The 57,671-nt window shown below is 74.0% G+C and carries 32 protein-coding genes; 22 read left to right on the forward strand and 10 right to left on the reverse strand.

Annotation, left to right across the window (positions count from 1 at the left end):
* Nucleotides 1–387 precede the first annotated feature (387 nt).
* Nucleotides 388–1,062, forward strand: a complete 675-nt coding sequence (locus CC117_RS26585; RefSeq protein WP_084132847.1) for an IS3 family transposase — start codon at nt 388–390, stop codon at nt 1,060–1,062.
* Nucleotides 1,063–1,455: 393 nt separating this feature from the next.
* On the opposite strand, the gene CC117_RS26590 is transcribed toward CC117_RS26585, so the two are convergent.
* Complete coding sequence (locus tag CC117_RS26590; RefSeq protein ID WP_071088887.1) at nt 1,456–1,677, reverse strand: hypothetical protein; 222 nt, start codon at nt 1,675–1,677, stop codon at nt 1,456–1,458.
* Nucleotides 1,678–1,980: 303 nt separating this feature from the next.
* Between CC117_RS26590 and CC117_RS26595 the strand changes: the two genes are divergently transcribed.
* A complete protein-coding gene (locus tag CC117_RS26595) occupies nt 1,981–2,898 on the forward strand; it encodes an NADP-dependent oxidoreductase (RefSeq protein ID WP_071088889.1) in 918 nt (305 codons plus the stop codon).
* 166 nt (nt 2,899–3,064) lie between these two features.
* Here the strand turns inward: CC117_RS26595 and CC117_RS26600 are convergent, their stop codons facing one another.
* Nucleotides 3,065–4,345: an MFS transporter gene (locus tag CC117_RS26600; protein WP_071088891.1), complete on the reverse strand. Its 1,281-nt coding sequence runs from the start codon at nt 4,343–4,345 to the stop codon at nt 3,065–3,067.
* 62 nt (nt 4,346–4,407) lie between these two features.
* Here CC117_RS26600 and CC117_RS26605 point away from each other — a divergent pair, with 62 nt between their 5' ends.
* The 3 genes from CC117_RS26605 to CC117_RS38260 are packed head-to-tail and all read left to right on the forward strand — an operon-like array spanning nt 4,408 to nt 6,310.
* Complete coding sequence (locus CC117_RS26605; RefSeq protein WP_198541995.1) at nt 4,408–5,025, forward strand: TetR/AcrR family transcriptional regulator; 618 nt, start codon at nt 4,408–4,410, stop codon at nt 5,023–5,025.
* Between the two features lie 35 nt (nt 5,026–5,060).
* Nucleotides 5,061–5,939, forward strand: a complete 879-nt coding sequence (locus CC117_RS26610; protein WP_071088945.1) for a GNAT family N-acetyltransferase — start codon at nt 5,061–5,063, stop codon at nt 5,937–5,939.
* Complete coding sequence (locus CC117_RS38260; RefSeq protein ID WP_071088893.1) at nt 5,936–6,310, forward strand: hypothetical protein; 375 nt, start codon at nt 5,936–5,938, stop codon at nt 6,308–6,310. Before CC117_RS26610 ends, CC117_RS38260 begins: the two co-directional genes overlap by 4 nt.
* Before the next feature lie 301 nt (nt 6,311–6,611).
* Here the strand turns inward: CC117_RS38260 and CC117_RS26620 are convergent, their stop codons facing one another.
* Both CC117_RS26620 and CC117_RS39395 read right to left on the reverse strand, forming a co-directional pair.
* Complete coding sequence (locus CC117_RS26620; protein ID WP_071088726.1) at nt 6,612–7,055, reverse strand: VOC family protein; 444 nt, start codon at nt 7,053–7,055, stop codon at nt 6,612–6,614.
* 646 nt (nt 7,056–7,701) lie between these two features.
* On the reverse strand, nt 7,702–8,586 hold the full coding sequence (locus CC117_RS39395; RefSeq protein WP_241830450.1) for an RICIN domain-containing protein: 885 nt from the start codon (nt 8,584–8,586) through the stop codon (nt 7,702–7,704).
* A 352-nt stretch (nt 8,587–8,938) separates the two neighbouring features.
* Between CC117_RS39395 and CC117_RS26635 the strand changes: the two genes are divergently transcribed.
* Genes CC117_RS26635 through CC117_RS26645 form a run of 3 tightly spaced genes read left to right on the forward strand, consistent with a single transcriptional unit; the run spans nt 8,939 to nt 12,295 of the window.
* Nucleotides 8,939–10,069 carry a hypothetical protein gene (locus tag CC117_RS26635; RefSeq protein WP_131803141.1) on the forward strand — a complete coding sequence of 377 codons (1,131 nt, stop codon included), beginning with the start codon at nt 8,939–8,941 and terminating at the stop codon, nt 10,067–10,069.
* A complete protein-coding gene (locus tag CC117_RS26640; RefSeq protein ID WP_071088899.1) occupies nt 10,069–10,731 on the forward strand; it encodes a response regulator transcription factor in 663 nt (220 codons plus the stop codon). Before CC117_RS26635 ends, CC117_RS26640 begins: the two co-directional genes overlap by 1 nt.
* The gene (locus CC117_RS26645; protein ID WP_071088901.1) at nt 10,721–12,295 is read left to right on the forward strand and encodes a hypothetical protein; all 1,575 of its coding nucleotides are present in this window, start codon (nt 10,721–10,723) and stop codon (nt 12,293–12,295) included. Before CC117_RS26640 ends, CC117_RS26645 begins: the two co-directional genes overlap by 11 nt.
* Here CC117_RS26645 and CC117_RS26650 read toward each other — a convergent pair.
* Together CC117_RS26650 and eccCa are read right to left on the reverse strand one after the other, a co-directional pair.
* Nucleotides 12,196–13,479 carry a sensor histidine kinase gene (locus tag CC117_RS26650; RefSeq protein WP_071088903.1) on the reverse strand — a complete coding sequence of 428 codons (1,284 nt, stop codon included), beginning with the start codon at nt 13,477–13,479 and terminating at the stop codon, nt 12,196–12,198. The two genes, CC117_RS26645 and CC117_RS26650, sit on opposite strands and share 100 nt — an antisense overlap.
* 104 nt (nt 13,480–13,583) lie before the next feature.
* Nucleotides 13,584–17,600, reverse strand: coding sequence for a type VII secretion protein EccCa (gene eccCa, locus CC117_RS26655; RefSeq protein WP_071088905.1), 4,017 nt, complete (start codon nt 17,598–17,600; stop codon nt 13,584–13,586).
* A 44-nt stretch (nt 17,601–17,644) separates the two neighbouring features.
* Here eccCa and eccD point away from each other — a divergent pair, with 44 nt between their 5' ends.
* The 12 genes from eccD to CC117_RS26715 all read left to right on the forward strand — a co-directional run bounded on the left by eccD (nt 17,645) and on the right by CC117_RS26715 (nt 45,726).
* Nucleotides 17,645–19,120, forward strand: coding sequence for a type VII secretion integral membrane protein EccD (gene eccD, locus CC117_RS26660; protein WP_241830451.1), 1,476 nt, complete (start codon nt 17,645–17,647; stop codon nt 19,118–19,120).
* Between the two features lie 16 nt (nt 19,121–19,136).
* Nucleotides 19,137–20,651, forward strand: a complete 1,515-nt coding sequence (gene eccB, locus CC117_RS26665) for a type VII secretion protein EccB (protein WP_071088907.1) — start codon at nt 19,137–19,139, stop codon at nt 20,649–20,651.
* 78 nt (nt 20,652–20,729) lie between these two features.
* Nucleotides 20,730–21,038 carry a WXG100 family type VII secretion target gene (locus CC117_RS26670; protein ID WP_071088909.1) on the forward strand — a complete coding sequence of 103 codons (309 nt, stop codon included), beginning with the start codon at nt 20,730–20,732 and terminating at the stop codon, nt 21,036–21,038.
* 139 nt (nt 21,039–21,177) lie between these two features.
* The gene (locus CC117_RS26675; RefSeq protein ID WP_071088951.1) at nt 21,178–21,471 is read left to right on the forward strand and encodes a WXG100 family type VII secretion target; all 294 of its coding nucleotides are present in this window, start codon (nt 21,178–21,180) and stop codon (nt 21,469–21,471) included.
* Between the two features lie 174 nt (nt 21,472–21,645).
* Complete coding sequence (locus tag CC117_RS26680) at nt 21,646–22,074, forward strand: hypothetical protein (protein WP_071088911.1); 429 nt, start codon at nt 21,646–21,648, stop codon at nt 22,072–22,074.
* A 4-nt stretch (nt 22,075–22,078) separates the two neighbouring features.
* The gene (locus tag CC117_RS26685; protein WP_071088913.1) at nt 22,079–24,847 is read left to right on the forward strand and encodes a hypothetical protein; all 2,769 of its coding nucleotides are present in this window, start codon (nt 22,079–22,081) and stop codon (nt 24,845–24,847) included.
* A 122-nt stretch (nt 24,848–24,969) separates the two neighbouring features.
* The gene (locus tag CC117_RS26690; protein WP_071088915.1) at nt 24,970–25,431 is read left to right on the forward strand and encodes a YbaB/EbfC family nucleoid-associated protein; all 462 of its coding nucleotides are present in this window, start codon (nt 24,970–24,972) and stop codon (nt 25,429–25,431) included.
* On the forward strand, nt 25,428–25,772 hold the full coding sequence (locus tag CC117_RS26695; protein WP_071088918.1) for a hypothetical protein: 345 nt from the start codon (nt 25,428–25,430) through the stop codon (nt 25,770–25,772). The genes CC117_RS26690 and CC117_RS26695 overlap by 4 nt, the downstream gene beginning before the upstream one ends.
* Before the next feature lie 150 nt (nt 25,773–25,922).
* Complete coding sequence (locus tag CC117_RS26700) at nt 25,923–38,075, forward strand: hypothetical protein (protein ID WP_071088920.1); 12,153 nt, start codon at nt 25,923–25,925, stop codon at nt 38,073–38,075.
* 179 nt (nt 38,076–38,254) lie between these two features.
* Complete coding sequence (locus CC117_RS26705) at nt 38,255–39,544, forward strand: hypothetical protein (RefSeq protein WP_071088922.1); 1,290 nt, start codon at nt 38,255–38,257, stop codon at nt 39,542–39,544.
* A 13-nt stretch (nt 39,545–39,557) separates the two neighbouring features.
* Nucleotides 39,558–42,035: a hypothetical protein gene (locus tag CC117_RS26710; protein WP_131803142.1), complete on the forward strand. Its 2,478-nt coding sequence runs from the start codon at nt 39,558–39,560 to the stop codon at nt 42,033–42,035.
* A 94-nt stretch (nt 42,036–42,129) separates the two neighbouring features.
* The gene (locus CC117_RS26715) at nt 42,130–45,726 is read left to right on the forward strand and encodes an AAA family ATPase (RefSeq protein WP_071088953.1); all 3,597 of its coding nucleotides are present in this window, start codon (nt 42,130–42,132) and stop codon (nt 45,724–45,726) included.
* A gap of 107 nt (nt 45,727–45,833) precedes the next feature.
* Here CC117_RS26715 and CC117_RS26720 read toward each other — a convergent pair whose 3' ends face one another.
* Both CC117_RS26720 and CC117_RS38270 read right to left on the reverse strand, forming a co-directional pair.
* Nucleotides 45,834–46,382: a sigma-70 family RNA polymerase sigma factor gene (locus tag CC117_RS26720; protein WP_084132849.1), complete on the reverse strand. Its 549-nt coding sequence runs from the start codon at nt 46,380–46,382 to the stop codon at nt 45,834–45,836.
* Nucleotides 46,383–46,607: 225 nt separating this feature from the next.
* Nucleotides 46,608–48,518 (reverse strand): Hsp70 family protein, encoded by a 1,911-nt coding sequence (locus tag CC117_RS38270; RefSeq protein ID WP_071088926.1) that lies wholly within the window; start codon nt 48,516–48,518, stop codon nt 46,608–46,610.
* A 467-nt stretch (nt 48,519–48,985) separates the two neighbouring features.
* Here CC117_RS38270 and CC117_RS26730 point away from each other — a divergent pair, with 467 nt between their 5' ends.
* Nucleotides 48,986–49,492: a DUF6624 domain-containing protein gene (locus CC117_RS26730; protein ID WP_241830452.1), complete on the forward strand. Its 507-nt coding sequence runs from the start codon at nt 48,986–48,988 to the stop codon at nt 49,490–49,492.
* 96 nt (nt 49,493–49,588) lie between these two features.
* Here the strand turns inward: CC117_RS26730 and CC117_RS26735 are convergent, their stop codons facing one another.
* A complete protein-coding gene (locus tag CC117_RS26735) occupies nt 49,589–49,888 on the reverse strand; it encodes a helix-turn-helix transcriptional regulator (protein WP_241830453.1) in 300 nt (99 codons plus the stop codon).
* Nucleotides 49,889–50,470: 582 nt separating this feature from the next.
* Here CC117_RS26735 and CC117_RS39855 point away from each other — a divergent pair.
* Complete coding sequence (locus tag CC117_RS39855) at nt 50,471–53,860, forward strand: nSTAND1 domain-containing NTPase (protein ID WP_071088929.1); 3,390 nt, start codon at nt 50,471–50,473, stop codon at nt 53,858–53,860.
* A gap of 54 nt (nt 53,861–53,914) precedes the next feature.
* Here CC117_RS39855 and CC117_RS26745 read toward each other — a convergent pair whose 3' ends face one another.
* Nucleotides 53,915–57,604, reverse strand: a complete 3,690-nt coding sequence (locus CC117_RS26745; RefSeq protein WP_198541997.1) for an AfsR/SARP family transcriptional regulator — start codon at nt 57,602–57,604, stop codon at nt 53,915–53,917.
* Nucleotides 57,605–57,671: the final 67 nt, after the last annotated feature.

The following is a 57,671-nucleotide window of genomic DNA, read 5'->3' on the forward strand; positions in this document are numbered from 1 at the left end:
CACGGGAACTCCTCGCGGCAGCTTGCAGCGGTTGATCGCTACGTCCACATGAGGTTGGCTATTCTGTCCAGCCGGAAACACCAACAGACCGGGCGAGGATGGGGCCGACGCCACGACCCCTCCTGGCTTTCCCGGCTCGGGGTATACCGGCTCAGCGGGACGACTCGACGGGTGACGACGTATGCCTGAACGGTGAACGATGTCGGTGAGCCGTGTGAGGGAGAACCTCATGCACGGATCGACGGGGGGCGGCTGGAAACGGGGCATCGCCATGGCGGGCCGGGATGAGAAACGTGCGGGGAAACCTCACGGACAAAAGTACCGGACYACAGCGCCTACAGCCACAATGCAACCGCGCCAGCCGCCTACCCTACAGACCGATCAGAAATGAAGTACGCTCTGATCGACGCGGAGAAAACACACCACTCTGTCTCCGTCCTGGCCCGCATGCTCGGTGTGTCACGCGAGGGCTACTACGCCTGGCGCCGCCGCGGCGCACAGTCCGCCCGGTCCGCTGACGACCAGACCCTGACCACGAAGATCGCCGCCGTGCATGCGGCCYCCCGGGCAACCTACGGCGCGCCACGGATCCACGCCGACCTGGCCGCTGCCGGCGTGCGGACCAGCCGCAAGCGCGTCGCACGACTGATGAGACAGGCCGGCCTGCAAGGGATCCGCCGACGCCGCCGCGTCAGCCTCACCCGCCGGGACCGGGCCGCGCACCTGCCGCCAGACCTGGTCAACCACGACTTCACCGCCCCAGCCCCGGACCAGGTGTGGACCGCCGACGTGACCTACGTGCCGACCGCGCAGGGCTGGCTCTACCTCGCGGTCGTCCTCGACCTGTACTCCCGCCGGATCGTGGGCTGGTCCATGTCCGACGAACAGAAGACCCCGCTCGTGGCCGACGCGCTCACCATGGCACTCCAACACCGCCGCCCCGCCCCCGGCGTCATTCATCACTCCGATCAGGGAAGCCAAGGTGAATTCAACTGGTCGTCGCAACACCTCGATTCGGAGGTGTGGGCGTGGGACGAGAGCCGGGCTGGGTGGAGGCGGTGACGGGGCGGCCGGGGATGCGGTCTCCGGGGCGGCCGCCGGTGGCGCATTGGGAAGATCGCCGGGGATTTTGGGCGACGATCTACTAGCCGTGGTGGCGGCGGTCGCGTCTGTCGGGGCCGTCGTGGTCCGCCGTCGCCGCCGTGCGGCCTGCCGGACCGTTCCCGGCCCGATCGATCTGGGCCTGCCCACCCCTCGTGCCCATCGAGACTCCGCACGGACGACCCTGCGGTGAGACGCACCGCTCCGTGACCGGCATCGGCGGTGTGGTGCCGGTGAGCTGCGAGGACGGCGCGGACATACCGGGCGGGCGGATGTGTGGAGGAGCCGGACGGTGTCCCAGGACGCGGACGCCCCGGCTGCCCGGGGCGGTCTGGTCGCGTGGATGGATCGCCGTCAGGTCGCGGTGTACCTCGTCGCCCTCGCCGTCGTACCGCTCGTGGTCGCCGCGATGTTCCAGAACCCCGCGATCTCGCCGACGACCACGCCGCGCCGATCGTGCGTCTCATCCAGTGAATCGAGCAACAGTGCGGTTTCACCCGAAGCCAGTCCCTGCTCCAGCACCTCGCGTACCAGCAGCCGGTCCGCGCCGAGCAGGTCCTTGACAGCCGGCCTCACGCCTGACCGCACTCCGCCAGCCACCCGGACCGCCCCACAGCCCCGGAACCGCCCGAAAGGGACGTCGACCCGAGGCGACAAACCATCTCAGACGAACGCCCTCACGAAACAGCTCACCAGGCTTTGAACGGACCACTTACGGTGCGAGGTAAGACAAAGCTTTGCGATCAAGGAATCCGTGAAAGTCGAGAACGAAACTATGAGGGAGGATATCGATGAACTCCCCGCCTCGCTGACGACGCTCGTGAAGGCCGGGCAGAACTCATGGTGCAGCGGCGGGGACTGGATACAGGGAGGTGCCTGATGAAGGCGATTGTGGTGACGGACCAGGCTGCGGGAACGGCCGGGGTGACGCTGGTGGAGCGGCCCGAGCCGCCAGTAGCGATAAACGACGTCCTCGTTGAGGTTTATGCGTCGGGATTCGTCCCGACTGAGCTGACGTGGCCCTCGACCTGGACCGATCGCCTCGGCCGTGACCGAACGCCGTCGATCCCCGGGCATGAGCTGGCCGGAGTGGTCACCGCTCTCGGCTATGGCACGACGGGGCTGTCGGTGGGACAGCGGGTGTTCGGCCTCACGGACTGRCATCGCGACGGCACGCTCGCGGAGTACGTGGCGATCGAGGCACGCAACCTCGCGCCGCTGCCGGGCGACGTCGACTTCACGGTGGGCGCGAGCCTGCCGATTTCGGGCCTGACCGCGTGGCAGGGACTGTTCGAGCACGGCCGCCTTCGGGCAGGGYAGAGCGTCCTCGTGCACGGCGCGGCCGGCGCAGTCGGGACGATGGTGACGCAACTTGCGCGTGAGTTCGGCGCCTACGTCATCGGCACCGGACGCGCCGCCGACCGCCAGAAGACGCTCGACTTCGGCGCGCAGGAGTTCGTCGACCTTGAGAACGACGCGCTGGACGACGCCGGCGGAGTCGACCTGGTGTTCGACGTCATCGGCGGAGACATCCAGAGGCGTTCCGCGGGTCTGGTTCGGGCCGGGGGAACGCTGGTGTCCGTCGTCGGACCGACCGAGGCGCGGCCCGCCGACGGCCTGGTGGTCGACTTCGTTGTCGAGTCCGATCGTGCCCAACTGGGTGAGGTCGTGCGGCGGGTGCGGGACGGACGCCTGCGGACGAACATCAGCGACGTCGCGTCCCTCGACGATGCCGTCGCTGCCCTCAACCCGACCGAGCGACGCAAGGGGAAGACGATCATCCGCGTTCGTCCATAAGAGGCGGTGGATCCGGGGCCATAACCCGGCCCGGGTCCAGACCCATTTCTCGATTCTTCGATCGCCGGGCGTCACGGCGGCGCCCACGATCGACACCTGGCGTCGGTCGTGGCGTCCGTCGCGCGCGGACAGCTCGCTGCTGTCTGGCGTTTGCCTTTGCCTTGGCTCAGCCGGTGGTGGGCATCGGCTCGCCGGTGGGTTCGGCGGCCTGGTGGCCGGCAGGAGTGGTTGGTGACGGTCGGCGGGCCGTATGTGTCAGCAGTGCGACTACTGGGAGGGCGAGCAGCGCGATCAGCAGACCAGCGGTCTGCAGGCCGTGGCCGCGGCTGAGCTGCCCGAACAGGACGGAGACCGGCAGGAAGATCAGCCAGGACAGCGTGCCGGCGCCGGACGAGACGCCGGCTCGCAGGTGCGCGCCGACCGCGTCGTGCAGCAGCCGGCCAGCTCGAACGCCGATCATCGCGGCTGCCAGGGCGACGAGGACCTGGCCGGCGATGACGATGGGGAGGGTGTGGCTGAGCGCGGGCAGGGCGGCCGCGAGCACCAGTGTGGCGCTGATCCCGATGGCCAGGGTCAGGCGGTCGAGCCGGGTCCGGGAGGCAAGCCAGCCGCCCAGGCCTCCGGTCGAAACGAGTGCTGCCCAGTAGGGCCCATACAGCGCGGCTGGCGCGTGCAGCGAGACGAGCCACAGGGGCCCGAACTCGAAGACCATCATGGTGACGACGGCCGTGAGGGCGGTGAGTAGCGCGACCGGGCGGACCGCACGGTCGGTGGTCAGCGCGCGGACGGTGGCCAGGGCCTGCCGCTGGAAGGTGGCGCGCTCGGTGTGTCGGTGCAGCCGCGGCTCGCGGCAGCGCTGGAACGCGATTACCGCGGCTGTGACGAGCGGGACGGTGGCGAAGTAGGTGACCCGGGCCGAGGTGAGCGCGGCGAGCAGCCCGCCCAGGACTGCGCTGAGGACCAGCGCGGTTGCCTCGACGACGTGCACCCGGCCGATCCAGCGTTCGTACCCGTCGCCGGAGCCGGTCTCCTCGACGACCGTGTCGTAGATGATGCTCTCCACCGTGCCGGAGTCGAGGGCGAAGAAGACGCCGAGCAGGCCCGCTGCGCCGGCGTAGGCCGCCGGTGTGGTGCTGAGGCCGCCGACCGCGGAGCTGGCCGCCAGTGCCAGGGTCGCGAGGATCATCATGCCGGTCCGGCTCCACCGGTCGGCGAGGATGCCGAAGGGCACCTCCAGCGCCGTCGCGACCGTGGCGTAGACCGCCGCGACCAGCGCGATCGCCGCGGCGTCGAAACCGATCTGCGCCATGAACATCTTCTCGACCGGGACCCACAGCAGCATGTTCTGCAGCGCCACCCCGACCTGGAGCGGCCGAAGTCGCCGGGCCAGCGCGTGGCCGGACTGCGGCTCGGTGGCGTTGGCGTTGGCGTTGGCGTTGGCGAACATCGTTCGGATCCTTTGGCTGGCGGGGGTTGCGATGTTAGGGAACGTTCCCTAACATCGCAACCGTGATTCGGCCCCCAGCTCCTGCGCGCACCCGCCGCCCGGCGGTCGAGACCCGGCAACGGATCCTGGACGCGGCCGAGAACCTGTTCTACCGGCAGGGGATCACCGCGACCGGGGTCGACCGGATCGCGGCCGAGGCCGGTGTCGCCCCGACGACGCTGTACCGCCTGTTCCGGTCCAAGGACGAGCTGGTCGCGGCCTACGTGGACCGCTACGCCGCCGGCTACCGGGACTGGATCGAGTCGCTGACGTCCGACCCGCGGTGCCCGGCGCGCGACCGCATCCTGGCGATGTTCGACGCGCTGGTCACCGTCACCGGGGCCGAGGCGTTCCGCGGCTGCCCGTTCCTCATGGTGCTCGCCGAGTACCCCGATCCGACGTCAGCGGCGCACGCGAGTGCCCAGGCGGTGAAGGCCTGGGTCCGAGGCAGGCTGCACGAGCTCGCCCGCGAGCTACCTGATCGCGACACCGCGGCCGCCGAGGCGATCTCTGATCGCCTCGCGTTGGTCATCGAAGGGCTCTACGCGTCGACCGCCGCGCTTGGCACTCAGGGGCCCGCACGGCGCGCCCGGGAACTCGCCGTCCTCGTCATGGACGCCACCACCGACAGTCCGAGCTGAGCACCCGACCGGCACCGCGGAAGGCAGACACGATGATGAGAACTGCGCAGTCTCGACCACCGGTCACCGCCCGTCACGTGCCACTGTTCTGTGACACCACGCTGGCCACGCGCATCGAGCGGGCCGAGGCTCAGCTGATCGCCGCCGCGAGCACCGCCACCCGCCACCGGCGCGGCGACGCCGCGGGATTCGTCCTGCCTGTCGCTGGCGGGGTGGCGAGCTTCGCCGAGGCGGACTCGCCGTTCAACAAGGTCGCGGGGCTCGGCTTCGGCGACGCGCCGAGCGCGGCCGAGCTGGACGAGATCGAACGGGCGTTCACCACGTATGGCGTGCCCACGCAGGTCGAGCTCGCGCACCTCGCCGACCCGACGATCGGCACAGTTCTGACGGAGCGTGGCTATCGGCTCGTCTCGTTCGAGAACGTGCTTGGCCTCGCGCTCGACGCGAGCAGCGGCGGCGACACTCCGGAAGGCATCGACATCCGAACCAGCGAGGAAGGCGAGCTCGAACGATGGCTCGACGTCGTCGTCGACGGGGTCGCCCATCCCGACACGCAGGGAGTCCCGTCCCATGAGGAGTTCCCGCGCGAGGCCGTGAGGGGAGCCGTGCGCGACCTCGCGGGGGCCACCCAGGCCGCGCGCTACGCCGCGCTACGTGACGGTGTGCTCGCCGGCGGGGCCAGCATGCGGATGCGCGACGGGATCGCGCAGCTCACCGGCGCCGCTACGGCGCCGGCACATCGCCGCCGGGGCATCCAGACCGCGCTGCTCGCGGCCCGGCTCGCCGACGCCGAGGCGGCCGGCTGCGACCTGGCCGTCGTCACGACCCAGCCGGGCTCGAAGTCCCAGCAGAACGCGCAGCGGGCCGGCTTCGACCTGCTCTACACCCGGGCCATCCTGGTCAGGCAGCTGTGACGGCCACGCAGCCGACCGCCACGACCGGCACCCCGCGCATCGGGCTCTACGACGGGCACCGCAGTGATCTTCGCGTGTTGTTCGAGCTGGCCGAGGACTCCRCCACCCAGCTCGACGCCTATCTTGACCTCGGCCGAGTTCTGGTCGCGCGGCTCGGCCCGCGGATCGTGGGCCATCTTCAGGTTGTGGCGACCGGCTATCCGTCGGGTCTCGTCATCGACGGCATCGCGTTGCGTGACCGGGTCTGGCTGGACCTGGACCTGGACCTGGACCTCGACCTGGCCCTGCTCGCCGGCCGCCCTCCCTCGCCGGCGCCAGCGCCGGGAGGGCCGGGTGATGGCGCCAGCGATCATGATCGATTCGGTAGATGATATTTCGGTTGGCGCGGTCGCTGGGCGTCGCCCCTGGTCGCCGACCGTGTGGAGACTGGACGGATGGTGATTTCCAGCCCCCGAACCAAGATCAATTGGTCCTGGTGATGACGTGCCGGTGACGTTGCAACCACAACTATCCTTAGAGGTCCCAGGCATGACTGCGGAAAGTAATCGTCGGCGGTGGAGTCTCGTCGGCCAGGTGGGCACGCTGGCGCCGTCCGGCATCGAAGGCCTTCAGCGTCGTCAGCGTCACTTCGTGAGAGGGGCGGGCGGCGCCGGCCCCGCGCCTGGTGTCAGGTCAGGCAGGGGCGTCGGCACCCTGCGTCGAGGTCGCGAACTCCTCGGGGCCGTTCTGCGCCGCCGCCGGATCCATCCACATGACCTGCCAGCCGTGGCCGTCGAGGTCGAAGAAGCTGCGTGAGCACATGAAGCCGTAGTCCTCCAGGCCGTCCGCCTCGACGCCGCCCGCGGCCAGCGCGGCCTCGGTGACCGTGTTGACCTCCTCGCGGGACGACACGCTGAAGCAGTAGAGCGCCAGCGCGTGCGTGGCGGGATCGGCCATCGGCAGCTTCGAGAACTCCGCGAACTTCTGGTGGCTGAGCAGCATGACGCTGGCCTGCTCGCCGACCAGCATGCAGGCGGCGGTCTCGTCGGTGAAGCTCGGGTTGAAACTGAACCCGAGCTTCGCGAAGAACGCCTTGCTGCGCTCGAGGTCCGCTACGGGGATGTTCACGAACAGCATGCGGCCAGGGTGTGCGGGGGTGGTCACGGCGGGTCTCCAGGTGGGTAGTGCGACGGGGTACGTCCTGGTAGACCAGGCGGGCCGGCGGAACTCATCGGTGGTGCTCGGAGCGTCCGCGCGCCAGACCGCCGGGTGGTCTCGTGCGGGGCGTCCAGGGGATCGCTGTGCGCGGCGCTGCCAGCGTGCCTTCCCCGCTCGGCGGGGCCCGGCATGATCCACGCCTCGTACCGGCGCGTGCCCGGCCGGACCCCCGCAGTGCCAGGTTCGCCCCACGCATGGAGCTGCGGCTCGGTGACCCGGTGCCCGGACGGCCCGACGGCTGGCGGATGACCGGGTGCGCGGATGACCGGGTGCGCGGATGTGGCGGCAGCTCGGTGACGGCGAAGGGCGGCGGTGATACCCGGCTCTCGGCCGGCCGGGTCCGGCCTCTTCGTTGGGTCGGTGCGCATGGCTCGCAGACTGCCGAGAACGCAGAAGAATCGCGATTCTATCGTCGTGCGTTCGGCTGATGTGCGGATATTCGAGCGCCGCATGGCGACATTTTGATGAACATTGGGCGGCGGCACGACAAAAGGGGTGACGGCATTCCCGGTGGAGGCGGAGCGTGTCGCCTCCGTGCTGCGGCGGGCCGATTCTGTGGTGGGAATCACCCTGCGCCGGTGGGCTTCCAGCGTTGGTTTTCGCTGCTGCCGCACCCGACGGTGTAGAGGGCGCCGGTCCCGCTGGGACCGGCCGCGTCCCCGTTTAGGCACCGGCCCGTCGCGACATCGACGAGGAGCGTCGGGTTGGTCCCGTAGACGGTCCACCGCTGGTAGTCGCCGCCGTTGCAGGCGAGCGTGTAGACGTCGCCGGCTGTGTTGCTGTCCAGGCAGAGGCCGGTGGCGACGTCCACGATGACCTTCGGACCGGCACCGTAGTGGGTCCACCGCTGGAAGGAGCCACCGTTGCAGGGATGCCCGTAGGCCTGGCCCATCTCATTGCTGTCCAGGCACAGCCCACTGGCGGAGTTGGTGAGGATCACGGTGTACGGCCCCGGGTTCGGGGGTGGGATCTGTGCTGGTGGCGCGGCCGGAGGCGGCGGTGCCGGCGCGGCTGGGGGTGGGGCGGCGGGGAGTGGGGCGGCAGCCGGCCGGGTGGTCGCGACGCGGGCCGGGGCCGTCTGGCGGGCCTCCGTGCGCCCAGGTGCCGGCGCGGGGAGCGCCGAGGTGGCGGCCCGCGCCGGTGCGCGCGTGCCCGCACCGGGCGCCACGGCGGCCGAGCTCGCCGGTGCGCCCGTCACCGGGACGTGCGCCGACGGGTTCGGTCGGCTCGCCGTCGGCCACGCCTGGCGTGGCCGGGCCGGGCTGGGGCCCGCGACCGAGTGGCGTGCGTTCGCCGCGGCGAGCGACGAGGGCCCGTCCCAGGAGTAGTACGACCGCGCGCCGCGCGCCGCCGCGATGCCGATCATCGTGGAGGTCGTGCCGAGCAGGGCGACGAAGGCACAGATCAGCTGCCATCGCCTGAGGTGGGTGCGCCCGGTGCGAACGGACATCAGGTCCCTCTTCCCAGTGCGCCGGGGCAGTGGCGCGCTCGCCGTGCCAGCCGCCGTGCGTTCGCCGTCACGGTGTGCCGCCGGCGGGCGTGCCCGAGCCAACAGGGCACCGCCGTCACGCGATCTTCGTGGAGAACCGCCGGATCGAGATAATAGTGTCTTAATGATGCGAGTTGTCCGGAATGATAGGCGGGGAGGTTGTTGGCGGGTGAACGACCGAACGTCCGGCCGTCGACCGGCTGTGTGCGTCCCGATGAAATTTAGGTAAACCAGTGGACCCGAACAGCGGGAAGCTCCGGGAGGACCAAGGAATGCGAACGGGTGCACCGTGATCGGAACAGATGCGCGAAACATGCCACCGGAATCCGGCGCCGGGCTCGCGCTGGATGCGGTCGCCGTGCCGGCGGGCTGGTGGGTCCGCTCGCCCGGAGACGACGGCCCGAGCCTGGACGACCCGGCGTTCGTCGCCGTGCCCGACCCGGACGGGCGGACCACGCTGATCATCGGCAGGCCCGGCTCCCCGCCGCCGACCGCGGCGGCGCTCGCCGCGCTGATGGGCGGGCTGCCCGAGGCACGGCGCGACGAAATCGTGCTGTCCGTCTACGGCTCCGTGGCGGCCGACGGCGAGCCGGGCGGCCTGCCCCAGCGGCTCGCCGAGCTGACCGGGCGGCCGCTCCTCGTGCGCCACGGCCTGCTGCTCGCCGACGCGCACGGCGCCCCGTGCGTCGTCGCGGTCGCCGACGACGGCGGCCCGCCCTGGCGCCCGTTCGGCTCGACCTACCGCTACGCGCCCGCGACCGCCCCGGTGCTGCTGCCCGGGCACCTCCCCCTGCCTGGCCTTGACGAGCAGGGGCCCGGAACCTACCGCCTGGTCGATGACTGGGTCGTCCGGCTGGTCCCGGCCGGCCTGCTGACAGGTCGGGAGGCCAGCCCACCGTCGGCGGATCCGCAGGCGGGCCCGCCGGCACGAGCTGGTGGGCAGGCACCAGGGGTGGCGGGCGCGATGCCGGGAACGGGAGCGGAGCCGGGAGTGGGAGTGGGAGCGGGAGCGGAGCTGGCCGCGTTCGACCCAGCGCACCTCGACCTGGCCGTCGAGGGACCGGCCGCCGAGCTGACCGACGCCGTGCTTGCGGCCCTCGGCCGCCTCACCGACGAGCTGCCCGCACCGGCGCGGCGCCGGCTGCGGGTCGTGCTCCCCGCCGGCGCCACGGAGGACGAGGCGCGACGGGTGCGGTGGGCCATACCGGCCCCGCAGCGCGTGCTCCCGGTGCCCGCGCCGCAGCCGCCGGTGGCCGGGCCGCAGCCGCCGGTGGCCGGGCCGCGGAGCCCAGCGGCAGCGGAGCCGCCGAGGGCACCAGCCGCCGAGCAGCCCGCCGAGCCCGCCGAGCCCGCCGAGCCGCGGGCCATGCGGGAAGCGGCGACGGTACTGGCCGTGACCGCCGACGGCCGGATGAGCCTGGTCAGCCCGCCGGGGCGGTCGTGATGCGGGTGGCGCTCGCCGAGGACGGCGTGCTGTTCCGGGAGGGGCTCGTCCTGCTGCTCACCGCGGCGGGCCACGAGGTGGTCGGTTGCGTGCCGGACGGTGACGCGCTGCTCGCCCTGCTCGACGGCAACGAGGCCGACGTCGCGATCCTTGACATCCGGATGCCGCCGGGCGCCGAGGGTGGCCTGCTCACCGCCCGCCGGGTCCGCGAGCGGCATCCGCACGTCGGCCTGCTGCTGCTGTCGCACTACGCGGAGAGCTACTACCTCACCCGGTTCCTCGAGATCGGCACCGATCACATCGGCTACCGGCTCAAGGACCGGATCGCCGGCGTGCAGGTGCTCACCGACACGCTGGCCCGGATCCGGGCCGGGGAGCTCGTCATCGAGCCGGTGCTGGCCCGCCAGCTCGTCGACCGCCCGACGCCCCGCGCCTCCTCGCTCGCCGCGCTGAGCGAGCGGGAGCTGGAGGTGTTGCGGCTCATGGCCGAGGGCCGCTCCAACAACGGCATCGCCACCGAGCTGTTCCTGTCCGGGAAAGCGGTGGAGAAGCACATCGCTGGCATCTTCGCGAAGCTCGGCCTGACCGGCGACGCCACCGTCCATCACCGCCGGGTGCTGGCCGTGCTGCGGTACCTGGGCATCGGCGCCGGTGTCGGCTGACCCGGTGTCGGCTGGCCTGGTGTCCGTCGTCGGTGGGCGCGTCGGTGGACTCCGTGGGGGCGTCTCGGCAGGTGCGGCCTGGCGTGAGCCGGCGGACATCCTGGCGAACGACATCTCTCCGCTGCCGGCACAGACCCCGCTCGTGCACCGGCTCGCACCCTTCCTGGTGAACCTGGCCCGGGCGGCGGCACCGGCCCGGGCCGTGCTGTGGACCTCGGCCGCCTCCTGGCCGGTACGACCGTCGGCCGGCTGGACGCCGCTTGTCGTCCGCGCGTTCGGGCCGGACGGGCGACTCCACACTGCCGCCACTGCCGCCTCCGCGGTATCCGCCGGTTCGGCCGGCTCTGCGGGTTCCGCCGCTTCGGCCTGGTCCGCTGGTCTCGCGGGCCTGGCGAGACGCGCGGGTCGTCCCGCCGGCGCGACCGTCCAGGTCCGCGACGGCGCGCGGCTGGTCGGTATGATCACCGTCGCCTGCTGGGCCGACGACCTGGTGGCACCGGGCCTGCCAGCGGGCCTGCTCGAGCGGACGCAGGACTGCGTGGCGCTGGTGCTGCGCGAGGACCGGCTGGCTGCGGCGCTGGGTCAGCAGCAACGCCGGGAGAAGCATCTCGACGACCGGCGGGACCGGCTCGCTCACCAGCTCGCGTGGGTGTGCGACGCCGAGCGGCGCCGGCTGGCCGGCTGGGTGCTCGCCGGCGCGGACGGCGCACTGACCGACGTGGAGGGGCACTGGCTCGCGTGCGTCGCGGCGTTCGACGAACAGCGGGCGGACGACCCAGGGGAGGGCGGCCCAGAGGAGGGCGACCCGTGTGCGGCGTTGCGCCGAATGCGCGCCGCCCTCGACGTACTCGTCGACGACTTTCGGGTCGTGGTCCGTGCGGTGGCCCCGGTGACGCTGCGCGCCCGGGGCACGGGCGCGGCGCTGGTCGAGCTGACGGCGCACCTCCCGCGCCCGGTGCGGTTCGTCGGCGACCTCGGCCGGCGGGTCGGCTGGGAGGTCGAGTCAGCGCTGTACCACGGCGCCGCGGCCGCGCTCACCATGATGTCCACCGCCGGCGTGGTCATCGCGGACGCGGTCACCGCCGGGCCCGTCGCTGACGAGCCGGTCGCTGACGAGCCGGTCGCTGACGAGCCGGTCACCGACGATCCGGGCGGTGGCCAGCGGGCCGGCCCGGGTGCCTCGACGGCCGACGAGAGTGTGCTCACCGTGTATCTGCGGCGGGTGGACGGGCGGCTCGTCGTGCGAGTGTGCGATCCACGGCCGCGTGATCTCGGTCTGGTCTGGGCCGGCCTGGCCGACGATGCCCGCCGGATGGTCGCGCTGGGCGGCGGGGTGCGCTTCGAGGTCACGGCGGACGGCGCGGCGATGGTCGAGCTGTGGCTGGCGGAACGGTTCCTCGGGGCCGGTTTCGCCGTCGGCGCCGGGCCGGGCGCGCCCGGCCCGGCGCCGACGCCGGCCGGAGCTCAGATCGGCACCGTCCCGATGATCTCGGTGCCGACGCCGCCGACGCCACGCCCGACCCGCATGGTCCCCCCGACGGAACCGAGCCGGCTCCGCAGGTAGCCCAGTTCGCTCGTCGACACCCGCCCGAGCCCGGGCCCGGTGTCGGTGATCGAGAACCACAGGCCGTGATAGGTGTCGCGCACCGTGACCACCACCGGGGAGCCCGCGGCGTGCTTGCGGGTGTTGCTCACCGCCTCCAGACAGGTGAAGTAGACGGCCTCCTCGACGGCGGGCGGGTAACGGCGTGCCTGGACGTCCGGCGAGATCTCCAGGGTGACGCCGGCCGTCTCGCGCAGCACCAGATCGAGGGCGTGCCCCAGACCCGACGTCCGCAGCGGCGCCGGCATCACCCCCGCCGCGGTGTCCGCGAGCAGCCGCCGGGTGCGGCGTAGCCGGGCGCCGAGATCGGCGACGGAACGGCGGACGGCGCCCCGGTCCACGCCCCCCGCCCCGGGCCGGGCGGCGTCGCCGGGGGAGGACCCGGTGTCGAGCTGGTGGTCGAGGAGAGCCGCGGCGAGCTGGAGAGAGACCAGATGCAACTGGGCGCCGTCGTGCAGGTCCCGTTCCAGCTCGTGCCGTTCGCTCTCCAGCAGCGACGCCGCCCGGAAGCGCAGGTCGGCCTCCTGGCCCAGGGCCTGGCGCACCCGGGTGCGGGTCGCGCGCAGGTCTCGGCCGGCGATCGCCACGGCGATGACGACACCGAGCACGCCGGCCACCCGGCCCACCGCCGCCGCGTGCTCGGGGTCGTCATCGGCAGGGACGACCGTGAGCACGCCGAGCCGGTGCCCCTGGTGGTGGATCGGCCGGCTGATCTCGTCCGGTCGCCGCGCCGGGCACGCCCCGGGAACAGCGTCAGCGGCTGCGGTGCCAGCAGCATCGTCGGGGTCGGCGTCATCGTCGGCGTCATCGTCGGCGTGGGCGTCGGCAGGGGCGGTGGCGGCTGGTATCCAGCGGTGCGTCAGTGGCGGCTGGTCGCCCTCGGCCGCGATGTCGATCGTGACGGACAGCGCACCGAGCGCCCGTCCGACGAGCTCCGCGATGGGCGTCAGGTCCCCGGCGTCCGGGCCCTTGGACGGCAGCGCCGCCGCGAGCCGCAGCACCCGGCCGACCAGGTCGGCCGGGTCGGCCGGGTCGGCCGGGTCCAGGTGTGCTTCGGCGAACCCGGCGCCGGAGCGCATGTCGCCGGATCCTGCATCGCCGGATCCTGCGTCGCCGAAGTGCGGGCCGACCGCGGCTGGTGCCATCGGGCCCTCCGTCCTCGCCGCCCGGCCGATCGTGCGGCGACCGGATGGTAGCCGGCAGCAGGCGGCCGAGGCTCGAGAACGGCCGTCATGACCGCGCCGCCGGGTCACCGGCGAGGGTCACCGCCGGCGTCGGCGTCCGCCCCGGCGCCCGCGTCCACGGGGACGTGGCCCGTCTGGATCAGGCGGCTGCCGCGTCGGGTGCACAACAGCGCCCGGCCCGGCGGCAGTGTCCGCGGCTTCGTCCCGCCCAGCAGCGGCCCCTCGCCGCGGGGGCAGGAGAACGCGAGGTCAGGGGTGTTCAGCTCCTGCAGCCGGCGCAGCACCGGGTCCATGGACATCCGCATCACCCCGGCGGCCGCCCGGGTGAGGACGACGTGCAGCCCGATGTCGCCGCCCTGCGGCAGCAGCGGGACCAGCCGCGCGAGCGGGTTGTCCGCGCCGGTCAGCAGGTCGTAGTCGTCGACGAGCACGAACAGCCGCGGCCCCCGCCACCAGTCTCGGCTGCGGAGCTGCTCCGGGGTGATGTCGGCGCCCGGCAGTCGGGGCGTGAGACCGGCGACGGCTTCCTTCACCGTCGCCGTGGTGCTGTCCGACGAGACCGAGTAGCCGAGCCGGTAAGCCTCCGGGATGTCGTCGAAGAGCCGGCGGCGGTAGTCCACCGCCATGATCCGTGCCTGCGCCGGGGTCATCCGGGTGGTGATCGCGCGGACCAGCAGGCGCAGCAGGTTGGTCTTGCCGCTCTCGTCGTCACCGAGCACGGTGAGGTGGGTCAGCGCCTCGAAGTCGTGCCAGACAGGCTCCAGCCTGCTCTCGTCGACGCCGAGCGCGACCCGCAGCGCGCCCTCGGGCGCGGGCAGGTCGGTCACCGGCAGGACGGCCGGCAGCGTGCGCACCGTGCGGGACCGCGGCCCCGGCCAGCAGTCCTCCACCGCGCTGACCAGGTGCCGGGTGCCGTGCGCGAGGTCGTCGACGGACGAGGAGCCGTCGATGCGCGGCAGCGCGGCGAGGAAGTGCAGCTTGGTGTCGGTGATCCCGTGGCCCGGGATCCGCGGCACCGCGGCCGCCGCGCGCAGGTCGATGCCCGACTCCACCGGGTCGCCGAGCCGCAGCTCCAGCCGGGAGCCGAGCTTGTCCCGCATCGAGTGGTGCAGCTCCGACCAGCGGCCGGCGGTCAGCAGCAGGTGCACGCCGTAGTTCAGGCCGCGGGCGGCGATCTCACGGGCGCCCTCCTCAGCCTGCTCGAACTCCTGGCGCAGGGTGAACCACCCGTCGACGACCAGGAACAGGTCGCCGAACTCCTCCTCGGGTACCCGGCCGGCGGCGACCGCCGCGCGGTAGTCAGCCATGCCGGTCACGCCGAGGTCGGCGAAGCGCCGCTCCCGGTCGGTGAGCACGGCGAGCGCCTCCGCGACCGTCCGGTTCACCCGGTCCGGGTCGTGCCGGCCGGTGACGCCGCCGACGTGTGGCAGGTCGGCGATGCCCGTGAGCGACCCGCCGCCGAAGTCCAGCCCGAAGAACTGCACCTCGCGCGGCGAGTGGGTGAGCGCGAGTGCGCAGACCAGCGTGCGCAGCAGCGTGCTCTTGCCGCTTTGCGGCCCGCCGGCGATCCCGAGGTGCCCGCCGACGCCGCCGAGATCGATCATCAGCAGGTCGCGGATCTGCTCGAACGGCTTGTCGATGACGCCGACGGGCACCCGCAGCCGCCCGCCCACGCCTGTGTCATCGACCGGGCGCAGGCCGTGGTCCGGGTCCGGGAGCAGCGGCGGGAGCACCTGGTCGAGGGTGGGTGCCTGCTCCAGCGGCGGCAGCCAGACCTGGTGGGCGGGCGGTCCCTGCCCGACCAGCCGGTCGACGAGGACCTGCAGCACCGTGTTCGCGCCGGGCCCGCCACCGCCGCCGGGACGGCCGGCCTCGGGCTCCTGCTCCGGGGCCGACTCCCGGACGACGACCGGCGCGAACGCCGTGTCGTAGCGCAGCACCTGGCTCTCGATCACCTCCTGGCGCACCCGGGTGGAGCGCAGCCGGTAGGGGCCGGACACGTAGGCCGCCTTGAACCGGGTGATGGTGGCGACGTCGGAGCGCAGGTAGCCGCTACCGGGGGAGGCGGGCAGCTCGTAGGCGTCCGGCACGCCGATCACGGCCCGTGACTCCATCGCGGAGAACGTCCGTAGCACGATCCGGTAGGACAGGTGGCCCTCGATCTGGTGGACCCGGCCCTCGTCGAGCCGCTGCGAGGCGAGCAGCAGGTGGACGGCGAGGGAACGACCCAGCCGGCCGATCATCACGAACAGGTCGATGAACTCGGTGTGCGCGGCGATCAGCTCGCTGAACTCGTCGATGACCACGAACAGCGTGGGCAGCGGCTCCAGCGCGGCACCGGCCGCGCGGGCCTGCTCGTAGTCGCGCGCCGAGCTGAAGTTCCCCGCCGCGCGCAGCAGCTCCTGGCGGCGGATCAGCTCCCCGTGCAGCGCGTCGCGCATCCGGTCGACCATTGACGCCTGGTCGGCGAGGTTGGTGATGGTGGCCGAGACGTGCGGCAGGCGGTCCAGGCCGGCGAAGGTCGCGCCGCCCTTGAAGTCGACGAGCACGAGGTTCAGCGTCTCGGACGAGTGGGTGACGGCGAGTGCGAGCACCAGCGTGCGCAGCAGCTCGCTCTTGCCGGAGCCGGTCGCGCCGATGAGCATGCCGTGCGGCCCCATGCCGTCCTCGGCGGACTCCTTGATGTCCAGCTCGATCGGCGAGCCGTCGGCGGCCACCCCGATCGGCACCCGCAACCGCCCGCTGCCCTGGCCGCCGGCCGCCCAGCGCGCCTTCGCGTCGAACCGTTCCAGGTCGCCGAGGCCGAGCAGGTCGGCGAGGTCCTGGTCGCGGGTCAGGCCGTCGTCGGCGCGCTCGGCGTTCTCCCCGGCACTGTGCCGGGCGGTCAGCCGGGCCAGCGTCGTCGCCCGGGTCCGCGACAGCAGGTCCGGCGCGGCGAGCCTGGTCCGGACCTCGCGGCCCACCCGGTCGCGCTCGACGGTGTGGATCTCCTCGGCGGTGACGTCGAGGTGCAGCACGCGACGGGCGTCCCCACCGCCGTGCGCGTCGAAGTCGATGAGGACCGCGTTGCGGTAGCCGGAGTCCAGGAACCGGGATCCGGCCGGGATGCGGCCGCCGTCGCTCACGACGACGACGTAGGGCTCGGTCTGCGAGGGCGTCGCGCCGCTCTCGAACCGGGCCCGTTCGCCGAAGTCCCGGCCGAGCAGCCGCTCGACGTCCTCCAGGGACTCCCCGAACACCCGCACCGGGCCGGCGGCGTCGCGGTCGGCCGGGTGCTGCGCGTGCGGCAGCCACTTGACCCAGCCCCACTCCTCGGCCCGGTCCGGCGCGGCGGCGACGGCCAGGCGCAGCTCGTCCGGGGCGTGGAAGGTGACGAGCTGCGCGAGCAGCGCCCGCACGACACCCAGCGCGTGCTCGCGCGGGCCGTCCACCCGCAGCCGGGCGAAGCCGCGGACGAAGAGCGCGACGGGCTGGCGGGGGACGGTCGTGTAGGCGCGGGTGAACCGGCGCAGCGCCTTCGCGCAGACCGGTTCCAGGTCCTCCACCGGGCTGGTCTGCAACGGGGTGATCCGGACGGCGAGGCGCTGGGTGCCGGTGCCGACCCGGACCTCACCGAAGTCCGGGTGCGCCGGGCGGCGCTCCCACAACCGGCTCGTCATCGCCACCGACCACAGCGACTCCGGCTCCGGATGCCGCCAGGCCAGCGCCGCGCGCTGCTTCTCGGCGTAGCCTCGCACCTCGCGGCGGGTCCGGGACAGGTAGCGCAGGTAGTCCCGGCGCTCACCGCCGATCTTCTGCCGGCGGTCGCCGGACTGCGTCACCATGTGCGTGGCGCCCATCGCCCCCATGCCGAGGACCATCACGCACATCATCGCCAGGCCGAAGCCGCCGGACATCGAGCGGCCCATGAAGGCGAACATCATGCCGCCCGACATCAGCATCCCGGGAATGATGTAGACGAGCGCGCGCATGCCGGTGCTCTGCACCTCCGGCACGGCCGGCGGTTCCTGGAGCGTGATGTCGCCGTGCGGCATCTCCGGTCCGACGCGGCGGGCGGGGCGGCGGAAGGCAACCGTGGGCATATCCACTACACGCTCGCGCCGAGCCGAACGGTTGCCCCTGTAGTGTGATCTGGGTCACATTGGCGAACCGGGTGTGCCGCCGGACCCGTGCCGAGGGCGTGGTGCAGAACAGCACGGCGGAGGTGTGCCGCCTCCTCGTCGTCGGGCCGACCAGCCAGGTCGACCTGTCCGTGCCCACCCACATCCCGCTGTCCGACCTCATGCCGGCGCTGCTGCGCGGCCTCGGGCCCGATCTCGCCGACCGCGGCCTGGAGCACAGCGGCTGGGTGCTCCAGCGCCTCGGCGAGACCCCGCTCGACGAGGATGCGACCGTCGCCGACCACGACCTGCTGGACGGGGAGACGCTCTACGTCCGGCCCCGCTCGGACCAGCTCCCCCCGCTCGACTTCGACGACCTCATCGACGGCGTCGCGACCGGGATGCGCTCCCGGTCCGGGCACTGGCGGCCGCGCAACACCCGCCTCGCCGCCCTCGCCGTGCTCGCGGCGCCGCTCGTGACGGTGCTCGTGGTCCCGCTGCTCGGCGGGCGCGGGGGCGTCGGCGCGCTGGGGCAGGGGCGGGCCGTCGCGCTCGCCGTCGTCGCGGTGGTGCTGGCCGCCGTGGCGACCGTCGCCGGGCGCCTGCTGCGCGACGCCGCCCTCGCCGCGCTCGTCGGCACCGCCGGGGTGGCCGCCACGGTGGAGGCGGTGCTGTGCGCGCTCGTCGACGCCGGACCGGGACGCGCCGTACCCGGGCCCGCCGGTCTGCTGCTCGTTGCCGCCGGGGTGGGCACACTGGTGGCGCTGGCCCTGCTGGCCGCGGTGTCCGGGGTCGAGGCGCTGCTGCAGGTGGGTACCGCCGTGCTGACTCTGGCCCTGGCCGCGGCCGTGGTGAGCTGGCTGGTCTCGGGGGCGGGGCTGAGCTGGACCGCGACGGCCGCCGTCGCCCTGATGCTGAGCGTCGCTCTGCGCCCCGCAGTCCCGGTCCTCGCGTTCAAGCTGGCCCGGATGGCGCTGCCGCCGCTGCCGGTCGAACCGGACGAGCTGCAGGAGGACATCGAGCCCGAGCCCGGCGCGGAGGTCCTCGCGCGCACGGCGGCCGCGGACCGGTACATGACGGCGCTGCACGCCGCCTGCGGGGTGATCTCCGGCGGGGCGCTGCTGCGGCTCGCGGCGGCGCCCGGCTGGGTGCCGGCCACCCTCGTCGTCCTCGTCGCGCTCGCCCAGCTGCTCGCGCTGCGCCCGATGACGAGCACCTGGCATCGGCTGGCGCTGGGCCTGCCCGCCTGCGCCGGCCTGCTCGCCGCCCTGCTGTTCCTGGTGCCGCGGCCCGGTTCGTTCGGGGACGAGGTCGCGCTGTGGCTCGCCCTGTCCCTGGTGCCGGCCGGTGTCGCGGTCACGTGGGTGCTGGCCCGCCGGCGGCTGACCCCGATGTGGGGGCGGGCCGGCGACTGGGCGCACACCGCCGCGCTCGTGCTGGCGGTGCCGTTGGTGGTCAGCGTGCTCGGCGGGATCTCGCTGGTCCGCGCCGTGGTGAACTGAGCGGCGGTGAGCTGACATGCAGTCCCGTCGTGATCAGGTCGACGCGCAGCGGTACCTGAACTTCCGGCTCACCGGGGCGCTCGTGCGCGCCGACCCGGACGCGCTGGAGTCGCCCACTCGCCGCGACGTCCGCAGCCTCGTCGCGGGGTCGGTTGTCGCGCTGCTCATGCTCGGCGGGGTCGCGGCCTGGGCCTGGCTGGCCTCCGGCGGGTCGACGGCGTGGCGCCAGCCCGGCGTGCTGATCATCGACAGGTCGACGGGCACCCGATTCCTGTTCCTCGACGGCGTGCTGCGGCCGGTCCGCAATGTCGCCTCGGCGCGGCTGCTGGTCGACGGGAACGTCAAGCCGCTGACAGTGGCCGGCTCGCGGCTGGCCGGGGTGCCGCGGGGCGCCCCGCTCGGAGTCGTCGGCGGCCCCGAGATCCTGCCCGACGCGGGCCGGCTCAACGCCGGGGTGTGGCGGGCATGCGCGCAGGGGTCACCGGACACGGCGGACACGGCGGCCGCGGTGGCGAACTGGCCGCGGCCGGCGGGCGGCGCCGGTGACCGGATCGTCGTGGAGGTCGCCGGCCCGCCCGCGGCGGCCCGCGTCGGGCGCGACGAGGGGCTGCTCGTCTCGTCGGAGGGCACCGACTACCTGCTGTGGCGGGGACGCCGGCTGGAGCTGGCCCGGCCCTGGGCCGCGGACGTGCTCGGCTGGGGCGGGACCGCTTCCGTCCCCGTGCCCGCGGCCTTCCTGGAGCTGGTGCCCGCAGGCCCCGAGCTGGCACCGGTGGCCGTGCCGGAACGGGGCACCCCCGGCCCCGACATCGGCGGCCGGCCGACGTCGCGGGGTGACCTGTTCGCGGTCGCCACGGCCGCCGGACAGACGGCCTACTACCTGCTGCTGCCCACCGGTCTCGCGCCGCTCACCGCGACCCAGTTCGCGCTGACGCAGGCGGAGCCGGGAACCGCGCCCGCGCGCCGCATCACGTCGGCGGAGCTCGCGGCGGCCCCGCGTGCCCGCGTCGCCGAGCCGGCGAGCCTGCTGCCGGCGCGGCCGCCCGTGATCGTCGAACCGCGGGGTGACACGGCCGCGGTCTGCGTCGAGACGGTGGGCGTGCCCGCGGTCTTCGCCCGCAGCACCGAGCCCGCGTGGCGGGCGCGCGTGGCGGGCGCCACGGCGTCGCCGGGCGCGCCGGCCCAGCCGCCGCCTCCGGCAGGGCCCGCTTCCGGCGCGCCGACGGACCCCGCCCTCGCGCTGGTGCTCGCGCCCGGACCACTCCCCGCAGGGACGCCGGAGGCGGACGTCGACGTCGACGTGCGGGTCCAGGCGCGCGGCGGCGCGCTGCTCGTGCCCGACGCGGACGTCCCGGTCGACCAGCAGCAGTGCCTGCTCGTCGACGGCGCCGGCACCGCCTTCCCGCTGACGCCGGACGCCGTCGAGGCGCTCGGCTACCGGCTCGAGCAGGCCATCGAGGTGCCCCGGCAGCTGCCCCTGCTGCTGCCACGGGGACCGTCCCTCGACCTGATCGGTCGGGCGGCCGGATGAGCCGGCCCGGCACCCACCAGCCCGACCAGCCCTCCCACCTCGGCTCGCGACGGGCCGACAACCGAAGGAGTGACACCCATGGCGGCTCCCCAGCTCACCGCGGACGAGGCCACCACCGTGGCCATGATCAGGGCGTTCGACAACTGCCAGGACGAGTGCCAGCTCATCCAGCAGACCGTGAACACCGCGGCCGACCTGCTGTTCGCGCAGTGGGGCGGCATCGCGGCGGGCAGGTACCGCGATGCGATCGTCGGCTGGCAGGAGGGGTTCAACCAGGTGCGTGCGGGCCTGAACCTGCTCAACGAGTCGATGGTCGGCTACGCCAAGATCACGACCAGCACCGAGGATGACGCCCTCATGATCGGTTCGAGCTGGGCGCAGGGCTAGCGCCGCCACAGCCAAGGCCCGCCCCCTCCGCCGAGCCCTCGCGCTCGCTCCCCCCGCGCTCGCTCCCCCCGCGCACCGTGCGATGCCGCGGTCGCGCCGAGCCGGCGCCACCGCAGGAACCGACCGAATCGAGGAGACCATGGTCGACTACACCTTCAACCCGAACGGCGCCCTGGACACCGCGGCGGAGCTCAAGATGGTCACCGACAAGATCGACACCTCGCTGGCGACCCTGATGACCCAGGTGCAGAACTTCATCACCGCCAACGCGGRCTCCGCGCCGGACAACTACGCCGCCGCCCAACAGCTCTGGAACTCCGGCCAGAAGAAGATGCAGGAGTCCCTGGCGCTCGGGCAGGCGAAGCTCCAGGAGATCCACGCCACCTACGTGCTCGGTGACAACCAGGGCGCGGCGGTCTTCGGCACCATCTGACGCATCCTCCCTGACCGGGCCGACCGAGGGTCCCGGGCCTCGCGGGCCTCGCGGGCCTCGCGGGCCCCGCCGGTCCCGACCGCTGGGCCGGGCGGTGTGCCGCACCCCCTCCGACGCGGCCGCCGCCCGGCCCGTCACACCACGTCCGTCCATGTCCGGTGACAGGAGAGCCTCATGGCCGAGCCCATCAAGATCAGCGGTAAGACCCTGGAGACACTCAGGCAGCAGTACGGCGACCAGAGTGCCGCGATCGAGACCCGGCTGGCGGTCTATCCCTGGGCGCCGGGCAACGTCCGCGCGACGGTTGCGCTCGCGGAGCCGCTCCCGCTGCGGCTCGGCGGCGCCGGCTTCACCGCGGGCGTCGGCCTGGCGAAGGCGATCGAGCTGGTCCGCAAGAACATCGGCGAGCGGCTGGACACCGTGTGGACGAACTCCGACGACCTGAACTGGGGCCTGCAGTTCCTGCTGGAGAACTCCAAGGCGGTCGAGGGCTTCAACACCATGACCGCCGCGGAGTTCGAGTCGTACATCCCGGCGGGCTCCGCATCCCCCGTTCCGGGCGGCTCGGCCACGCCGCCGGTGCCGCCCGGAAAGGGCAGCTGAGCGGATGGCGACCGGCGACCCGCCCGGCCTGATCGAGGACATCCTCCGTGACATCCTCGGGTACACCCTCGGCGGTGGCAGCACGAGCCCGAACACGGCGCCGCCGCCCGCCTCGGGCTCCTCCGGCGGCTCCACCGGGGGTAACCCGAGCACGCCGCCCAGCGGCGGGCTGGAGTCGGGCCTGCGCAGCGACACGGTCCGTTCCAGCGGCCCGCCGTGGCTGATCCCCGGCGAGCGGCACGAGAAGTACGCGGTCCTCGACAACAAGAAGCCGGCCTTCCAGGAGGGCGGCCTCACCTTCTGGCGGTGGATGGACGGCTACGGCTCGTCGAACTACGAGTGGCTGACCGTCTGGGTCGGCAAGGTGGGCGGCTCGGGCGGCGCCACCAGGAACTCGACCACCGTCCCGACCCAGAGCGAGAACGCGGTGCTGAAGGTCGGGACCGCCTGGACGGACCTCGCGGCCGCGCTGCCGCAGCTCGCCGGCCCGGAGCGGCCGTTCGACCCGGAGTACCTGCAGGCCGTCAACCTGGTCCTCGCCGCCGTCGGCCTGTGGACCAAGGACATGCGGACCATGATGAACGCGGACATCGACGGCATCGACACCAAGAAGACCGACTTCCAGGGCTCGGCCGCGCGGGCCTTCCGGGACCGGGTGTGGGAGGCCCGCCGGGGCGTCCAGGACCTGCCGGAAACCGCGGCGAAGTGGGTCACCCCGCTCGACACGGYGGTCACCAGCGCCCGGAACTTCGTCCGTCAACTGCACTGGGACAGCGCCTACTGGCGGGGCGACGCGGCCGCCRCCGATCCCGCCCGCCAGCCCCCCGGCGGGGAGCCGGCCGGCGTCTGGGTGCACCCCTACAACCTCATCGTCGCGATGTTCAACGGTTCCACGGTGTTCGACACCGGGCATCCCGAGAACTGGAACCACTCCGGCGGGCTGTGGGAGACCGGCCGTATCCGCGGCGACAAGGGCCTGATGGCGAACGGCATCTGGGGCGAGATGCTCATCCGCTTCCCTGCCTGGACCGGCATCACCGGTGACTGGCCCGTGCTGCGCGAGCCGAGCTGGATCCAGATCGACAAGCTGCTGAGGGCCGCGTGGGCCGACCGCATCCAGAAGGCGTTCGCGCCGACCGTGAAGGCCGCCGCGACGATGATCACCAATTTCAACACCGCCGCGGGCGCCGTGCGGCTCGGCCACATGCCCCGGTCCAGGCCGCCGTACCAGCCGCCCACGGACACCGGGAAGAGCGGCCCGGGAACCGCGGACCTGAACAAGACCCTCAGCACGCTCAACGACAACCTGAACAACGGGCTCAAGAACCTCGGCGGTGGTATCGGGGATGGTCTGAAGGGCCTGAACACCAATCTGGGTGACGGGCTGAAGGGTCTTGGTGGTGGTATCGGGGATGGTCTGAAGGGCCTGAACACCAATCTGGGTGACGGGCTGAAGGGTCTTGGCGGTGGCATCAGCGGGTTCCCGGGTGGCCCGGACGGCAGCGGCCTCGGGGCCGAGGTCCTCAACGAAGCCGTCCTCTCCCGCCGCAGCCCCCTCGACACGCCGGAATCCGGGATCGGCGCGGCCTCCGGTCTGGCGGGCCTCGGCGGACTGGGCCCGTTGGGCACCTCCGGCTCGCGGACCCTCGGCGATCTCAGCCCGCAGCAGCTCACCGCGCTCGGGCGGACCGGGCAGCTCGACGGCAGGCCGCTGACCCCGGAGCAGGTGGAGGCGCTGCGCGACGCCGGCTTCGACACCTCCGGCCTGGGCAGCCTCGGTGACCTGACCGGCGAGCAGCTCCAGACCCTCCAGCAGCAGGGCCTGCTCGACGACCTGCCCCTGAACGGCACGGACCTGGGGACGCTCAACGACGCCGGGCTGCTCGGGTCGGGCTTCGGCACGCCGCACGACCTCGGTGACYTCAGCCCCGCGCAGCTCACCCAGCTCCTGGACTCCGGGCAGCTCGACGGCACCCCGCTGAGCGGTCCGCAGCTCGACCAGCTCCGCCAGGACGGGCTGGTCAGCGCCGGGATGACCGGCCTCGACTCGCTCGGCGACCTCAACCCGGCCCAGCTGCGCAGCCTGAGCGAGGCGGGCCTGCTCGACTCGCTGCCGGTGAGCCCCGAGCAGCTCGCCACCCTGCGTGACGCGGGCCTGCTCAGCCCCGACGGCGGCGGCCTGGCCGGGGGGCTCGGCGACCTGCGTGCCGGTGGCGGCGTGACGGGCGGGTTCGGCGAGTCCGTGCCCAGCACCATGTTCCCCACCGCCATCGACGGCGTCGACGTGAGCCCCTCCGCGCTCTCCCTGGACCCGGCCGCCGGCGGCACCTCCATCGGCGACATCCGGGCACCGCTGACCCAGCAGGTCACCAGCGGCGTCGGTGGCGGCTTCGGCACGGCCGGCGTCGCCTTCCCCGGTGCCGCGGGGCTGGGCCCGCTCGGCACCGGCGCGGAGCTCGCACCGGCGGGTGCCGCCGGTGCGGGCGGTGCGGGCGGCCTCGCGACGGGTGCCAGCGGCGGGATGCCGTTCATGCCGATGCCGATGGGCGGCGGGATGGGCGGCGCCGGCGCAGGCGCGGGCCAGTCCCGGGAACGGCAGCGCACCACCTGGCTGACCGAGGACGAGGAGGTCTGGGGTACCGACCCGGAGTGCGCGCCCGCGGTCATCGGCCGCGACGACGGCCACGGCGAGGGCGACGCGAACCGCCGCGAGCGCGTCGACGCTCCGGCCTCCTCCCCGGACCGCGGCGATCGCATCCGCCGGCGGCGCTGACCAGCACGGGCCCGGCACGGCCGGTCGCGCGGCCTGCCCGACGCGCGCGGCCGGCCGCATCCAGCACACCGGGCGGCCCGCCCCACCCGGGCGGGCCGCCCCCACCGGACGAGGAGACGACCATGGCGCTGTTCGGGGACGAGCAGATGGAGGCCGCGCTGGCCGAGCTGGTCCGCACGGACGAGCTCGCGGCACGCATCCTGCGGGAGAGCGAGCAGATCACTCAGCAGACCAGCGACAAGAACAAGATCCTCACCGTGATCGTCGGTGGGCGGGGCGAGCTGCGTGAGATCAGGTTCCGCGGCGACGCCTACCGCGAGCTGGCCCCGGCGGAGCTCGCCGACGTGCTGGTGAAGACCATCGAGCAGGCTCGCCGGACGGCGCAGCAGCGCGCCCTCGCGGACGCCCAGCAGCTCATGCACCAGATGCCGGCGGTCGCCGGCGACCTGACGAGCCTGGCGAACGCCGAGGACTTCGCGCAGGAGCTGCTCGACGTCTTCACCCGCAACCAGGCGAGCGCCAACCTGCGCTCGGCCGTCGCGGACGACCGGGCCGACCGTCCCGGCCGGGACGGCCGGTCATGAGCGACGGCACCATCCGGCACGACGGTGACTCGATCGCGACGAAGGTTCCGCTCCTGGTCGCCTTCCAGGGCGACATGGTCGCGCTCGCCCAGTTCCTCGACCAGACGCTCGGCCAGTACAAGTTCGTCGACAACCCGAAGGACGAGCTCTCGAAGCTCGCGCAGATGACGTTCGAGCAGATCATGGCCGCGTTCGGGCAGATCTACGGCGCGCTGGGCGAGGCGGTCGGCCTGCAGGGCGACCGCCTGAACACGGTCCGGGGCATCGGAGAGGGGACGGAGGCGGGCGCCGCTGGCCACGCGAGCGGCTGGGCGCCCCCCGGCGGGGGGCACCGGGGCTGAGAGCCGTCCGGGTGCCGCACGGCACGTAGCCGCAATCCGTACGCCGCGCTTCGTAGGCCGCAGGCCGCAGGCGGAGCGCACGCCGCCAGGGGCCGGGCTGGACCGTCGCGCGAGACCGCCCGACGAGCTGGGGAAAGGGAGGGACGACGGGTGTCCGACTCCTGGGACGAGGCGGTCTACGCCTTCACTGGAATGCGGGTACCCGACGCGAAGCCGCCCCCGATGTGGGCGCTGGCCGACAAGCTCGAGGACGCCTCGAGGACGGTCATCAACCAGCTCTCGCCCGAGCTGGCCCAGATCGTGCGCGGCGTGCAGGCGACCGTGCACGACGGCGGGGGCCGCAAGTTCGTCTCGCAGACCTCGAAGTTCGTCATCGACGAGCCGAAGCTGCTGCCCGTGGCCGGCGGGTTGCTGGAGACGGCGGCGCAGTCGCTGCGGCAGCAGGCGCTGCAGATCGACTACACGACCAAGCTCGGTCGCGTGATGTTCGTCTTCATGCAGATCCAGCTCGCGATCGCCGCGATCGAGGCGGCGTTCGGGATGGGTCCGGAGGCGGTCGAGCGGATCGCGACGACGCGCTCGATCATCCGCAGCGTGCTGTCCGCGGCAACGGCGAAGACGGCCGCGCACATCCTCGGCATGCAGATGCTCTTCATGCCCGGCTCCTCACTGATCGCGCAGCTCTGGCAGATCATCGAGGGCCGGCGCAAGGGCGGCCTCGACGGCGGCGAGATCGGCCACATGTCCCTCTACGCCCTGGCCGGCGCGGGAGCGACCTTCGGCGGGCTGCCGTTCATGAAGGGCCTGTCGAACAAGTTCGACGACCTCCTGAAGAAGGCCGGTGTCGCCGACGGCATCGACAACCCGCTCGCCGGGATAATCAACGCCTCCGGCATCTCGGTAGCGCTGGAGACCGGCGCCGGCATCCTCGCGGCCGGGCTGGTGGACGGCACCTGGAACCTGGCCCATGCAGCCGACGACGCGCTGTCCGGCTTCGTCGAGGGCAGCACCGAGTACGCGGCCGGCAAGGCCGGGAAAGGCGCGCGCGGTCTGGCGAAGGGCGGCAGAGCCGACGTGCCTGACGTCGACCTGCCCGACGTGGACGGCGCCGCCGCGGCCCCGCCCCCGGGCGCCGGCCCGGGCACCGACACGTCCCCGGGGCCGGGCCCGGGTGCCCCCGGCGGCGGGAAGCCCGTGCCCGTGCCGGTGGTGACCCCAGCCCCCACCTCGCAGGGAGGCCCGGTGCCCGGCCTGGGCACCGGCGCCGGGCCCGTGGTGCCGGGCGACCCGTCCAGTGGTCCGGACCTGGTCGGCGACCTCGACCCCGTCGTGGTGGCCGGCGCCGAGGCGTCCACCGGCACTGGCTCGCCCAGCGACATCGAACGGCGCCACGAGAGCGGCCCGTCCCTCGAGACGGGCCGGCTCGGTGGTGGTCCCGGCGCGCTGCCTCGCCCGGGCTCGCTCCCCGGCATCGACCTGCCAGGTGGCGATCTCCCCGGCGCTGATCTGCCCGGCGACACCGGCAGCGTGCTCGGAGCGGACCGGGACGGCGACGACGTGCGCGGCGACGCCTCCACCGACGTGTCCGAGGTGGAACAGTGGAGCGACTGGGACGGCGACGACGCATCCTCCGTGACCACCGCTCCCGAGGTGGGTGGGGACGAGGCGCTGGGCGACGGCGACCCTGACCCGTTCCCGCTCGGCAAGCCCGCCCCGCCGGTCCCGGAAGCACAGGGCTCCGCGGGCGCGGTCCCGCTGCTCGCACCGCCCACCGATACCGGGACGGATGCCGGTCCCGGACGCGCCGCGATGGGCCCCGCCGCGCCCGCGCCGTCGGGACCGGCGCTGTCGGGACCGGCACCGTCGGGCCCCGGCTCACAACCGGGCCTCGCACCGCCGGGCGCCGGCCCGCAACCAGCTCCGGACCTGACCGAGGGCGCGGCCCGGCCGGCCCTGCCGCCCACCGGCCCGCTGGCCACGCCCCCCACCCTCGTGCCCGCGCTGTCCGGGGCCGGCCCCGCGTCGCCCTCGGTGCCGCCCCCGCACGCCACGCCCGCGGCCCCACCGGCCCCACCGGCTCCGGCGGGGCCGGGATCGGCGGCGCCCGCGGCGCCCCCATCGCCCCCGCCCTCGAACGCGACATCGTCCGCGGCACCGGCGCCGTCATCGTTCCTGACACCGCCGCTGGCGGACGACGTGGCGGAGGAGCCGGGCGCCCCGGTGCCCGGTGGGTGGGCCGCGCAGACCCGTCCGGACATCGGGGCGTGGCTGGAATCAGTGGTGGCCGCCACCGACGGACCCGCCGGCATGGAGGGGCCGGACCCGCTCACCCCACCGGAGCAGCAGCCGGTGCCGCCCGCGCCGCCGCCTCCGGCCGCCGCGCCGCCGCCTCCGGCCGCCGCGCCGCAGCCGCTACCGGCCGCGCCGTCGAGCCCGTCGGACCCGTCCGCCGCACAGCCCCTCCCGCCGACGCGCCCGCAGGACGCGGACGCGCCGTCCGGCGTCGTGCCGCCCGAGGCCGGCCCGTCGGAGCCGGCCGATGGCACCCCGCCCCCCGGGCCGCTGACCACCGACGAGGCGTTCGTCGTCGGCACGGTGCGGCTGGAGCTGGGGCGTCGCCCCGGGGGGCCGCGGTTCGGCGACGACGAGATCCTGGCCGCCTACGAAGGGCTGCGGGCGGCGCCGGGCAACCGCCTCCGGACGGTGCGGGACCTGGCGGTCGATATCGCCGCCGTCCTGCGGGGCGAGCCGCTGCCACGGTTGCGTGGCGGGGCGCCCGCGCCGCCGACGGCCCCGGCGGGCGGAGGCGGCGCGGCCTCCAGCGCGGCAGGCGGCCCGTCGAGCGGCGCCGCGCCCGGGCCGTCCGGCACCCGGCCCGGGGCTCCCGATGCCGGCCGGCGCCCCGGGGCGGAGGGCCTTGACGATGCCTTCGGCACCGTGTTGGGCCCGAAGGAGGTGAAGGCGGGGGAGCGGGACGATCAGGGTGAGCTGCGGCTGAATCCGCTGTGGACGCCGTTGGAGGACCTGTCGGGGGCGGTGCTGGACGCCAGCCCCGAGGGCGCGCTGTGGCAGTACTCCGTCGACGAGCAGGGCCGGGTTTTTCTGGGTACCGAGGAACCGTCGTCGGTGATGTCGCAGGCCCAGATCGATGACCTGTTCGCGGGTATGTCGGCGAAGGACCCCGGGCTGACCCGTGAGGCTCTGATGGAGAGCCTGACGATGCTGGGGCATCCGACGATCGTCGCGAGCTTCGATCCGGTGACGGGTGCGACGCGGGTGGTGCCGGCGCGGATCAGTGGTGAGTTGACGCGGGTGAACGGCGTCTGGACGATCAACGACAAGTCCGGGCGGTACATGAGCAAGAAGGTGCGGGGGGAGCCGGCTGGGGAGGATCTGGTCCGGTGGATCGGCAATGTGGCCGACGCGATGTCTGCCCAGTTCGGGATGCCCGTCGCGACGCAGATCCTCAAGCACGCCGCCCCCGCCCCGCCGGTGGCATCGGCAGTGCCCGCGGTCGCGCCGGCGGATGCCGGCCCGCCGCCCGGCATTCCTGCCGAACCCGACCCTGGTCCCGTGCTGGACGCTCCCGCCGGCGGCCCGTCCGTTTCCGACGCGGGGCCCGGCCCGGATCCGGTTCTGGATCCGGATGTGATCACGGAGCTGGGGGCGGATGCCCCCGTGCTCGACGGGGGGGTGCCCGGCGACGACGCGGCGGTGGACGAGGTTCCCCGGCGCGCGGACGAGGCCGAGGTGTTGCGGCTGGTGCGGGCGGACCTGACGGCCCGGCCCGCCGCCGCGGTCTCGGACGCGACGATCCTGAGCGCATACCGGGATCTGCGCGCGTCCTCCGTGCACGGGTCAAGGCTCGTGCACGACCTGGCCGGCCGGATAGCCGCCGATCTGCGCGGCGAGCCAGCCGGCCGGCTGCTGGGCGGCGCGACCGCCCGCTCGCCGGCGCCGTCGCCGCAGCCCCCGTCACAGCGGCCCTCGTCCGGTCTGCCGCTGTCCGAGCTCTCGGTGGACGAGGCGTTCGTCGTCGCGACGGTGCGGCTGGAACTGGCGCGCCGGCCGGGCGGAGCGCGGTTCGGTGACACGGAGATCCTGGCCGCATATCAGGGCCTGCGGGCGGCGCCGGGCAACAGCCGTCGCACGGTACGGGGCCTGGCGGTGGACGTTGCCGCGGTCCTGCGGGGAGAGCCGTTGCCGCGAGTGCGTGGTGGTGGGAACACCTCGTCGTCCCAGCCGGACGGTGCGGACGGGCCGGCGGAGGAGTTCGAGCTGATGCCGCTCGCCGGACCCTCGGGAGGCGGTCCGGCGTTCGGCCCGCCGCCGACCGGGCCACAGGTCACCGACRCACCCACGCTCGCCGCACCCGCGCCGGTCGATCTGGATCAAGAGTTTGGGGAGGTGTTGGGTCCGAAGGAGGTGAAGGCGGGAGAGCGGGATGATCAGGGTGGGTTGCGTCTGAATCCGTTGTGGACGCCGTTGGAGGGTTTTTCGGGGAAGCATTTGGAGGGGGCTCCGGAGGGGGCGTTGTGGCAGTACGCGGTTGCGGAGGACGGCCAGATCTTTCTGGGTAGTGAGGATGTCCTGTCGGTTGTTCCGGAGTCGGAGATCGACGAGTTGTTCGGGTGGTTGTCGAGTAAGGATCCGACGCTGACGCGGGCGGAGTTGGTTGATCGGTTGCAGATGCATGGTCATCCGACGATCGTGGCGGGTTTTGATCCGGTGACGGGTGCGACGGTGACGGTGCCGGCGCGGATCAGTGGTGAGCTGAGTCGGGTGGATGGCGTCTGGACGATTAATGACAAGTCCGGGCGTTATATGAGTAAGAAGGTGCGGGGGGAGCCGGCGGGGGAGGATCTGGTTCGGTGGATCGGTAATGTGGCGGATGCGATGTCGGCGCGGTTCGGGGTGCCGGTCGCGACCCAGATCCTCAAGCACGCCGCCCCACCGGCCCCCCCGCCTGTCGTCCCGGAGCARCCGCCGGCACCTGAGCAGCCGCCGATGGTGGAGCAGACGCGGCCGCGGCCCCCGGCCGATCGGCAGGCGCCGGCGCCGCCACCACCACCGCTGCCGGAGCTGGAGCCCTTCGGTGACCCGCCGCCGTACCCGGGCCCGTTGACCGGGGCGACAGCCGGGCCCAGCGCGACCGCCGGGCCCGTGCCGTGGCCTGCCGGGGCCGTGGGTCCGGACACGGGTAACCAGGCCGACGTGATCACGGAGCTGCCTGCCGACGCGCCCGTGCTCGATGGCGGCCTGGCAGCGGCGGACCCGCCGCGGGACTGGGCCGAGACCGAGGCGCTGCGGATGGTGCGGGCGGACCTGGCGCGGCGCCCGGCCGCCCAGGAGGTTGCGGACGCGGAGATCCTGCGCAGGTACCGGGATCTGCGGGCCTCGCCGCTGCACCGGTCCGGCCTGGTGCGGGATCTCGCCGGGCGGATAGCCGCCGACCTGCGTGGAGATCCGGTCGGCCGGCTTCGCGGCGGCGGGAACCTGCAGTCCCGGCCCGAGGCCGAGCCGGCGGCGACCCCGCCCGGCCTGGAACTGGGCCCCGTGCCGGACCTCCCATCCCGGCCCGCTCCGCTGCGGCCGACGGCGCCGGCGCCAGTAGCGCCGCGCCCGGCCGCGCCCGTCGTCGCCGAGGTGCAGGCCGTGGAGGCACACGGTGAGCTGACGCTCCCGCACGGTGGCGCACCCCTCGGCCTGGTGCCGACCGGGACCCCGTCGACCAGGACGCCGTCGAGCTCCGCGCTTCCCTCGAACACGCTCCCGTCGAACATGGGCCCGCCGAACACGACTCCGACGGGCGCGGCGCCGTTGGATCCGGCGCCGTTGGATCCAGCACCCCTGGATCCGGCCTCGCCTCAGGCGCCTGTGCTGGCGCCAGCGCCGGCCTCGCGGCCCCAGCCGAACCTGGAGGAGCAGTCGGACGCGGAGCCGGACCCAGGGCCAGCGCCGTTGGAGCCACCGCCGTGGGAGCCACCGTCGTTCACCGCGTCTCTGTTCGCCGCACCGCTGCCGGTCGGGCTCCCGTCGCCCGTCGACTCCGCCGCGGTGAACGACGTCGCCACGGCTCCCACCACTCCCACCACCCCTGTGACCCCGACGGTCCCGACCGCGCCCGTCGGGATGGCCGCGCCACCGTCGCCCGGGCGGCCGACCCTCACCGAGCAGACCGTGCCGGAGCCACCGCCCGACGTGCTGCCGACCGTTCTCTCCTCCGTCCCGCCGTCCCCGCCGCTCGCCGAGGCGGCCGCGTCCACCGAGCAGCCGCCCCCGCTCGCCCCGGCCCCACCGGTACCGCCCACGATGCCCCCGAGGGGAACGGTCCCGGACACCAAGCCGGACGCGAAGCCAGAGCCAGAGCCGGAACCGAAGCCAGCCGCTCCCGAGCCCAGCAACGCACCGCCCGAGCGGCTCAGCCGGCACGGGCGGCTGAGCGCGTCGGACCCGGTGATCCATCTGGATCCGGACCGCAGCGCGCTGTTCACCTGGCTTCGCGACAACCTCCAGACACGTTTGGGCGACACCTGGCCGGGGGTCGAGGCCGACCTGCTGGACTTCCTGAACACCGACACGCTCAAGCCCTGGCTCACTGGCATGACCCGCGGCGACCGCAGGAGCCGGACGATCAGGCGCGGCGGCTGGACCATCACCGTCACCCTGGACGCCAAGGTTCGCGACTTCCACCGCACCGGCACGCCGAAGGCGTTCGAGGCCGAGGTCGGCACGGAGTCGTTCGGCACCGGCGGCGGCCAGCACGAGAAGGGGGCGACGTCCACGGCCGGCACGCAGGGGAAGGCGGAGGTCGGCGGGTTCCGGTGGTTCGGGTCACTGGCCGGTACCTGGCGGCGGGCACGGGGCACCGACGCCACCGGCCGGGGCAGGGTCGCCGCCAAGGCGAAGATCGTCGAGCCGACCGCGCTCTACGACGGCATCACCGATCTCGGTGTCTCGCTGACGCTGAAGCAGCATGGCCGGCGTCGCCCGGCGCCCGCGCGGCGGGAGTTCCCGATCGGCACCCAGATCGGCGTCCCCGTGGCCGACAGCCCGGACGCGGACGGCAAACCGGTGCCGCCGACGGCCCACTACGTCCCGCCGCAGCGGATCCAGGACGACCACCGGTTCGGTTCCACCGACGTCGTCCTCGACGTCTTCCCGCTCGTCCCGGACGGCATGGCGGCGATGCGCGACACCCGTGGCATGGAAGGTGTCCTCGACGGGCAGGACGCCGTCGGCAGGGAGGTCTACGGTGACTCCTGGCCGCTGGTGAAGAAGGAGTTGCTCACCGAGGTCGACCTGGACTGGGTGCAGCACCGGATGCGCGGCATGATGTCCGGCTCCCCGATCAGCGTGAAGCTCGTCTCGACGAAGGGGCGGGTCGAGGTCACGGCCGAGGTGACGGGCCTCGACCACCAGCGGGCGACTGCCCGTACGGAGTTCAACAGCGGCACCGAGACCAGTTTCTCCGCCAGCCAGACGGCGACGGCCGGCGACGAGCTGAGCGCCTCGCCAGGCCAGCTCGTCGGCAGGTTCGCCGGGTACGGCGAGGTCTCCGTGCCGACCCTGTTGGGCGCCGCCCGGGAGGGTGGGGTCACCCGCGAGATCGTCACGACCTCCGGGATGGCCAACAAGACCAAGAACGATGACGGGCAGAAGTTCGACGGCACCGTCCGCCTCACGTTCCGTTTCGTCGGCGCCGACATCACGCGGACGGGCACCGCCGACCTCGGCACCAGTGCGCTGATCGAGACGGCTGAGGCCGTGCGGGTCGACGAGCCGACGCCATGGCAGGCATCCGCCCCGGCCACGGTGCCCGTCCCCGCCGGCGAGACCTCGACCGCCGGCGACGCCACGGCGACGCAGCCCGGCGACAGCATTCCCGCGCCGCCCACTGACAGCGTGCCCAAGGACAGCGCGCCCGCGCCCGTCCCGCCACGGGACGTGCTCGTTCCGCCGCAGCGGCTGTTCGGCACCGGGCCGAACAACGGGCTGCGCGACACCGACACCGTCCGCGACCTCTACCGCCTGGAGGAGGCCCACCGGCAGCTCGACATCGCCGGCCGGAGGTTCTTCGGCAAGCGGACCTGGGCCGGCCTGCGTGACGAGGTCCTGGAGTGGTACAGCATGGAGCGGCTCGCCGCGAACCTGGGCCCGATGACCCGCGGTGCGCCGCTCGGCGGTCCCGAGTTCAACCAGCGGTTCCTGCCGCGCGGCAGCTACGTGGAGGCCGGGGCGCAGGTCAGGTCCGCGCGGTTCCGCCGCACTGCGGACACCGAGCTCGCACCCGTCAATCAGGTCAGGACGCAGAACATCCGGCGGCGGCAGAACTTCTGGCTGACCGAGATCACCGGCATGATGGGCGGAGCCGCGCCCTTCCCGGGCGGTGACGTCGCGCCGCAGCTTGGCGGCGGCGCCCAGTACCGGTCGCGCAGGGGCTGGCGCGCGCTGCTGTCCGGGAAGACCGTCGCGAGTGCGAAGTTCCCGTCCCAGGTCGGGATCTACGACTCCGAGGTGGAGCTCACCTTCACCTTCGGCGCCCGTGGCCGCCGGTTCCCGTTCAGCYTCGTCCCGAAGCGGACCGTCACACGGCAGGCCGCCGCCGCCGCGGAGATCTCCATCCCGAGCGGCGAGGGCTACCTGTTCCCGTCCTCGACGACAGCCCTGCCGGAGATCACCTCCGGGGGCCATCAACGGCTGCTGGACACGCTGCAGGCCGAGCAGCTCACTGGGGGTGACAGCCCGAGGACGGTTCAGCCGACAGGACGGCTGGCGCGCCCCGCGCCGGCCCCGGCGGCCCCGGCGGCCCCGGAGACCCCGGCCCCGGAGACCCCGGAGACCCCGGCGGCCCCAGCGACCCCGGCCCCGGAGACCCCGAGCCCGGGCGCGGTCCCGGCGGCACCCGGGGAACAGCGCCAGACCCGGCCGCCGGAGCGGGCCGACCGGGGGCGGATCGGCGTCAACGACATCGTGCTGTCGATGGGATCGGACGAGCAGGCGGTCATGCGGCGGGTCGAGAACGACCTGCGCCGTTGGCTGCCGCGTTCGTGGACGGCGAACGAACGGCGGCTGAGCCCGCGCCTGGGCGGTGCCGGGCTGCGCTCGCGGCTGCCCACGCTGTCCGGTGGGGAGTCGGTGAGCGTCCCGGTCGGCGGCCGGCTGGTGCGGGGCAAGGCCGTCATGCGTGCCGGCGTCGGGCCGCTGGAGTTCCAGGAGGTCCTCAAGGACGTCGAGATGGAGAGCGGCACCGAGTCCGGCCACCTCACCGGGCAGGAGCCGGCCTCCAGGGTCCGGCGCATCGGCCAGTTCATGGCCCGGGTGCGGGCGCCCTGGGCAACCATCAGCGCCGTCGGTACCCACAACCGGGACCGCACCAACGCGCAGACCAACCTGCACGGCGGCGGCATGATCGCCCGCGGCAAGACCGTCGACGACGGCGCGCTGTTCAACGGGACGGTCGACGTCACCGTCGACTACAAGCTGCGGCTGTTCGGCGTCATCCCGCTGCGGCTGGCGCCCGCGCAGGTGTCCCTGCCCGACGTCAAGATCATATTTCCGGCGTGGGAGACCCGGGCGCGCCAGCCCGACGGCCGCGCCGAGCGGCAGAGCCCGCAGCCGGCGTTGCTCCCGCCGCGCCGCATCCAGGAGGAACGCCGCCTCGGCTCCTCGGACCTCGTCCAGGACCTCTACACCCCCGAGCGCACCCGGGGCGGCCGGCCAGAGGGCGTCGACGGCCTGCTGGCCGACCTCGACGCGGCCGGGCGGGCGACGTTCGGACGGCGCCGCTGGAAGGGCGTTCCCGGCATCCGGACGGGGGGCCGCGACGCCGTCCGCACGGAGCTGTCGATGACCCGGCTGCTGCACGAGTTCCCGGGCATGTCCGCGGGCGGGAAGATAGAGATCGCGGTGCCGGGTGGACGGGTCTTCCTCACCGTCGCGTCGGTGGGTGACCAGACCCAGGAGCACGGCGGCCTGCGGCACGTCGGCAACACCTCGGCCACCGAGTTCAACAACGGTACCGACCAGCTCAGCGTGCAGGCGGGCGCGTTCGGCAAGGTGCCGTACGAGACGTCGCAGAGCACCCAGGTCCAGGTGCGCGGGCTCGTCACGATCGACCCGACCGGCGTGGCGCCGGTGCACGGGCGGGTCGGCCCGGCGGTCGTCGCGCAGTGGGGGACCGACCAGTCCACGACCCCGGCGACGGTGCTGCGCTCCGGGGTGACGACGAAGAACAAGGTCCCARGCGCGGTGTTCGACGGGCCCGCGCTGCTGCGCTTCGAGCTGCACCGCGACCACCACCTGCCCCGGATGGTGCGCCGCAGCGGGCGGTTCGGGCTGCGGTGGAACCACGGGTCATGGTGGTCGAGCACGGGCGCGTCGCAGACCGGGGCCCGGGTCCGACTGCTCGTCGAGCGGTCGGAGGCCGAACCCGCCACGGCGCCGACCGTCCCGGACGGGCCGAAGGCGCCGTCGGAACCACCCGGACCGCACCGGCCGCCCGCCCCGCCGAATCCGGTCCGGCAGGACACGACGTCGTCGGTCCTGTCGCTGCCGTCGCTGTCGGGCAGCCCCGCCCCGCCGAGCCGCGTGTGGGCCGAGAACGGCGGGCTGCTGGACACCGACGTGGTCCGCCGCATCCCGGACACCAGCGGCCTGCAGTCGGCTCTCGACATCGCCGGCACGCGGCTCTTCGGCGCCGACGACTGGGGCAAGGTCCGGGCACCCGTGCTGTCGTCGTTCGGCAACGCGGGCCTGGAGTCGGCGCTGCCGAGCATGACCCGCGGTGCGCACGGCCCGGTCACGGACCTGCTGAACCACCTGTTCGCGGGCGCGGCGTCGGTGACGGCCAACGCCGAGGTGCTCTACCTGAGCCATCAGGGCACCGCCAAGAAGGCCGAGCTCAACACCTCCAACGAGGCGGGCAGGCAGAGCACCCGGCGTGAGCACGTCTGGGGCGCCTGGGGCCTGCAGGTGTGGGGCGGCATCGCCGTGGACCACGGCATCAAGGAGACGGGAACGTTTGACGTCTACGCCGGCGGGGGCGCGACCTGGAAGAACACCGACAGCTACGGCTCGGGTGGCCGGGTCGTGGACAGCGCCAAGTTCAGCCGGCCCACCGCGAACTTCGCCGGGTTCGCGAAGATCGACATCACCCTCACCCGCGGCTCCAGGACCGAGACCATCACCGTCACCGTGCCGGTCGAGCTGGGCTTCCCGCGCGACGAGCTCACCGCAAGCTACGACCCGACCCTCGTCCAGGCCACGGTGCAGACCGGCGCCGACGGCTCCGAGGTGCAGTGGTTCGGCCCGACGGGGATGGTCCTGCCCGGAGATCCCGCGCCCGTGCGTACGCCGCCGGTGGCGTGGGGCTCGCCGCCGGGGGAGTCGCCGGTGTCCCAGTCCCCGGTGTCCCAGTCGCCGGTGTCCCAGTCCCCGGTCCTCCCACCGCTCGCCGGGCCGCCGCTGGCCCAGGATCCGGCCTCGTCGCTCTCCTCGCCGTCACTGCCGCCGCCCTTGCTGCCCCTGCAGGCGGAGGCGCAGCCCCCCGGGCCGCCGCTGCCGGTGCCGTCCGGGCCCGCCGTCACGGCGGCGGCGCAACGGCCGCCGATCAACGTGCTGACTGTCGACGGCGGCACCCGGACGGTGCACGAGGTGCGGGGGGACGGCGAGTGCTTCTTCACCTCGGTGCTCGCGGGCGCCGCCACCCAGCACCCGGGGGCGCCGCTCGGCGCACTCACCGTCGGTGACCTTCGTGCGCACACCCTCGCGTGGTTCACCGGGTCCGCGGGGACGTCGATGCGCCGGTCCCTGGACCTGCACCTCGACCAGGACCTGCGGGACCGGACCGTGCAGGCGATCCTGCCCGGGCTGACGACCTCGGACCTGCGTTATGTCCTGACGGGCAGCACCGCGAACGGGAACACGTCGGCGGCGCGGCTGCGCCAGGAGATCACCGGGCTGCTCGGGCGCCCGGCCGAGCACGCCAATCCGGCCTGGGGTCGTCTCCTTGAGGTCCGCCAGGTGATGACGAACGTGCCGGACCTGGCACGGCTGTTGCGGATGCCGCCCAGCGCGGCGGCCACCGAGGCTCTGCGCCGCCGCGACCTGTGGAACACCCCGTTCTTCGACCACGTCCCCGACATCGTGGCCGCCGCCGCGGCGGTGAACGTGGTGGTCGTGACGAGCCGGCCGAACCGGTCGCTGGAGGTGACCAGCCTGCATCCGGGCTCGGCCCAGGAGCCGCGGCCGTCCGTGTACGTGCACTACAACGGCGTGAACCACTACCAGGCGATGAACTGATCATCCCGGCCCGGGCAGGCGCCTGGGCCGGCCGGGCGGTGCCACCGCCGGGTCGTCGTGAACCGCCGGGCCGCCGGCCCCGTGTTGGAGACAGCGGGTTCGGTTCCCCGCGCCGCCCGCGCCGGGAACGGCGCCGACGGGCGGGGCCGGGTCCCGCCGCCACGACGGAAGGAGCGCCCGTGCCCGAGGCCGACGGTACGGGTGGCAGTCCGGCGGGCGCCGTCGGCGGCCGGGACGAGCCCACCGAGAGCTGGCACACGGCGTTGCTCGGGCTGGCCGGCGTGCTGCCGGACGGGCTGGTCGCCCTCGCGCGCGGCTGGCTGGCGGACGGACGTCACACCGACGTGGCACGGGCGGTCGGTTTCGCTCTGGTCGCGGGTCGGTTCGCCGGAACCGGGCACCTCGCCGAGCTCCTGCGCGGATGGCTCGACGGAGGGGGCGGCGACAGTGTCAGCGGCAGTGACGGTGCCGCCGGCGGCGCCGGGGTGGACGAGCCGCTGGACGTCGATGCCGCCGCTGACCTGGCGGCCATGCTCGCCCACGACGGCGGGAAGGCGGCGGCCCGGGGTGGGCAGGCCCCGGTGCCCTGGCGGTTCTACCCGAGCGAGCCGGGAGCCGGCCAGCCGTGGCCGCACCTGCCACTGGACCTGACCGCCGCGGGCACTGGGGGCACTGTGGGCTCCGGGGGCACTGTGGACGCCGGGGACGGCGCGGGCACCGTCGTCGGGACCGACCGGGCGATGATCGAGGCAACCCGCGCGGAGACGGGGGCATGCGGGCTGTGGCGGGCCTGGCGGGTGCCGCCCGCCGAGGTGCCGTGGCCACCTCCGAAACGGATCTACCTGGTCACCGTCGAGCGCCGCGGTGAGCTCGCGGCGGCGGCCGGTCGGCTGCAGGCGGCGCTCGCGGCGGCCGGGGAACCCGATCCGCAGGTCGAGGTCTGCCCCCGTGGCGTCCCCGTGCCCGCCTACCAGCGTGTGGCCCGGGCGTCCGGCTGCCTGCTGTGGGCCCGTGAGCCGGCGGGGGCGATCTCGGTCGCCCGGGTGTTCGACGAGGTCGACGCGCTGGGCGGCCCCCGGTTCGCGCCGGACCGGCCCCGGCTCGCAGGTGCCACGGCCCAGCGGGTCGCCGCGTATCTGGACGCCGGGGTCCCGGTGCTCGGCACGGCCACCACCATGGCCGACGTCGTCGACCCGGCCCGCGGGGACGTCGTGCCGCTGACGTTCCGGACCGACGGCCGCTGGGTGTGGACCGACACGGTCGGCTACTACCTGAGAACCCACGGCCTCGCCCCCGATGCGGACCTGCTCCGCCACATCGACCTCGTCGGCCGGTCCGGACCGGCCGACGAGGTCGCCCTGCACCGGGTGCTCGTCCACCTCCTCGGCCCCGAGGAGCCCGCGCGGGCCGAGCCCGTCTGGGAGGTCCCCGCGATGGGCGGCGCGCTCGCGGCATCGTCGGGGGCGTGACCGAGGTGCGCCCGTGACCACTGCCAGCAGCGTCTCGCCCGTCGCCCGTCCCATGGCCGCCCCGGGCGCCCAGCCCGCCCGGCCCGCTCAACCCGCTCAGCCCGCTCAGCCCGCTCAACCCGCTCAGCCTGCCCCGATCATCCAGGCCGCCCACGACGGGACGGCCGTCGGCGGGCCGGGCCGCCCGACGCCCGGCGCGGCGGGCTGGGGCGCGGACGGGCGGCCCACTCCCGGCCGCGACCGTCGCTGGCACGTCCTCCCGTCGCCTGGACCGGTCTCGCCCGAACCGGCCTCCACGGAACCAGCCGCCGCGCACCCGCCGTCCGTGGTCGGTCTCCGGACGCCGCCGCCGGACCCGATGGTGGACCGCCTGGTCCAGGAGAGCGTCCCGACCGTGGCAGGACGCTTCTTCCGGCTGGCCTGGGCGGGGGCGCGGTGGCTTCCGCCGGCACCGGCTGGTGTCCTCGCCGTCCATCTCGGGGCGGGGGCCACGGCGTTCCGACTGTTCGGCTACTCCGTGCCCGCGCCATTCCTGGCCCGGGTGATCCGGGCCTGCCCCGACTGGTACGGGCGGCCGGTGCTGGTCGTACCCCACCCGCATCCCGGGCCGGAGGCGCTCGCGCCGCTGGTCGCCATGCTCGGCGCCGAGCTGGGTGTGCCGGTGTACGCGGCGGGTGCGGGCATCTGGCAGTTCCCCGGCGTGGCCTTCACGGGTGACGTCTTCGGCCGGTGGGCGGCACCCGGCGGAGGGCCGCGCCGGCCGGTTCCAGCTGGTTCGTGGCTGCCCGTAGCCACCGTCCGGCCGCCGGTGGTCGGGCCCCAGGCACCGCCACCGGTGCCACCATCACCGCCTGCACCGCTGACACCGCTGACACCGCAGCCGGTCCCGGTTCGTTTCGCGCCCCTGGACAGGCCCGCGGCCGTGCCCGCGCTCGCTGTCCGCCTGCCTGGCGCGGTGCGCCGGGCAGCGACCGCCGACTCGACCTGGCAGCCGGCGTTCCCGCCCCTGGCCATGCTGCCGCCTGTCCCCGACCTGCCTGCGTTCTCGGAGCTCCCGGCGGTCGTGGCCGGGCCGCCGTGGCCGGCGCCGCCCCTCCCCGTGCCGCCGCCCCTCCCCGTGCCGCCGGCCGTCCCCGCCGCGTCAGCCGTTCACGCCCCGCCATCGGTTCCCGCGCTGCCGTCGGTCCCTGCTGTGCTGTCCGATCCGGCCCCGCCGGACGTTCCCGCTGCCCTGTCCGTCACCGGCCTGGAGCCCGACCTCGCGCGTCCGGCCGTTCGCGTCCTGCCGACGGTGCCGCCCCCACCCACCGTGCCCCCGCGCGACGTCATGCGGGACCCGCGGGCGCCCGGCGGGCTCGGGCCGGCGGGTGCCCCCCCGGCAGCGCCCGGGCCGGGCATGGCGCTGGCGGGGCCGGTCACGCCCTCGCCGGCCGCCGTCGTCGCGGCCGCGCTGCCCGTGGTGACGACGCCCGCCCCCGATGGGCCCGTGACCGTGCTGCCCGCGGAGCGTGGCGCCGCGTCCGCCGAGGGCGGCGGCACCGCTGGGGGTGGGCCGGCGTGGGCGCGAGTCCGGCCGCGGGCGCTGCCCGAGGACCGCGAGCACCTGCGGGCGCTGCTCGGCTGGCAGTTCGAGACGCACGCCCGGGCGGTCGCCCGCACCCTGGCCCTGCAGCCCGGTCTGCGCTCGGCCGCTGGCTCGCGGGACATGCTCGCCGGCCTGGTCGCCGTCCGCGCTTACCTCTCCCCGTCCGGCGACGCCCCGGCCAGCGCGGACCTGGTTGATCAGGCCCTGCGCCGCGATCCGGCGCTCGGCCCGACCGACGAGGGCACCGGCCTGCTCGCCCGCTGCGTCTGCCTCGGTCTCGCCCGGCTGCCTGCCGTCGTCGGATCGGTGTTCCGGCCCGCGGTGCTCGCCCCCGCCACCGTCGGTCGCTACCGGCCGCGTGACGTGCTGGTCGAGCCGGGCCTGCTCGAGGTGTCCCTGGCGTCGTGGCGGCTGCCGGCGCAGACGGTGGAGTACGTCGTCTGGGCGCTGACGGCCCGCCGCACCGAGTCCCTGGGCGTCGACGCGGCCCCAGGCCAGCCGCCTGCGCCCGAGCGCGCGCTGTTCGCGCCGGGTACCCGGTTCGTCGTCCTCGCCGTCGACCACCCGGGCGAGGGCGGCGCGGCCACCGTCGCCGGCGGTGCCGAGGGCTCCCCGCGCGCGGGCGGTCCGGTGCGGGTGCTGTTACGGGAGGCGCTCGGGGACCGCGCCGACGCCGCGGCCGACGAACGGGCGCTGCGCCGGCTGCGTGAGGCCCTCGCCCGTCTCCCCGGCGGACGGCCGGAGATGCCGGCGGACGTCGACCCGTCGTCCCTGGGTGACGACGCCACGGCCGGACCGGTGCCGGCCGGAGCCCGGCGCGCCGTCGGCCATGCCGACGACGGGCGGCCGTTCGCCCTCGACGGCGGCCATCCGGTCGACGGGCCGCGGCTGGCGGACACCATATGACCACGCCCGCCGGCGGGGCCCGTACGACCGGCATCGAGCTCAGGCCCGGGCGTGCGGCTGGCGCCCGCGCCCACGCACACCCGAGGAGAAGACGATGACCGGGGCCGTCGTGTCCGTCTCGACGACCGACGCGGACTGCGTGAGCGGGATCGCGCGCGCGCTCGCGCTCGCGCCCGCCGGCGACACCGTGGCCGTGCGGCCCGGCGTCTACCGGGAGTCGTTCGTCCTGACCCGCGACGTCGTGCTGGTCGCCGAGGAGGGTTTCGGCAGCGTCGTGATCGAAGCACCGCCCGGTTCTGCGCTGCTCGTCGTGCAGGGCGAGGCCCGCCTGCACGACCTGCTGCTGCGCGGCGGCGACGAGGAGCTGCCGTTGCTGCAGGTCGCCGGTGGGCGGGTCTGGCTGGAGAACTGCGAGGTGCGGGCGTCCGGCGCGGCCGCGCTGCACCTGCGCGGCGGGAGCACCCGGATGCGCGGCGGCCGGGTGTCGAACCCGGGCGGCGTGGGCATCGCGGCCGAGGGCGGCACCGCCGAGATCATCGGCGTGGGCATCTCCGACGTCGCCAGCTACGGGCTGCTGGTCTCCGGCTCCGCCGCGCCAGTGCTGCGGGACTGCACCTTCACCGAGGTGGGGGAAGCCGCCGTCCTGGCCAGCGGCACCGGTGACCCGATGTTGTCCGACTGCCGGATCACTGCGGCGGCCGGCGTCGGGGTGGTGGCGAGCCAGCAGAGCCGGCTGCGGATGGTCTCCACCCAGATCGACGGCGGCCAGGCCGGCCTCTACGCTGTCGAGCGGGCCCGTCCCGAGCTGACCCGCTGCTGGATCCACGACACCCGCGGGCACGCCGTCATCGGCCAGGACGACGCTGCGCCGCGTCTCGCCGACAGCCTGATCGAACGGCCGGCCGGTCACGGCGTGCACCTCACCGGCAGGTCCGCGGCCGAGCTCGACGCGTGCGTGCTGCGCGGGACCGGCGCCGCCGGCCTGGTCACCGCGGACAGCGCGGCCCCGGCCGTCAGCGGCGGCGAGCTCGCCGGCTGCGCCGACGCCGCCGTGCTCGTCACCGGCCAGTCCGCGCCGCGCCTCGACGGAACCCGGATCCACGGCAGCCCGGTGGGCGTGGCGATCGAAGGCGCCGGCGCCCCGGTACTGGCCCGACTCGACATCGTCGACGTGGACTGCGGTCTGCACGCCACCGGCGGGGCGGGGCGCCTCGAGGACAGCCGGATCGACGGCGTCCGGCGCACGGCGGTGGTGCTGGCCGGGACGAGCACCGCCGAGCTGTGCAACAACCGGGTCAGCGGCGGCCGGGTTGGCATCGCGATCCGCCAGCAGGCCCGGCCCACCATTCGCGCCGTCGAGGTCGTCGGTGGCCGGGACGCCGGGATCCTGGTCGAGGGGTCGGCCCACCCGCGCGTCAGCAGCAGCCGGGTGCATGGTGCGACGGGGCCCGGGGTGGCGCTCGCGCCCGGTGCCGGGGCGACGTTGACCGACTGCGAGCTGATCGGCAACGGTGGCCCCGGCCTGCTGGTGGAGACCGACCGGCCGGTGTCCGTCGGCGGCGGGGTGATGCGCGGCAACGGCGGCGACGCGGTGGTGGTGACCGTGGCGGCGTCGGCCTCCCGGCTGGAGCTGACCGGTGTCGACACCGGGCACAACAACGTCACCGTCCCGCCACCGGCGCCGGTGGTGCCCGTCACGCCCACGCCGTCGTCGTCGCTGTCGTCCTCGCCGTCCTCGCCGTCGTCGCCGTCGTCGCTGGGATCGTCGTCGGGCGCGGCGCAGGGGGGCCGCGATCTCGACGAGGCCGGCGCCTCGCCGGCCCCGGCCGCGGCGGAGCTGGGGGCGGGCAGGGACGCGGCGCCCGCTCCCGGCGGTACCGAGGACGGCCCGGCCAGCCAGCCATCCGCCGCGACGACCGCCGGCGGCGGCCCGGGTGGCCCCGGCACGCGCGACGGCTCTGATCCGCGCGGCGGCGCGGGCGTGCCCGGCGCCACCGACCCGATGGGCGCGCTGCTGGCCGAGTTGAACGACCTGGTCGGACTGGACGGGGTCAAACGCGAGGTGGCCACCCTCGTCGGGCTGCACCAGATCGCGAAGCGGCGCGCCGAGGCGCGGCTGCACGCACCGCCGCCGATGTCGCGCCACCTGGTCTTCGCCGGTCCGCCGGGAACCGGCAAGACCACGGTGGCGCGGCTGTTCGGCCGGATCCTCGCCGCGCTCGAGGTGCTGCCAGGTGGGCAGATGGTCGAGGTGGCCCGGGCGGACCTCGTCGCCGAGCACGTCGGYGGGACCGCCGTGAAGACCACCGCGAAGTTCGAGGAGGCGGTCGGGGGCATCCTGTTCGTCGACGAGGCGTACACCCTCGCGCCGGGCGAGGGCGGTGGCGGCGGTGCCCACGACTTCGGCCGGGAGGCCATCGACACGCTGGTGAAGCTGATGGAGGACCGCCGCGACGAGATCGTCGTGATCGTGGCCGGCTACGCCCCGCAGATGCGCACGTTCCTCGCTRCCAACCCGGGGCTGGACTCGCGGTTCTCGAAGACCATCGAGTTCGAGAGCTACTCCGGAGCCGAGCTGGTCACCATCGTCGAACGGCTGTGCCGCGCCCATCACTATGCGCTCGAGTACGAGACCCAGGAGGCGCTGCGTCACCACTTCGACGCGCTGYCGCGGACCGAGACGTTCGGGAACGCCCGTGCGGCCCGGCAGATGTTCGAGGACATGCTGGGCCGGCAGGCCTACCGGCTGGCCCGCACCCCCGACGCTCCCGAACTGGAGCTGGCCCGGCTGCTGCCCGAGGACCTGGGGGACGATGTGGCGGCGGTGCCGGGCGCCGGGCAGCCCGCGGCGCTGGCCGAGCAGCAGCGGGTGGTCGACGGGCTGCTGYGCCGCCTCGACACGATGATCGGCCTGGACGAGGTGAAGCGCGAGGTCGCCGACCTGGTCGATCTCATCGCCTCGGCGCGTGCCCGCGCGCAGGCCGGGCTCGCCGCGCCGACGGTCTCGCGCCATCTCGTGTTCGCCGGCCCGCCCGGGACCGGGAAGACCACGGTCGCGCGGCTGTACGGGCAGCTGCTGGCAGCCATGGGCGTGCTGCGCACCGGACAGCTCGTCGAGGTGGCCCGGGCGGACCTGGTCGGGCAGTACGTCGGGCACACGGCGGTGAAGACGACCGAGGTGTTCAACAGGGCCCGCGGCGGTGTCCTGTTCATCGACGAGGCGTACGCGCTGTCCGCGGGCGGTGAGGGCGGTGGGCACGACTTCGGCCGGGAGGCCATCGACACGCTGGTGAAGCTGATGGAGGACCACCGGGACGAGATCGTGGTGATCGCCGCGGGCTACACCGGCGACATGAAGCGGTTCCTGGCCAGCAATGCCGGGCTCGCCTCGCGCTTCAGCCACCAGATCCGGTTCGCCTCCTACACGGCGGACGAGCTGGTGGCGATCTTCGAGGAGCTGGCCCGGGTCGCTGGCTACGACGTCGACGGCGATTCCCTGCGGGTTCTGCGCACCCACTTCGACGGCATCACCCGGGACGAGACGTTCGGCAACGGCCGCTATGCCCGCCAGCTCCTGGAGCGGGCGGTGACCCGCCAGGCCAGCCGCCTGCGCGGGCAGGCCGCCCCCACCGTCGACGAGCTGCGGGCCCTGCTGACCGCCGACATCACCGCCGCCCTCACCGCCCGCTGACGCCCGCTGACGGCTGCTGACGGCTGCTGACGGCTGCTGATGGCTGCTGATGGCTGCTGACGGCCGGGCGGCCGGCCGGGGGCTGGTGGGTGGGCGTGGACGCGGCGTCAGGCGTCGCGCAGGCCGAGGTGACCGGCTTCCTGACGGAGGGTCCGCAGCGCGTGGTGGGCACGGCTCTTGACGGTGCCGACAGGGACGCCGAGGGCGGCGGCCGCCTCGGCGGTCGTCTGGTCGCGCAGGTAGAGCTGGACGAGCGTGGAGCGGTGCGGGTTGCGGACCCGGCCGAGCATCGTCGAGACCACCATCCTCGCCAGGACCGTGTCGGCGTGGTCGGGCAGCAGGGCGGTGTCGCTCTCGTCGGATGTCAGCTCCTGCTCGAGCGGCCGGGCCTGGCGCGTGCGGTACCCGTCGACGACGAGGTTGTGCGCGACCCGACGCAGCCAGCCGTGTACGGACCCCCGCTCGGGAACGAGCCGGTGAATATTGTGCCAAGCGCGAAGAAACGTTTCCTGAAGGACATCTTCCGCCCAGCCGCGATCGCCCCCCGTCAGCCGGTTGACGTAGCTGAGAAGCGCRGCACGCTGCTCGCGGACGAGCTCGGCGAACCTTTCCTCATCCGGTGCCRTGTTCTCGGTGACCGGCGAAATCGTCGTCATGGCAGAACCATCGCCAAATGCGCGCCGCGTTCCCAGGGAGCGCACCCCCGACCGGCAGGTGCCCACCCCCGACCCGGGTAGGGTCTTCCCTACCCGGGTCGACCGCGATCCCGTTCACGTGCGCCCGCATCAGGTCGTCCGTATACGGTTCGAACGGCGGCGCAGGCCTTCGGGAAGACCTTGGGAATAGGACGGCGCTACCGGGTCAGCGGATGGCGCTACCGGTCAGCTGAGTCGGTGCAGCACGACGACGGCCCCGGTCGCTCCGCCGCCGTCCGGCGCCCTGGTGCGATGGGCGTAGCCGTAGAGCACTCCGATCAGCACGGCGACCGTCAGCACGATGACGCTGATGGCGAGGGCGATGACCAGGTCGCGGCGGTCGAGGACCGGCCGGTCGCCGCCGGATCCCGAACGGCCCGCCGGCGCCGGCTCCTCAACGGGAGTCGGTGTTCCGGCCGAGGCCGGTACATCCGGCGTGGGCACAGGTGCAGGTGCAGGTGGTTCGTCGGCGGCCTCGGCCCGGCTTGGCGGTGTCGGTGCGCTGGGTGGCGTGGTCGGTCGCCGGTGCCGTGGCCAGGGGGAGGACAGGCCGCCGTCGGAGTCGGTACCCCCGGGGACGGTGCTGTCGTCGGAGGCGGTGCTCTCCGCGAAGGCGCCAGGGTCCTCGACGGCGGCCCCCGCCGACCCGTCGGGCGCGCCGGCCGCGCCGGTTCCGTCGACCGTGGTGCCGTCGACGGTGCCGTCGGCGCGCGTCCGGTCGCCCGCCGTCTCGGTGCTGGCCCTGTCTTCGACACCGGCCATGCCTCCGCCAGCCGTGGTTTCGCTGGTCGGGCCGTGGGTGGCTGTGCCGTGCACGGGGCCTGGCTCGGCGACGGCACCGTCGACCGGACCGGCCGTGCTCCCCGGCGACCCGGCGTCGCGTCCGGCAAGCACCACCGTGTCCTCGGRCCAGTCGGCCGGGGCGCCGCGGCCCTGCTCCGCGGCGGGGACCGCCGCCGGCGCGGTCGCAGCCGTTGCCGCAGCTGCAGACGCAGTCGGAGCCGCTGTCGCGGTCACCGCCGCTGTCGCGGGCGCGGGCGGGAACAGCGACGCGGCGGCGATGTGGGCGGCGCCCAGCGCGACGACGTGCTTGGGATGGGTGTCGACGACCGTCGGCCGCCCGAACGACGACTCGATCGTGCGAGCGATCAGCGGAATTCGCGACGACCCGCCGGCGAGCAGCACCGCGGACAGATCCACCGGCCGGATCTCGGCGGAGCGCAGCGCCCGTTGCAGGCCCTCGATCGTGGCGACGACCGCCGGGCGGATCATTTCCTCGAACCGGGCCCGGTGCAGCCGGACGTGCTGGCGTGCCGAGCCCAGGAAGACCTGGATGACGGTCTCGTCGTCGAAGGACAGCGCCTCCTTCGCCAGCACGCAGTCCTGGCGCAGCCGGGCCAGCGCGACGGCGTCCTCGGGGCCCGCGGCCGTGACGGCCCCGCCCAGCTCCCCGTCGACGTAGCGCAGGATCGCCTCGTCGAAGTCCGTCCCGCCGAGCCACTCGACCCCCTCGGGGGTGCCGAGGATCCGCATCTCACCGGACTCGAACAGCAGGACGGCGCTGTCGAACGTGCCGCCGCCGAGGTCGTACACGGCGATGACGTCACCGTCGGTGAGCGTGCGTGCGGAGGTGTAGTACGTCGCGGCGGCCAGCGGCTCGGTCACGACGTTGACGTCGGCCAGCCCCGCCAGCCGCTGCACCTGGTCGAACTGCTCCAGCCGGTAGGGCCCCCACACCGCGGGCCGGCTCAGCACGATGCGCTCGGGCGCGTCGCCCTCCATCTGCGCGACGGCGTCCACGGCGTCGCGCAGCGCGGCGGCCATCAGCGAGGCGGGGGAATAGGGCGTGCCGCCGAGCAGGAGCGGGGTGGGGTCGCCGAGCCGCCGTTTGAACTCACGGGCGGCGCGGTCGGGTTGGCGCTCCGCCCGGCGGTCCGCCGCATCGCCGGTGAGCAGCTGCCCGTCGTGGCTGGCGAACRCCACCGACGGGATGACCACGCTGCGGGTGCCGAGGCTCACCATCTCGACCCGCCCCGGCCGGCCGGTCGCCACCGCCGTGAACGTGGTTCCGAGATCGACTCCCAGTGCGTAGCTCACCGCGCTCGCCTTCCGGCAGGCGAGATCCGTGCCGGCACAGAACCTCCCGATATGAGCGTTTGTTCGGGAGGCTACCGGCCTTTCTGCCGCACACGGAGCCATCAACAGATAAGACCTGGTCACGGCTTCGTGTCGGTGATCAAGAACGTGCTGCCATCCAAACGTTCGCGAGTGGGGGCCGCCGCGCCCGGCGGTCAATAGCGGGCGCTGTTCACCTTCTGGACAGCCGTGGAACTCGCCCCGGACATTTTCCCGTCCGGAAGATGGGCGGGGTGTGAATCGGTTACTCGATTCGGGACACCCCTCCGGCGATCTTGTCGCTRCACGCGGCGACCCGACGCGGACGGGGCCAGGCGAAGCCGGGCGAGACGGGAGGGAAGGGATTCCGCCGGACGGCCGTGGCYGGTCAACCCACATCGCCTGTGCCGCAGCGTGGGCACACTGATCGTGTGGATGAGGTGTTGCGGGTGGAGTTGGCGCGGCGGGTCGAGGCTGACCAGGCGATGCGTCGGGCCTGGCCAACCCGTCCCGGTGACGGTGCTGACGAGGGCGAGCTCACGAGGTTCGGTGCGGTCGACGAGGACAACACAGCCTGGCTGAGGCGCGTTGTCGCCGAGCACGGCTGGCCGGACACTTCCCTGGTGGGCGAGGAGGGTGCGCACAATGCCTGGCTGCTGGCGCAACACGCCGATCACGATCCTGTCTTTCAGGCTGAATGCCTGGATCTGCTGGCCGCGGCGGTCGAATGCGGCACGGCGTCTCCCGCTGACCTGGCGTATCTGACGGACCGGGTTCGGCGCGCCCACGGCGATCTCCAGCTCTACGGCACTCAGTTCTGGTATGGAGCCGACGGCCTGGGCGAGCTGCAGCCCCAGCCGATCGCCGAACCCGACCGTCTCGACGAACGGCGAGCCGCCGCCGGGCTCGGACCGTTCGACGAGTATCGGGCCCTGATGATGAACATGCACGGCTGACAGCCAGCGAGAGGATTCTGCCTGCGCGGAGACGCAGGGCCTGATCCGTGCGGTGGTGACTGTCTGGCAGCGATGATGGCGATGTGGCCGTAGGGGTCAGTGGGGGCTGGCCGGCTCCCCAGCCTCACCCGACGCCGTGGCCGCCTGGGCACCCTGCGATCGGATGCGGGGGCGCCACTGCTCACGCCACGCATCCACGGTCGAGGCGCGCCAGCGCGGACGGCGCCGGTTCGCGGGCCGGTCGAGGTCAGGGTCGTCAGGCGCCGGCGCGGTTCCGTCCGCGACGTAGGCGCGCCATGACGATGCGGTCAGGCACAGGCGATTAGCCACCTCGGTCACGTACATCAGCGGGTCGGTGTCCATCTGGCCATGGTGCCTACGAGGACTGTCCGACATCGAACTCTCCCCCCCACCTATCGGGATCCGGTCGGCCTTGCGGGTGTGCCGGAGGATGGCTGGGCGAGGGTGGAGGACGGGGCCAGCATGGCGGGGTGGCAGGAACGCGAAGCGGCGCTGTGCGCCGCGRCCAGCCATCTTGCCACCGCCACGAACCGGCTCAGTCTGGCCGAGCCCGTCGCACCCCGTCCAGGGCGGGCCGCCCTGGACGACCCGGAAGAGCACGGCGTCCACCCGGCCGTTGGGGGCCTGGCCAAGGTAGACGTTGCCCATCCCGCCCACGCCCTTCAACGTGTACCCGCCGACCGTGGCCGGTCGGTGGATCTCAGCGGCCGGACAGGTTGCCCGATTCTTCTGATTGCCTGGTCCGCGGCGCGAATCGCTATCGCAGGAAGTTCTTGCCGATGTCACGCGCGGCTGGCGGGCTCGCGGCGCGCCCGCCAGCCCGCCAGCCCGCCAGCCCGCCGCACCGCACGGTTCCGCGCCCACGATTCCTGTGCTCGGAAGCAAATTTCCCGTCCGCGTGATGGTTGCGACGATTCGTGAGTCGGAGTGGCAGGCTATGCGGTTATGGACGGGGGTATGCGGGTCTCGCCGATCGGGCGGGACGACGCGGCCGCGGAGGGCGGGGCACCAGTGCGGCGGGTGGATTTCTTCGTCTCGTACGAGGAGACGGACCGGAGCTGGGCGGAATGGATAGCCTGGCAGTTGGAATCGGCCGGTCATGCGGTGGTGCTGCAGGCGTGGGATTTCGCCGCGGGTGCGAATTATGTGCACGAGACGCACCGGGCCGCGATGGATGCCGCGCGGACGGTGGCGGTGCTGTCGGCGGCCTATCTGACCTCGGCGTATGCGGAGGTGGAGTGGCAGGCGGCGTGGGCGGCGGATCCGTCGGGGGTGGAACGGCGGTTGGTGCTGGCGCGGGTGGAGGACTGTCCCCGGCCTGGGCTGTTGGGGCAGCGGGTCGGGGTGGATCTGTTCGGGTTGGACGAGCGGGCCGCCCGCGAACGGTTACTGGCGGCGGCGAGCGGCGAGCGCCGGAAACCGGACCAGCCGCCCCCGTTTCCACCCCGGCCCCGGGCCGCGGAGGAAGACAGCCCGCGGTTTCCGGGAGTGTCGGTACAGGAGTCCGCACAGATGTCGGCACAGGTGTCGGCACAGGCGGGGTCGTTGTGGCAGCCGGGCCGGTCGCCGTTTCCGGGGCTGGTCGCGTTTGATGCCAGCCGGGCCGCCGTGTTCGAGGGCCGCGATGGCGACACCCGCCGGTTGGTGGAGAGGCTGACCGGCCCGGCGGGAGAGGACGGCCTGCTGGTGGTGGTGGGCCCGTCGGGATGTGGGAAGTCCTCGCTTGTCGCCGCGGGGCTCGGCCCTGTGCTCGCGGCGGATCCGGACTGGCTGGTGGTCGCCCCGGTGGTGCCGGGTGGGCGTCCGCTGGCCGCGTTGGCGGCGGTGCTGGCGGAGGCCGGCCGTGGGCAGGGTCTGGACTGGTCCGCGGAGCGGCTGGCGGCCCGGCTGGGCGAGCCGGACGCGGTGGTGGAGGCGGCGGGGGAGCTGGTGCGGGCGGCGGGGGCGACGCGGCTGTTGCTGGTGGTGGACCAGGCCGAGGAGCTGCTGGCCCGGGCTGGTCCACCGGTGCGGGCGCAGTTCTTCGCACTGCTGGCAGCGGCGAGCGGCGGGGGGCTGGTCCGGGTGGTGGCCACGTTGCGGTCGGAGTATCTGGACCGGCTGATCGAGCAGACGGCGCCGGTGGGGCTGCGGGTACGTCCGGAGGCTCTGTACCCGTTGGAACGGGATCTGCTGCCGCTCGTGATCGCCGGGCCGGCGCGGTCGGCGGGGCTGCGCATCGAGGACGAGCTGGTGGCGCGGATGGTGGCCGATACCGGGGACGGGCAGGGGCTGCCGTTACTGGCCTACACACTGGCCCGTCTGCACAGCCAGGTTCGCCTGGCGGGGACAGACGTCCTGTCCCTGGCGCTGTACGAGGCGACCGGCGGGGTGCGGGGCGCCCTGGTCGATCATGCGGATGCGGCGCTCTCCGAGGCCAGGACCTCTACGGGGCGTGGCGCGGAGCAGGTGCTGGCGGACCTGCTGCATCTGGTGAGTGTGGATGGCCAGGGGGAGCCGGTCCGCCGCCGGGTCCCCCTGGATGATCTGCCTGGTGTGGTGCGGGCGGGGCTGGTTCCGTTCGTGACCCGCCGGCTGCTGACCGTGGGTGCTACGGACGGCGGTCCGGTGACGGTGGAGGTGGCCCACGAGCGGCTGCTGGCCGTCTGGCCTCCTCTCAACGCCGCGATCAGGCAGGCTTCGGATCGGCTACGCCAACGCGCCCAGGCCGAATCGGCCGCGGCTGAGTGGGACCGGCAGGGCCGGCGGGCGCGATGGCTGTGGAACCTGAGCCTGGTCAACGCCACCCTCACCGTCGTCGGGGTGGAGGGGCTGACTTCTGCCGCCCGGGCTTTTCTGCTCGCCGGCCGCCGGCGGGGGCGGCGCCGGCTGGGCGGCGCGTTCGCTGTTCTGATCGTGCTGTCGCTGGTCGCCACCAGCCTCGGGATCGTCGCCCTCGTGCAGGGCCGGACCGCGGAGGACCGTCGCCGTGTCGCGATGGTCGACCGGCTTCTCACCCTCGCTGACACCTCCCGTGAGGGAGACCCGACCGCCGCGCTGCGGTTCGGGGTGGCCGCGGGCGTTCTCGCCCCTGATGAGGGCACGACAGCCCGGATCCGGGGCAGTCTTCTTGACACCCTCGTCGACCTGCCCGCTCTCCCGACCTCCCTCGCCGGCCGCGAGGACTCGGGGCAGACGGCGGCAGCCGGCCCGAACGGACCGCTGGTCACCGGCGACGGCACGGAACGATCGCAGGACACCTCGGACCAGGGGCAGGCGTATCAGATCGGCGATCCCCTCACCGGCCACGTCCGCTCGGTGGGATCAGCGGCGTTCGGGCCGGGCGGGTTGCTGGCCACCGGCAGCGATGACGACACAGCGCGGCTGTGGGACGTCTCGGATCCGCTCCAGGCCCACCCACTCGGCCGGCCCCTCACCGGGCACCAGAACGGGGTGAACGCGGTCGCGTTCGGCCCGGACGGGCTGCTGGCCACCGGCGGCGGCGACGGCACGGTGCGATTGTGGGACACCTCGGACCGGGAACAGGCGTATCAGATCGGCGATCCCCTCATCGGCCATATCCGCTCGGTGGGATCAGTGGCGTTCGGGCCGGGCGGGTTGCTGGCCACCGGCAGCGATGACGGCACGGTGCGGCTGTGGGACGTCTCGGATCCGCTCCAGGCCCACCAGCCCGGCCGGCCCCTCACCGGGCACGAGAAATCGGTGGATGCTGTCGCGTTCGGACCGGACGGGCTGCTGGCCACCGGCGGAAACGACGGCACGGTGCGACTGTGGGACGTCTCGGATCCGCTCCAGGCTCACCAGCTGGGCCAACCCCTCACCGGCCACGAAAGCCGGGTGTTCGCGGTCGCGTTCGGGCCGGGCGGACTGCTGGCCACCGGCAGCGGCGACAACACGGCGCAGCTGTGGGACGTCTCGGATCCGCTCCAGGCCCGTCAGCTGGGCCAACCCCTCACCGGCCACGAAAACTCGGTGGTGGAGGTCGCGTTCGGCCCGGACGGACTGCTGGCCACCGGCAGTGTCGACGGCACGGTGCGGTTGTGGGACACCTCGGACCGGGAGAACGTCCGCCGCATCGGCCAACCCCTCGCCAGCCGCGAATCCCCGGGGCAGGCGGTCTACGCGGTGGCGTTCAGGCCGGACGGGCTGCTGGCTACTGCCGGTCGCGACAGCATGGTGCGGGTGTGGGATGTCGGAAGGCTGAAGTGGCTGCGGGCACACGCGTTCGAGGTGGCCTGTCGTCTCGCTGGACGGGGGCTGACCGAAGCGGAATGGCGCCAGTTCGTTTCTGGCACGGGCACCGACCCCTATCGTGACTCCTGCGGGGACAGGCGCCCGACCGACTGATCACCGGCGCTTCCTCATGGTTGTGCGGGACGCCCGCGGCGCCCCGGTCGGCGGTCAGGCGCCGGAATACGGCAGCCGCATGCCGATGCCGTGAGCGTCGCGCGCGGCGGCCAGGTCGAGCTGTCGGGCTTCGTCCTCATGCCCGGCGCGGCGTAGCGCCCGGGCGAGCCGCCGCCGGGTACGGATCGCGAACGGCACCCCACCGGTCTTCTCGGCGAGCACCAGCGACGACCGCAGAGCGGCGATGGCATCGTCGACCTGGCCCAGCGCGAGGGCGAGCCCGCCCCGGTACAGGGCGGCGGGGCCCATGCAGGTCAGGCCGAGAACAAAGGTCACCAACGTCTCGCCGTACCCCGCGATGCGGTCCGCGAGGCCGGTCGCCCAGTCGGCCATGTCCGGGACCGCGTCGACGAGCTGTGCCACGATCTCGGCGAGAATCACGACGTAGACCGGTTCCATCGCACCCGGAGCGACGTCGGCCAGGTCCGGCCGGACAAGGCGGCGGACCTCACGTGCCGCCGCTTCCGGGCGCCCGGTCTCCGCGAGCGCGAGGGCGCGGATCAGCGCCCACTCGGCGATCACCTGTTCCTCCATGTCGTCCACCTGCGGGAGGAAGTCGCCCATGGTGCCGCGGTCCCAGGCGGTGATGCCGTGGATGGTGGCGGCGGACTGGGTGAGCGCGTTGATCGCCCCGGGCGTCACGCCCGGCAGTGACCCGCCCAGGACGGCCGCGACCTCGGCGGCCTGCTCGTACCGCCCGGCGTAGAGGTGACGCATCGCCTGCCAGCAGCGATCCAGAAGGTCGAAGTCGGGGTCACGCACCTGGCGCAGCCGCCGGCTGAAGGCGGCCGACTCGCCCTCCGCGGCTTCGACCTGGCCCAGCTCCCAGAGGACAGCCCGACGCAGGTGCCGGGCCACCAGCTCGACGCCGGGCGGGCCCTCGGTCATCGCCCGCAGCCTGTCGGCGATCGCCAGCCGAAGGCCGGTGTGCCGCGGTGTCCAGGCCGCGAGTGCCCGGGCGATCAGCAGGCCGGCGGGTTCGGCGGGTTTATCGGGTTCGTCGGTCGGCCCGGGTCGGGCCGCGTGCTCGTCCGCGAGCACCTCGGCTGCCCGCAGGATGAGACGGCTCGCCGCCTCCGGCTCCCCGTAGCACGCGCGGACGGCCGCCGCGGTGAGCAGTCGGAAGCGGAGGTCCTGTTCGGCCGCGGGCAGCGCCGCAGCCGCGGGCAGCGCCGCCGCGGCGGCCTCCAGATCGGCGATCAGGCCCGGCACGGGGACGTAGAACAGGGAGCTGTAGCCGCCGACCACGTCGCCGGTACGGGTCAGGTGCGCGAGCCCTGCGCGGATGGTGTCGCCGCGCTCCGTGGCGATCCGGGCGGCCTCGGTGAGCACCTGCTGCGCCTCCGCGAAGTCGCCGGACCGGCGCAGCGCCTCGCCGCGGATCACCATCAGGTCGACCAGCAGGTCAGGATGGTCCCCGGGGACGAGGTCGAGACCATGGCCGGCGAGCGTCGCCGCGTCCTCGAACGCGAACTGCGCGAGCGCGGCCCGGGCCGCGGCCGCCTGCGCCTGGGCGGCGCGCAGGTCGGTATGGCCGGCTGCGGCGGCGCGGAGGTGGTGCGCGAGCAGCGCGGCCGGCACCGACGCTCCCTGGTGGGCCACCAGGGCGTCGGCGACGCGGCCGGCCAGGCGGGCACGCTCGGCCGCTCCCATCCCGGCCAGCACGGCCTCCCGGACGATGTCGTGGGTGAACCGCAGCCGGCCAGGGGCGGGCACGTCGGCCAGCCCGGCGGTGACGGCGATGTCCACCGCGTCGAGCGCGGCGGCCTGGGGCAGGCCGGCGGCGGCTGTCACCACCGGCAGCGCCGCCTCGCGGCCGACCACGGCGGCCGCCGCGAGGAGGGTCGTCATGTCGGCGGGCATCGCGGCCAACCTCGCGAGCACGGTGTCCCGCACCCCGGTCGGCAGCGTGCCGGCCGCCGCGGCCTGGTCGACAGAGGTGGTCGCCGCCAGCCGGGCGAGCTCGGCGATGAAGAAGGGATTGCCGGCGGTGCGGTGGCGGACCGCCTCCGCCTGTTCGGGGGTGGGCGCCGTCCCGCTCACGGCGCCGAAGAGCCGGCCGGTGTCAGTCGGCGGGAGCCCGGCCAGCTCCACCCTGGTCAGGGCGGGGTGGCGGGCGAGCACGCCCAGCAGCCGGCGGAGGGGCCCGCTGTCCCGCGGCGGCTGGCCGCGCCCACCAGCTGGGATGGCGGCGCCGGGATCGCCGCCATCGGGGTGATCGCCCGGGGTGGCCTTCCCGCCGATCTCCGGCCGGAAGCTGCAGACCAGCAGCACCGGGACGTCCGTCAACTCGCTGGCGAGGATCTCCAGCATCGCGATCGAGGCCGGGTCTGCCCAGTGGATGTCCTCGAGCAGCGCCAGCACCGGGCCGGCGGCCGCGAGTTCGGCCAGGTGGCGGCCGATCGCCAGCGCCACCTCGAATCGGACCGGACCGTCACCGTCCCGGCCCGTCCCGAACGCGCCCACCACTTCCACCGGGAGACCACGCAGCAGCTGCCGCCATGGCCAGTAGGCCGGGGCGCCGGAGACCTGCGTGCAGCGGCCCCACCGGACCTGCGCCGGTACCCGCCGGACCTGCGCCGGTACCCGCCGGGCCTGCGCCGATGCCCGCCGGGCGAGTTCCTCCAGCAGCCTGGTCTTGCCGATGCCAGCCTCGCCGGACAGCAGGGCCACGCCGGTCGCCTGCTCGGTGACGGTCCACTCCCACGCCTGTTCGAGGGCGGCGAGTTCCCGGCCTCGGCCCAGCAACGGCAGCCGGCCGCCGGCGGCCGCGGGGACGGCGGGGGCAGCGGCAGCGGTGGCGGTGGTCGCGGCTGCCGGCCCCGTGCCGGAAGCGGTGCCCGGCGAGCTGACCCAGGCATGTGCGGGACGGGGGATGCCGGGGCGGGTCAGCTCGGCGTCCTGCCGCAGGATCGCGGTCTCCAGCTCCCGGAGCTCGGGCCCCGGCTCGAGACCCAGCTCGCTCGCGAGGGTCTGCCGTGCCTGGCGAAGTACGGTGAGCGCGTCGGCCTGCCGGCCGCCGCGGTACAGGGCGGTGGCGAGCTGGGCGTGCAGCCGCTCCCGTAACGGGTGCCGGCTCGTCAGGACACGCAGCTCACCGATCACCGCATCGTGTTCGCCCAGGTCGAGCCGGACGGCGAGAAGGTCCGCACGGACGGCCATCCGGTCCTCCGCCAGCTTCACCCGCGCCGCTTCGGCTGTCGCGTGGCCCTCCAGGTCAGCGAACGGCTCACCCCGCCAGAGGGCGAGAGCCCGCTCCAGATGAGCGCGGGCACCGACGGTGTCCCCACCGTCGAGCGCTCGCCGGGCGAGCGCCCGCGACTCGTCGAACTGCCCGGTGTCGAGATCGGCGGGGGAGACCGCGAGGAGGTAACCGGAGCCCCGGGTGACGAGGAGCCGGTACGGCGGGCTGACCCCCGGCTCCAGGATCCGGCGCAGCGCGGACAGGTGTGCCTGCAGCGTCGACCGCGCGGCGGGCGGCGGTTCGCCCTGCCACAGCTCGTCGGCCAGCGCGTCCGCTGTGACGGTCACGCCGGGCCGCAGCAACAGGAGGGTGATCAGTTCCCGGCGCCGCCGCGGGCCGAGCTCCAGCGGGGAGCCGTCGCCGGCGGTGGCGATGGTCGGCCCGAGCACACCGAACCGTACGGGAGACACACCGAACCGCACGGGAGAGGAGCCGCTCACCGCTCCGATCGACCCTCCCGATTCACCCCCGCCGGCCGGGCACCAGCCGGACGCAAGGCGCACGCAA

It is taken from the genome of Parafrankia colletiae (genome assembly GCF_001854655.1).
Classification (GTDB): Bacteria; Actinomycetota; Actinomycetes; order Frankiales; family Frankiaceae; genus Parafrankia; species Parafrankia colletiae.

What these genes read in the sequence shown, in the direction of transcription:
- CC117_RS26690 (WP_071088915.1), top strand. Translation starts at nt 24,970, where the DNA reads ATGGCGCTGTTCGGGGACGAGCAGATGGAGGCCGCGCTGGCCGAGCTG.
- CC117_RS26640 (WP_071088899.1), top strand. Translation starts at nt 10,069, where the DNA reads ATGCGGGTGGCGCTCGCCGAGGACGGCGTGCTGTTCCGGGAGGGGCTC.
- CC117_RS26650 (WP_071088903.1), bottom strand. Translation starts at nt 13,479, where the DNA reads ATGGCACCAGCCGCGGTCGGCCCGCACTTCGGCGACGCAGGATCCGGC.
- CC117_RS39855 (WP_071088929.1), top strand. Translation starts at nt 50,471, where the DNA reads ATGCGGGTCTCGCCGATCGGGCGGGACGACGCGGCCGCGGAGGGCGGG.
- CC117_RS26635 (WP_131803141.1), top strand. Translation starts at nt 8,939, where the DNA reads ATGCCACCGGAATCCGGCGCCGGGCTCGCGCTGGATGCGGTCGCCGTG.
- CC117_RS39395 (WP_241830450.1), bottom strand. Translation starts at nt 8,586, where the DNA reads ATGTCCGTTCGCACCGGGCGCACCCACCTCAGGCGATGGCAGCTGATC.
- CC117_RS26695 (WP_071088918.1), top strand. Translation starts at nt 25,428, where the DNA reads ATGAGCGACGGCACCATCCGGCACGACGGTGACTCGATCGCGACGAAG.
- CC117_RS26735 (WP_241830453.1), bottom strand. Translation starts at nt 49,888, where the DNA reads ATGTCGGACAGTCCTCGTAGGCACCATGGCCAGATGGACACCGACCCG.
- eccB (WP_071088907.1), top strand. Translation starts at nt 19,137, where the DNA reads ATGCAGTCCCGTCGTGATCAGGTCGACGCGCAGCGGTACCTGAACTTC.
- eccCa (WP_071088905.1), bottom strand. Translation starts at nt 17,600, where the DNA reads ATGCCCACGGTTGCCTTCCGCCGCCCCGCCCGCCGCGTCGGACCGGAG.
- CC117_RS26620 (WP_071088726.1), bottom strand. Translation starts at nt 7,055, where the DNA reads ATGCTGTTCGTGAACATCCCCGTAGCGGACCTCGAGCGCAGCAAGGCG.
- CC117_RS26610 (WP_071088945.1), top strand. Translation starts at nt 5,061, where the DNA reads ATGAGAACTGCGCAGTCTCGACCACCGGTCACCGCCCGTCACGTGCCA.
- CC117_RS26680 (WP_071088911.1), top strand. Translation starts at nt 21,646, where the DNA reads ATGGCCGAGCCCATCAAGATCAGCGGTAAGACCCTGGAGACACTCAGG.
- CC117_RS26670 (WP_071088909.1), top strand. Translation starts at nt 20,730, where the DNA reads ATGGCGGCTCCCCAGCTCACCGCGGACGAGGCCACCACCGTGGCCATG.
- CC117_RS26600 (WP_071088891.1), bottom strand. Translation starts at nt 4,345, where the DNA reads ATGTTCGCCAACGCCAACGCCAACGCCAACGCCACCGAGCCGCAGTCC.